Source organism: Aquibium carbonis (assembly GCF_003970795.1).
In the GTDB taxonomy this organism is placed as follows: Bacteria; Pseudomonadota; Alphaproteobacteria; order Rhizobiales; family Rhizobiaceae; genus Aquibium; species Aquibium carbonis.
This window is the reverse complement of record NZ_RWKW01000057.1, coordinates 1-54,498: the sequence shown is the minus strand read 5'-3', so window position 1 is coordinate 54,498 and position 54,498 is coordinate 1. Positions and strand designations below refer to the sequence as shown.

Sequence of the window (54,498 nt, the reverse complement as noted above, 5' to 3'; positions counted from 1 at the left end):
TGAGGTCGCGTTGCAAGGCCGAGACCGGGTTCGACGCGCCCCGCGCACCCGTGTTCCGTAACTGCCCCAGCCTGATGGCGGCGGAGTAGGAGAGAAGCGGGCTGGCGCGGGGCTCAGTTCCGCGCCAGCATCTTGCAACGTCTGCCCAGCCGTTACGGCGGGCGCCCGGTTCGGGCCCTTACCCGCGGCGCCCGACCGACGTCCACCTCCGCCATCGCAGACGCTCCCGCCACGCCCGTCGGCGTCGATCCGGCGGCTTCGAAGAGCCATTTCACCAAGGAGCGGACCGCGGGCGTGTCGACGAGCACGCCGCTGCCGACCAGGAAATAGGGCGATGGCGATGGCGTCGACATGCCGGTCGGGTTGACCAGCTTTCCCTCCGCAAGCAGCGACTCCACCAGCCGGCTCCTGCCCAGTGCCACGCCACCCCCGGCGGCGGCAAAGGAGAGGCACAGCGCCGACGAGGCGAAGCTGACGCCGGATTCGGTGGGAAGGTCGAGATAGCCGACTGTCTCGAACCAGCCTTGCCAGCCCGGCATCAGCCCCTGGCTGCCGAACGTATGATCGTGGATCAGCACCACGCGCCGGAACCAATCCGGTCCGTCGAAGGGGCCGATCCGGGCCAGCAGCTCCGGCGAGCAGACCGGCATGATCTGCTCCGTCATCAGTTCGACCACCTTCAGGCCGACATAGCTTCGCCAGCCATAGGCGATCGCGATGTCGCTGAACCGCGTCGCCTCGTTGCGCGGGAGCGGTCTGGCCGCAACGTGCAGGACGATCTGCGGATGGCGCCTGAAGAAATTCGGAAGCCTCGGAATGAGCCAGTTCTGAGCAAGCGAGCTTTCGACGCTGATGGTGATCTCGGAAGGCCCCTCGGCCCGCATGATGCGGCGCGTGGCATCGCCGAGGAGATCGAACGAGCGGCGGACGTCGATGAAGTAGCGCTCACCCTCTGCCGTGAGCTCGACGCCGCGCGCCTTGCGCCGGAACAGCTCGATGCCGAGTTCCTCCTCGAGCGACTTGATCTGCTGGCTGACGGCGCCTGGCGTGATGGCGAGTTCGAGCGCCGCCTTGGCAAAGCTGCGATGGCGACCGCACGCTTCGAACACGTGCAATGGGCGTATGCCGGGTATCCGCGTGGAACTCTCCCAAAGGCTTAGTCCAGCTAAACCGTAGGCTAACTATTTCTGGCTTGCAAGCGATCCGAAGCGCGCGGAAGGTGTGGCTTGAACGCCTATGCAGAGATCGGAACGACCGCAGGGCACCTTTTATCGCATCGAAGGGGAACAGGATGCAGCAGGGAACCACCCTCACCGTACGCAACGGAACTCTCGCCGCGCTGCGAGGATCAATCGCGGCCATGGCGATGGCCGCGACGGTCATTTGCACAGGCACGGCCGCAATGGCTCAAAATCTTGTCATTGCTGGCGTTTCGGCGCCGACGAGCCTCGACCCTGACGTCTGGACGCCGGGGACCATCGAGACGATGGTGAACGTCTACGAAGGCCTCGTCCAGTACGGCTACACCGACGGACCGGATGGCGAGCGGATCATCAATCCCACCGACATCCAGCCTCTGCTGGCGGAGAGCTGGACTTCCAACGAGGACAAAACCGAATACGTATTCAAGTTGCGGCCTGACGTCGCCAGCCCCTATGGCAACACGCTGCGCGCCCAGGACGTCGTCTGGTCGTGGAACCTCGCCGCCGAGCGAAAGCAGACGGGTGGGTTCCTGCGCAGGACGGCTGCGGTCACCAATGTGGAGGCCATCGACGACAGCCACGTCAAGTTCACCCTGTCGGCGCCGCGCCGCATGTTCCTGCAGATCCTGGCGCTCTACACGCCGCACATCATCGACACGACCGAGGCACTGAAGCACGCCACGGCGGAGGATCCCAACGCGCTCGCCTGGCTGAAGCAGAACACGGCGGGCTTCGGCGCCTACCACCTGACGCAGTTGCGCCCCGGCGAGGCGGCGATGTTCGAGGTGAACCCGAACTATCCCTTCGAGAAGCCCTACTACAAGCGCGTCATGTACCGCGAGGTCCCGGCACCGGCGAACCGCGTCGCGCTGCTGCAGGGCGGCGACGTGGCGATCGCCGAGGAAGTGCCACTCGACCAGATCGTCAACCTGATCGACGACAAGCGCACCAAGGTGACCTCGGTGCCCGGAACGGCGTCGGCGTCGCTGCGCATCAACGTCACGAAGCCGCCCTTCGACAACAAGCTGGTGCGCCAGGCCGTCGCCTGGGCGCTCGACTACGACGCGCTCAACCAGAACGTCTTCCGCGGCAAGGGCGTACGCGCCCGGTCGATCCTGGCGCCCGCCAACACAGGCTATGTCGAAGCCTACCAGTATGACCACGATCCGGAGAAGGCCAAGGCCCTGCTCGCCGAAGCCGGCTTCAAGGACGGCGTCGACATCACGCTCGAATATGCCGCCGCCTGGTGGTGGGAAGAGGCGCTGGCGATCCAGATCGCCGACCAGCTGCAGAAGAGCAGCTTCCGCGTCGACCTGAAGAAGCTGCCGAACGCCGAGATGGCCGCCCGGCGCAATGCGACCGAGCGAACCTCGCCCTTCTTCCTCCATTCCGCCAACGCCTTCGCGCTCGATCCGACCTACTCCTTCTCGCTGCAGGTCTACTCCAGCGGTGTCGGCAACAACACCGGCTACGAGAAGCCGGAGTTCGATACGCTGGTGGACGAGGCGCTGGTCGAGAAGGACGACGCCAAGTGGCTCGATCTGGTCGCGCAGGCCCAGCAGATGGTGGCCGACGACGCCCCCGTCATCCCGACCTACTATCCCGGCACTTGGTTCGTCTCGGCGCCCTGCATCAAGGGCAACCTGTGGCAGCCGCACAACCGCGTCATGTGGCGCTATCTGAGCTGCGCCGAATAAGACGGCCGGTTCGACGTGACAGGCAACTCGGTCATCCTCGCAGTCGCGCGAGCCATCCTCACGCGACTGCTGGTCGCCATACCGATGCTGCTGGGGGTGATCCTCGTCACCTTCCTGCTCATCCGGATCGGCACACGTGACGCCTCGCTGATGCTGGCGGGGCCCTTCGCCGACGCAGCGATGCTGGAGCGCATCCGCAGCAACCTCGGGCTGGACCGACCGATCTACGAGCAGTTCTTCATCTATGTCGGCCATCTGGCGCAGGGCGATTTCGGCCTGTCCTGGATCTCGGGCCGGCCGGTGATCGACGAGATCCGGCCGCGGCTGGTGGCGACGATGGAACTCCTCCTGCCGGCCTTCGCCATCGGCGGCTTCGCCGGCGCCTCGCTCGGCATCGCGTCCGCCTTCCGCTACGGCTCGCGGTTCGACCACACCTCGCGCTTTCTCTCGCTCCTCGGCTTCTCGGTGCCGACATACTGGATCGGATTGATGGCGATCTTCCTGTTCTATTCCGTGCTCGGCATCGCCGCCGCCCCGATGGGACGCATCGGCATGGCCTCCTTCCCGCCGCCGCCGGTGACCGGCAGCGTCCTGATCGACGGGGCGCTGGCGGGCGACTGGGAGGCGGTGGTCGACGCGCTGCACCATCTCGCGCTGCCCGTGACCATCCTGGCGATCATCATCGCCGCCCCCATTCTCAAGCATTCGCGCATCATCGCGCTGGACGTCATCAACAGCGACTACGTGTCCTACGCCCGATCCTGCGGACTGCCGCCGCGCATCATCCGCCAGATCGTCGTGCGCAATAGCCTGGCGCCGATCCTGACACTCGCCGGCTCGGAGCTGACGGGCACGCTGGCGGCGGTCTCCCTGCTCGAACTCATCTTCGCCTGGGGCGGCTTCGGACAATGGGGCCTCAACGCGATCCTCTCGGGCGATTTCGCGGCGGTCCAGGGCTATGTCGCGGTCATCGCCCTGTTCTCGATCGCCGTCTTCCTGGTGATCGACCTGCTCGTGCTCTGGCTTGAGCCGCGGACGAGGAGCTGACCGATGGCCATCGCGATCTCTGAGATCAGGGCGGGCGACCGGCTGGCGCGGCTGTGGCGGCGCTCGTCGAGCTTCGTCGTCGGCAGCGCGCTGGTGGCGCTACTCGTCCTCACCGCGCTCCTCTGCGGCTTCGTCAGCCCCTACGGACCGACCCAAGTTCTGCCCAATGCCATCCTCCAGACGCCGTCCGCCGCCCACTGGTTCGGGACCGACGGCAACGGCATGGACGTCTTCACCCGCGTCCTCTACGGCGCGCGATACGCCATCGCCATCGCCCTGCCCTCTGCCTTCGTCATGGTGGCGGTCGGGGTGCCGCTCGGGCTGATCGCCGGTTACTACGGTGGCGTGGTCGACGAGGTGCTGACGCGCATGCTGGACGTGCTGCGCGCTTTCCCCTCGATCATCCTGGCGCTCGCCGTCGTCTCCGCTACCGGGCAGTCGCTGATCAACGTGGTCGTCGTCATCGGGCTGATCGACGCGCCGATCTTCGCGCGGGTGGTCCGCTCAGAGGTCATTTCGATCCGGCGCAGCGATTTTGTCGCCTCGGCGGTCGTCACCGGCAACCCGACCTGGCGTATCCTGTTCGTCCATCTCCTACCCAACACCATCAAGGGCGCGGCCGCACTGCTGCCGCTGCGCATGGCGTGGGCGCTGCGCGTCTCGGCGACGCTCGCCTTCGTCGGCGTCGGAATCCAGGCGCCGGAGCCGGAATGGGGCGCGCTGATCCGCCAGGGCGCGGAATATATCATCAGCGGCCAGCACTGGGTGGCGATGTTCCCGGGCATCGCGCTGGTGATCGCCGTCTTCGGCTTCAACCTGATGGGCGACGGCCTGCAGGAACTCACCGACCCGCGCCTGGACGTCAAGAAATGACCGACATCCTGAAAGTCCGGGGTCTGCGCACCCACTTCGTCTCGCGCAACGCGGTCAATGAGATCCGCACCGCGCGCGCGCTGAACGGCGTCGACCTCACTCTGCCGGCCGGCCGCATTCTGGGTGTGGTAGGCGAGACCGGCGCCGGCAAGTCGCTCACCGTGCAGACGATCCTCGGCACGCTGAAGGCGCCGGCCGAGCGGGTCGCCGGCGAGATCGAACTGATGGGCCAGCGCCTCGACACGATGCCGGAAGCCGAGCTCAACCGTCATCGCGGCGCCACCATCGGCCTCGTCGTGCAGTCGCCGGTGACCAGCCTCGATCCGCGCGTGCGGGTCGGCGACCAGCTCGTCCGGCTGCAGCGGGCGCACCGCGACATCACGCGCGCCGACGCCCGGGCCCGCGCGATCGACATGCTGAAGCGGGTCGGCGTGCCGAGCCCGCAGGAGCGGATGAAGGCCTGGCCGCACGAACTCTCCGGCGGCATGGCGCAGCGCGTGGTCATCGCCATGGCGCTGATCAACGATCCGGTCCTGCTCATCGCCGACGAGCCGACGACCGGGCTCGATGTCACAGTGCAGGCGCAGATCCTCGACCTGATCCGCGACCTCATCGCCGGCACCGACCGCGGCGCCATCATCGTCACGCACGACCTCGGCGTCGTCGCCCAGTATTGCGAGCATGTCGCGGTGATGTATTCGGGCGTCGTCGTCGAGCACGGACCGGTCGACGAGGTCTTCGTCGCCCCGCGCCACCCCTATACCACGGCCCTGCTCGCGGCCGCCGACCTCGCCGCAGCCGCGACCGGGCGGCGCCCGCTGCCGCCGTCGACCCCGCCCAACCTCTACGACCTTCCCGCCGGCTGCCTGTTTGCGCCGCGCTGTCCCAAGGTGCAGGCCGTGTGCGCGACGGAGCCCCCGGCCAAGCCGAGCCCGAGCGGGCAGGCCGAGACACGGTGCCACTTCGCATGAACACGACCGGACCCCTCCTGACCGTCCGCGACGCGGTCAAGCACTTCCGTGGCGGCGGCCGCACGGTCCACGCGCTCAACGGCGTCAGCCTCTCGATCGCGCCGGGCGAATCCGTCGGCCTGGTCGGCGAAAGCGGGTCCGGCAAGACGACGCTCGGCCGGCTGATCCTGCGCCTCGAGCAGGCCACGTCCGGCTCGGTGGAGTTCGACGGCCACGACGTCACCACCTGGCGCGAAAGCCGCATGCGCCGGCTGCGGCCGGCGGTGCAGATGGTGTTCCAGAGCCCTTACGCCTCGCTCAACCCGCGCATGAAGATCGGCGCGCTGATCGAAGAGCCGCTGAAGCTGCACACCACCCTTTCGAAGGACGACAGGAAGAAGGAGGTACGCGCTCTCGCTCGCCGCGTGGCGCTGTCGGAAGTGCTGCTCGAGCGCCACGTGAACCAAGCGTCGGGCGGCCAGCTGCAGCGCGCCTCGATCGCCCGCGCCATCGCGACCAGGCCGAAGCTGCTGGTCCTCGACGAACCGACCAGCTCGCTCGACCTGTCGGTGCGGGCGGAGATCCTCTCGCTGCTCGGGTCGCTGAAGGAGGAGCACGGCATGGCCATGCTGTTCATCAGCCACGACCTCGATACCGTGCATGCGATCTGCGACCGCGTGTGCGTCATGTATCTCGGACGCATCGTCGAGACGGGCAGCCGCGAGGCTATCTTCCGCGCGCCGCTGCATCCCTATACACGCACCCTGCTCTCGGCCCAGCTGTCAGCCGATCCGCGCGTCACGCGCGAAAGGCTGCCGATCCTCGGCGAGCCGCCGAGCCCGCTGAGGCTGCCGCCCGGCTGCGGCTATGCAGAGCGCTGTCCGATTGCCGAAACGGCCTGCACGACAAAGGCCATCGCCCTCACTGCCAAGGCGGATGGCGACCATTCGGTCGCCTGCATCAAGACCTGACCTCCGGCGATCTCCAGAAAGGAATACCCATGACCGGCCATATCGATATCGTCGTGAACGTGCTGACGCCACGCGAGATCGCCGAGAACCGCAACCCGACCGACGACCGGTTCCACGACCAGGTTCGCCACTCGTCCGAACTGCGCCGCGGCGTGGAGATCGAAGACTATCTGCGGAAGATGGACAGCGCCGGCATCGAGCGCTCGCTGCTGGTGGCGGTGCGCTGCGGCGACCTGCGCATCCGCGGCTCGATGGAGATCACCTACGAGCGCGTCCACGAGATCTGCAATGCCCATCCCGACCGCTTCTCGGGGCTCGCCGGCATCGACCCGATGCGCGGAATCTCGGGGCTGCGCGAACTCGACCAGGCCGTCAAGGAGTACGGCTTCGTCGGAGCGCATCTCTATCCGCACTGGTTCGGCCTCGCGCCCGACGCCGCGCAGTATTACCCCTACTACGCGCGCTGCGCCGAACTCGACATTCCGATCATGATGCAGGTCGGCCACAATCTGATCTACCAGAAGGACCGCCGCCTGCCGTCGGTCGGCCGCCCGATCTGCCTCGACCAGGTGGCGATCGATTTCCCCGAACTCGTGCTCATCGGCATCCATCTCGGCGTGCCATGGACGGACGAGATGATCTCGATGGCCTGGAAGCATCCGAACGTCTACATCGGCGGCGACGCCTACGCGCCGCGCTACTGGCCGCCGCAGATGGTTCACTATGCCAACACCTATGGCAGCCACAAATTCCTCTTCGGCACCGACTGGCCGGTGATCGACCCGGAGGAGGCGGTCCGGCAGGTGGCCGATCTCGGCTTCCGTCCCGAATCCCATCGCCGGATCATGCGCGACAACGCGCTGCGGCTGTTCAAGCTGCCGGGCTGGCGCGAAGACGCCGCCATCGCGGCGGAGTAGGCCATGTCGACCAGCACCTACCGCCCGAAGACGATCAGCTCCGGCGTCCGCATCTCGGCGGCCCGGACGCCGCGCAAGGTCGCGCTGCGCGGCGACTTCGACTCGATGACATATGCCACGGTGGTCGACCGCATCAACCGCGTCGCCAACCTCGCCCGCGACGGGCTTGGCCTGCGGCCGGGCGACCATGTCGCGATGATGTGCGGAAACCGGCCGCAGTTCCTCGAGATCACGCTCGGCATCGCCGACGCCGGCTGCGCCACGGCGATGATCAGCCCGTTCTCGACCCGCTTCGAGGCCGCCTACATCGCCAATGACAGCCGGGCGAAAGTGATCTTCGTCGATCCGGACTACGAGGATGTGATCCGCGAGGCGGAACTCGAGCACGAGCCGGTGATCATCGTGCTCGACGCGCGCTACGAGGCGCTGCTGGCGAAGGCGTCGAGTGCGGAGCCAACGGTTCCGGTGGATTCGGGCGACATCTTCTGCATCCCCTACACCTCCGGCACCACCGGCAAGCCGAAGGGCGTGCTCCTCTCGCACCGCTCCCGCGTCGACCACATGACGCTGGTGCTCGGCGCCTTCCAGGGCGGCTACAATACGACCTGCCGGACGCTCGCCTTCACGCCCTTCTTCAACGGCGCCGGCTTCATCGCGGCGCTCGTGCCCATCTGGTTCGGCGGCGACTGCCGCATCATGCGCAAATATGATCCCGAGGAGTTCCTGCACTGGCTGGAGGCCGACCGCATCAACAACATGTTCACGGTGCCGACCCATTTCCACGGCCTGTTCAAGCTCGACGAGAGCGTGCTGCGCCGAGCCGACACCTCTTCGCTGAAGGTGATCAACTCCAACGCCGCCGCCCTGCCGCACGCCACCAAGGAGCGCATCATCGACTATTTCGGCGAGGGCATCCTCTTCGACAGCTACGGCGCGACGGAGACCGGAGGCGCGACGACGATCCGCCCCGAGGAGCACATGCGCAAGATTTCCTCGGTCGGCCAGGCCAATCCCGGCGCCGAGATCCGCATCGTCGATGCCGACTGGCAGCCGGTGGAGCAAGGCAAGCCGGGACGCGTGGCCATCCGCAACAGCTGGCTCTTCTCGGGCTACTGGAACCGGCCGGAGGCGACGGAGGCCGCCGTGCGCGACGGATGGGTCAGCGTCGGCGACCTCGGCTTCCTCGACGAGGACAACTTCCTCTACATCGTCGACCGCGAGACCAACACGATCATCTCCGGCGGGCAGAACATCTTCCCCCGCGAGATCGAGGACGTCCTCTACGGCCATCCCGCCGTGGCCGAGGTGGCCATCGTCGGAAAGCCGGACGACTACTGGGGCGAGGCCGTCATCGGGTTCGTCGTCGCCCGCCCCGGCGTTCCCCAGCCTGGCCTCGAGGAGTTGCGCGCCTTCTGCGATAAGCGGCTCGCCCGCTACAAGCTGCCGAAGGAAATCCGCTACGTCTCCGAACTGCCGAAGAACGGCACCGGCAAGATCATGCACCGCACCCTGCGCGACCAGCTCGTCGCCGAAGCCAAGGGGCGGACGCCGGGATGAGACGCGGCTACCTGCGGATCGGCGACCGCCACGTCCACTACCGCCGGACCGGCCGCGGCTCGGCCGTCATCCTGCTGCACGCCTCGCCGGTTTCCGGCGCTATGTTCCTCGAACAACTCGCGGTGTTCGGGCGGCACTTCGACGCCATCGCCATCGATACGCCGGGATACGGCCTGTCGACGCCGCTGGACCACCAAAAGCCCGAGATCGCAGACTATGCCGACGCGGTGGTCGAGACCTTGGACGCGCTCGGCCTCGACCGGGCGATCCTCCACGGTCGGCACACCGGCGCCTCGATCGCGGTCGAGACCGCGCGGCGGCATCCGAGCCGCGTGGCGCTCGCGCTCTGCGACGGCTATCCCGTGTTCACGTCCGGCGAGAGCGAGCGTTACCTCACCCAGTATCTCGTGCCCGTCGAACCGCAATGGGACGGCAGCCACCTCGCCTTCTGGTGGCTGCGCTATCGCGACCAGCACGTGTTCTGGCCCTGGGACCTCCAGCAGACCGCCTACCGCGCCGACACGGATCTCCCCGACGTCAACTTCCTGCATCGCGGCTTCACCCAGATCATGATGGCGGGCGACGGCTACCGCACCGCCTATGCGGCGGCCTTCCGTCACGATTCGATCCCGGCGCTGAAGGAGACGCGCACGCCGGTGATGCTGACGGCACGGCCGGGCGACAGCCTCTATGCCGTCTTCGCGACGGTTCCGGAATTCCACCCGAAGCGCGAACTGCCGCGTGACACGATCGAGGCCGCCCATGCCGAGGTCGCGATCATGCAGACGGTCCCGGCCTCCACCGGTTCCGAACCCAGCTCCCCTTCATGGCGAGACGCGCAGCCAGACGGCCGCTTCATGCTGCCCTGCGGCGAGGGCACGCTCCATGCCCGCCTCTTCGGCACGCCCGACGGGCGGCCGCCGCTGGTCGTCGTCGCGCCTCTGCCCGGCGGCATAGGCGGCATCGAGGACGACCTCTCCGAAATCGCCCGCTCCTGGCCCGTCCTCGCGGTGGAAGCGCCCGGTCAGGCCGACAGCGAGACCGGCGATCCCGGCTCGATCCAGACGTCCGCCGCCTGGATCCGGCAGGCGCTCGACGCCTTCGGCTGCCCGATCCGCGCGGTGATGGGCTGGGAAGGCTCGGCGGCTCTGGCGCTGGAAATGGCAGCGGCCACCGGCGCCACCGCCTTCCTCGTCGATCCGCCGGCGGTGCCGCCTGCCCTCCGAAGCGAGTTCCTCGACCGCTACACCGCCGACCTGACGCCGCATGTCGACGGACGCCACGTCCCCGTCGCCTGGAGCCTCGTCCGCGACGAACGGCTCTGGGCGCCCTTCTACGAGCGGGTTCGCTCCGCCGCGCTGCCGTCGGTGAGCGGTCTCGACGCTGCCCTGCTGCACAGGAAGGCCGTCGACCTCTTCAAGCAGCCGACCATGCTCGCCCCGGCGCTCGCCCAGCTGTGGCGCTACCCTCTCGCCGAACGGCTGGCGGAGCGGCGGGCCGACACGATCGTCTTTGCCATGCCGCAGGACCGGTTCGCGAGGCTGTGCGTCGACGGCCTTTCGCGGCGCTCGGTCGATGGTTTCACCAGCCTCGGTGCCGTCGTGGCCGATGCGCTGTCGCGCAGGTCTGCATGAGGCTCGCGGAGGCCGACGTCGCGGCGATCGCCGGCAGGATCGCGCCGGGCACCGTCAGCACCGATCCCGGTGAGCGTGCGGCCCTGTCGATGGACGTCTTCGAATGGCCGGACGAACGGCTGGCCGACATCGTGCTCTCGCCCGTCGACGTCGACGGCGTGCGCGCGGCGGTTGCCTGGGCGGCGGGCCGGGGCATGGTGATCGCCCCGCGCGGTGGCGGCATGTCCTATACGCGCGGTTTCCAGCCGCAGGCCGGAAGCGTCGCGCTTCTCGATCTGCGGGCCTTGAACGGAATTCGCCACCTGTCGCCGGAAGACCGGTTCGTCGTCGTGGAAGCCGGCGCCACCTGGCTCGATCTCGACGGCGCCCTGCAGCCTTACGGGCTGACGCCGGCGCTCGCCGGGCCGATCTCGGGTGCGGTCTCCACGATCGGCGGCGCGGTCTCGCAGAACATGCCGGCCGGCATGCACCACGTGCTCGGCCTCGAACTCGTCCTCGCCGAAGGGAGCCTCGTCACGACCGGCGCGCTGGCGCGTCCTGGCTCTCCCGGCGCGCTGCGCGCCAGCGGCCCCGATATCACCGGCCTCTTCATCGGCGATTGCGGCGCCCTCGCCATCAAGACGGCCGTCGCCCTGCGCCTCGTGCCACGCGCCGCGGCGTCCGAATGCGCCTCCTTCGGCTTCGAAGACCCGGCCTCGCTCGCCGAAGCCATGGCCGCCGTCCAGGCGCGCGACACCGGCGTGGCCCTGATGGGGCTCGCGAACCGCAGCGTGCGCGACCAGGCCGCCGCAGCCAGTTTCGGCGAAGCGATCTCGATGCTGCGCGGCACGGTGACAGGCGCTTCGTCCTTGCTGCAGGGCATCGGCCGAGCCGCACGCCTGGCGCTGCGCGGCGTCGGCCGCAGCGACCTGCCCTGGGGGCTCCACCTCACCGCGGAAGCGGGCAGTCCGGCCACTGCCCGCGCGCTCCTCGCCGAGGCGGTGGCGGCGGTACCGTCGCATGCCGTCCCGATGCCGCCCACCATCCCGCTAGCGATGCTGTCGCGCCCCTATTCCGTGCGCGGCATGCTCGGCCCGAAGGGCGAGCGATGGGCGCCCGTCCACGGAATCATGCCGCTCGGCCGCATAGGGCACGCGACACGGGCGCTTGAGCGATTTCTCGCCGATGCGCAGCCGCGCATGGAGGCGGAAGGCTTGTCCCATTCGATGATGTTCTCGGCGCAGGACACGAGCGTCCTGGTCGAGCCGATGATCTACTGGCAGGACAGCCTGAGACAGGTCCACACGAGCGCGCTGAAGCCTGAAGTCGCCCGGCGCTTCGCCGGCCATCCGCAGAACCCGCGGGCCCGGGCCCTCGCCCGCGAGATCCGCCGCGGCCTGCTCGAAATCCTCCTGCAGGAAGGCGCGATGATGGCGCAGCTCGGCCGCTACTATCCCTACGAAGCGCTGGCCGAAGAGCCGGCGCGAACACTCGCCCGCGCGATCAAGGACGTTGTGGATCCGAACTGCGTCCTCAACCCCGGTGTGCTCGGCTGGGAGCGTCGGTGATGGAATTCGCGACGGTCGGCGACGTGCTGCGGCGCAACGCCGCCGCTCATCCGGACAAGACGGCCTTCGTCTTCGGCGAGACCCGCGTCAGCTTCGCCGGGCATCTCGACCGCGCCGAACAGGTCGCCCGCGCCATCGCCGCGGCCGGCGTCGCGCTGCAGGACCGCGTGGCGGTGATGTCGCGCAACACCCGAGCCTTCATGGAGGTTTACGCCGGGGCGGAACTGTCCGGCTACATCGTCGCCACGGTGAACTTTCGGCTTGCAGCACCGGAGGTGCAGCGCATCGTCTCGATCGCCCGGCCGCGCATCCTGTTCTACGAGGCCGCCTTTGAGCCGGTGGTCGAGACGCTGGTCGGCAGCGGCGTGCAGCTGTTCGTCGCCATCGGCGGCGAGCCGGCGGCCTGGGCCGTGTCCTACGAGGATTTCGTCGCGACCGCCGATCCGGCGCAGCCGCTCGCCTCTCCCGACATCGACGACATCCTGCACCTGATCTTCACCAGCGGCAGCACGGGCACGCCGAAGGGCGTGATGCGATCGCATCGCACCGAACTCGCCGTCTGCAACTACTTCGCCACCGAGATCGAGATGCAGCCGGAAGATCGCCTGCTCCTGATGATGCCGGTCTTCCACGTCGGCCACCGTTTCATGCAGCTCGGCGGGCATTTCCGCGCGGCGGAGATCCACGTCCAGGCGGACTTCAATCCGCGCGCCATCCTCGACACCATCGAACGCGAGCGGATCACCATCACCCATCTCGCCCCGACCATGGTCAAGGCGCTGCTCGACGTGCCGGGCGTCGACGCGCGGGACTTCGGTTCGCTGAAGAGCATCGTCTACTCCGGCGCCCCGATGCCGGTGCCGCATCTGGAACATGGAATGCGGGTGTTCGGCGACGTCTTCCTGCAGCTCTACGGAATGTCGGAAGGCAGCGCCACGACGCTGCACCGCCACGAGCATCGCATCAGGACGGCGCAGGACCGCCAACGCCTCGCCTCCGTCGGCCGGGCCTCCCGCGGCGTCGCGCTCAGGATCGCCGACAGGGCCGACCGGGCCGTCCCGATCGGGGCGGTCGGGGAGGTGCAGCTGAGGGCGCCGACCATCATGAAGGGCTACTGGAACGACAGCGAGGCGACGGTGGCGGCGCTTCACGGCGGCTGGTACCACACCGGCGACATGGGCCGGCTGGACGAGGACGGCTATCTTTACCTCGTCGACCGGGCCAAGGACATGATCATCTCCGGCGGCGAGAACATCTATTCGCGCGAGGTGGAGACCGCCATCGCGTCCCATCCCATGGTCGAGGACGTGGCGGTGATCGGCTTTCCGGACGCCTATTGGGGGGAGATCGTGCTGGCCATCGTCGTCGCCCGCGATCCGGCTCCGTCGGCCGAGACCGTCATCGCGCACTGCCGCAGCCAGATCGCCAGCTACAAGAAGCCACGATCCGTCGTCTTCGCGACCGACCTGCCGCGCCTGGCATCGGGAAAGGTCGACAAGGTCGCGCTGCGCCGGGCGTTCGGCCGCACCGCCGACGCGGCGGCCTCGTCCGGCGGATCGCCGGCACCGGCTTGATGCCACTCGTCGATAGGCGCGGGCAACGCGCCGTCCAGCCCGCACCCGTCTTTGCGGCCCGGACGCGGATGTGACCGGCGGGCATCGCGACGCCGGACCTGCCGCCGTCAGTCCGATCCGGCTGCGCTGGATACGTTCTAAAGGCCACCATCTCCCGAAAGGGCTTAGAAAGCGGCGCCGGTCGCGGTAAAGATGTGCTCCTGACGCCACTAGGCTGTTGATTTCCACCCAGAAGTGAGCCGGGCTGGCGTGTAATTTTCATTGAGAACTGAGCCATGTGACCCCTTCCCCTGCGCTGAGAGCGACAGGCGGCAACGGAGTGATCCACATTGTACTTTTGTACATCATCCGACGCATGGCGTTGCGCGAGAATCTGTCGATCCGCGAGGAGGCCACGATGCCAGGACGCAAGAGACAGAGCCGCGAGGAACGGCTGCGCAGGCAGCGGGAGTACCAGCGCGCCTATAACAGGCGCATCGCTGAAGCGCGCGCGCCGGACCGCGACGCGATCGCGCGCGAGCTGCTGCACTACGCCATCACGGAGAACCTCCGGCTGGGACGCGAAGAAGAGATGTGGACGCTGGCGGCGTCGGTCATCGAGCGGCTGGTCGCGCGCGACTATGATCGTGCGGCCACCGAGCAGACCTTCTCGGCCATCGTGGACCGCTACGAGGCGGGCTGGACTTTCCAGCGCAGGCTTCATCCCGGCGGCAACGGGGACGAGGCGGCCGAGTGCGACGGCGATCGCACGGGCTGAGGCTGCGAGTGGTTCGGCTGGACGCGCTGCTGGTGGCAACCCAGAAGATTTGCCCACCGGATGTAGGCCTGCCCTCCGGCAGCATACGCATAGGTCTCGTGGCCGGACCTGCCCGGCGTCCTCCCTTGGCGAGGGCTGCCACTCCATCAGGGCGCGGTGCCATGGTCCCCGGGACGGGTATCCTGCACCCATGGGAAAGGCCTCGTGCAAACCCCGTTATCACCAACCTGTTCGTATTCTCCCCATAACTCCACCAAACGCCGTTTGCCGGGCAGGCGATTCAAAGCTCTGGAACCGCGATTCATGGTTCCAGCGTTGGACGAAAGCGCCGTCCCGTGGAACATGATGTCCCCGCACCAATTGCTGCCGACCATGCCCGACGACGACACGATGCTGATCACCGGCCCAGATGACGCCTTCGCCACGATCCTGCTTGCCCATGGCGCAGTTGCGCCGATGGACTCTGCCGGGATTGTTTGAGCCGAACGGGGTAGTGTTGGATGAGGCTGCGGGCTCGAACACCCGCAGCCTCGGCGGCAGGCGACCGTTTCCGGGATCGGGCCGACACCCGACGTCATCAAGGCTCCCTGCCGCCTTTGCACCACCGCTTGGAGAGTTGATCGGGCCCCTGACGCGCCGTCACGCCCGCAAACAATCCGAAGCCCGCAAAGGATAGCACCCTCATGGCCTTTCTGCACCACCCGCCCGCCTGCTGCCTCGGCATCGACGTCGCCAAGGACAGTCTCACCGCCAGCAACGGCCGCCAGGCCGCCGCGACCATCGACAACAGCCGATCCGCCATTCGCGCCATGCTCAAGAAAGCCCGGCCCGACCTCGTCGTCTGCGAGCCGACCGGCGGCTACGAACTGCTGCTTCTGGAGGAATGCCTCAAGGCCGGCATCGCCTGCCACCGTGCCGACACCCTGAAGCTCAAGAGCTTCATCCGCTCCTTTGGCACGCTCGGCAAGAGCGACGCCATCGACGCCGCCCAAATGGCCGCCTATGCGCGCGAGCGCTGGGCCAAGCTGTCCTTGTGGCAGGCGCAAGACGCCGACGAGAGGCAGTTGCAAGTCCTGGTGCGGCGCAGGGCCGACCTCGTCGCCTTCAGGGTCGCCGAGCGCAACCGCTCCAGGGCGCCCGGCGCAAAGGCACTCGCAGCCTCCTTCAAGGCCATCCTGGCCGCCATCGAGCAACAGATCGACAAGCTCGAGGCGGCGATCGCCGCCCTCGTCGCACGCAGCCAGAGCCTGCGCCAACGCATCGCCGTGTGCACCGCCATGAACGGCATCGGCCTCACATGCGCCGCAACCCTCATCGCCCAGATGCCCGAACTCGGCTCCCTCCAGCGCAGGCAGGCCGCCGCCCTGGCCGGGACAGCTCCCCACCCCAACGAGAGCGGAACCGCAACCGGCCGGCGGCGGCAACGCGGCGGCAGGCCGCAGATCAGAACAGCCCTGTTCATGCCGGCATTGCGCGCAGCCGCCGGCAGAGGCGAGTTCGCATCCTTCTACAAACGCCTCGTCGACAACGGAAAACGCCCCATCGTCGCAATCGCCGCCGTCATGCGAAAGATAATCGTCACCCTCAATGCAAGGCTCAGAGACGCCCAATCGGCTCAGAGTTGATGACCGGCATCTCGGAGGCGCTGGTCCGGACCGGCTTCCGGGTTGTCCGCTTCGAGTTCGGCTACATGGCCGCGCGCCGCTCCGGCCAGCGCAAGCCGCCACCAAGGGCCGAACTGCTGCGGGACGAGTATCGCAAGGCTATTGATGTGCTCGGCACGTCCGGCCCGCTCATCATCGGCGGCAAGTCCATGGGCGGACGGGTGGCGTCCATGGTGGCGGACGAACTCCACGCCGACAGCCGCATCGCCGGCCTGTTTTGCCTCGGTTATCCCTTCCATCCGCCCGCCAAGCCGCAACAGCTTCGGACCGCCCATCTGGAGGCCCTGCGGACGCCGACGCTGATCTGCCAAGGCACCCGCGATCCCTTTGGCACGCGCGACGAGGTGGCCAGCTACAGTCTCTCGCCATCGATCGATATCCTCTGGCTCGAGGATGGCGATCATGACCTGAAGCCCCGCAAGACGATCTCCGGCTTCACGGCAGCCGATCATCTGGCCACTGTCGCTGATGCAACCCGGGACTGGGTCGCGCGCGTTCTGGCGCGCTGAAGATCGCCACCTTCAACATCAACGGCATCAACAGGCGGCTCGCCAACCTGCTCGACTGGCTCGCTGAAGCCCGACCCGATATCGTCTGCCTGCAGGAACTGAAGGCGGTGCAGGACGCCTTCCCGGAAGAGGCGATTAATGCAGCCGGCTATGACGCAGCATGGGTCGGGCAGAAGAGCTGGAACGGCGTCGCCATCCTGTCGCGCGTCGGCGAGCCGGTTATCACCCGCCGCAGCCTTCCCGGCGATCCCGCCGATGAACAGGCCCGCTATATCGAAGCGGCTGTTGCAGGCATCCTTGTCGCTTCGATCTATGCGCCGAACGGCAATCCGCAGCCGGGGGCAAAGTTTGCCTACAAGCTCGCCTGGCTGGAACGACTGAGGAAGCACGCCACTGCGTTGCGCAAGTCCGGGGCGCCGATCGTGCTCGCCGGGGACTACAATGTCGCGCCGACCGATCTCGACATCTACCCGACCACTTCATGGGATGACGACGCACTCATCCACCCGGAAAGCCGCGCCGCCTACCGCAGGCTCGTCGGCCGTAGTTGGATTGACGCGCTGCGTCACCTCCATCCCAAGGAGCGCGCCTACACCTTCTGGCACGACAAGCGCATGCGCTGGCAGCGCGATGCAGGCCTCAGGCTCGATCATCTGCTCCTGAGCAGCAACCTCAAGGAAAGGCTCGTTGAAGCCGGCGTCGACCGTGAGGTGCGCGGTCGAGAAGGTGCCAGCGATCACGCTCCGGTGTGGATGAGGTTGAGGGACGCCTGAGCAAACGGGTTGGACGTCCCTTCTGAGTCGGGGTGTCGCAACGCCGTGAGCGAGCCCAATGCATGCTCAGGAAACCGTGCCTGGTATAAATCCGGTATAAAACTGCTATGCGGCGCAAGACTTACCCGAAAACCGGGATGGCTTGAAGGGAAATTCATACAGGAAAATCAAGAGCTTGAAGGGTGGCTGGGGAACCTGGATTCGAACCAGGACTAACGGAGTCAGAGTCCGTGGGTCTACCGTTAACCTATTCCCCAGCAGGCATGGCGGCATCTCGGGGACGGCGTCGCGATGTCGCGACGGGATCCGTGCGCTGCGCCAGCGCTGATGGGGCGCTACTTAACACATTGACCGACACGATCAAGACCCGCCGGGCGGGAAAATCGAATGACGCCCACCGGCTCCGGCCAGATGGCGGCGTCGCGGCCTCGATCGTCGGGCACGCGCCCTGCCCCCGCTCGCGCACGGCCAGTCCGAGGAGCCCCGGTCCGCCACGCCCGCTCCCGGGGTCGAGCCGAGCGGTCGTGTCGTTGGGCTCCAACCAAGCCCCGCAGCAGCCGAGGGAGACGCGGCCGGCCGCAGCAACCGGTCGGCCGACCGGCCGCCGCGCCCGCCCTGGAACCAAAGCACGACCTCGCCCACTGCGGTCTTCCGGCCCTCACGGCCGCCCCTATAACCAGAGCACGGCGCCGCGCCAACGGCAGCGATCCGGCCGCCACGCCCGATCCCGCGGTCGGGCGGAGCGGTGCTGCGCGGGCGAGACCCGCTGCGGCGTTGCGTTGCGCGGCCTTCTTGCTTAAAGCCCCGTCGACAACACAAAGGGGGAAACATGCCCGAACCAGTCGTCCTGATCGCCGGCGGCGGCATCGGAGGCCTTTCCGTGGCGCTGACGCTGCACCAGATCGGCGTGCGCTGCATCGTCTTCGAAAGCGTCCGGTCGCTGAAGCCGCTCGGCGTCGGCATCAACATCCAGCCGAACGCGGTGCGCGAGCTCGACGATCTAGGCATCGGCGCGGCCGAACTGGACCGGGTCGGCCTGCCGGCCCGCGAATGGGCGCTGGTGGGCCTGAACGGCAACGACGTCTATTCCGAGCCGCGCGGCCTGGAGGCCGGCTATGCCTGGCCGCAATATGCGGTGCATCGAGGCCGGCTGCAAATGCTGCTCCACGACAAGGTGGTCGAGCGCCTGGGGGCCGAGGCGGTCCGGCTCGACAGCCGCGTCACCGGCTACCGCAACGAGGCGGACGGCACGGTGAGCGTCTTCGTCCAGCATGCCGACGGCACGACGAGCGAGGTATCGGGCGCGCTGCTGATCGGCGCCGACGGCATCCACTCGGCGGTTCGCGCCCAGATGCATCCCGACCAGCCGCCGATCCACTGGGGCGGCGCGGTGATGTGGCGCGGCACCAGCCTCGGCAAGCCGATCCGCTCGGGGGCCTCCTTCGTCGGCCTCGGCACTCACCGCCACCGCGTCGTCTTCTACCCGATCTCGCACCCGGATCCGCAGAGCGGCCTGTCCGTGATCAACTGGATCGCCGAAGTGACCTGGGACGCGTCGAAGGGCTGGCAGGGCGGCGACTGGAACAAGCGCGTGGCGATCGACGACTTCATCCACCATTTCGACGGCTGGACCTTCGACTGGCTCGACGTGCCGGCGATGCTGGCGGGCGCAACGGACGTCTTCGAATACCCCATGATCGACCGCGACCCGGTGCCGACCTGGCGGGACGGCGCGGTGGCCCTGCTGGGCGATGCCGCCCATGCGATGTACCCGACCGGATCGAACGGCGCGAGCCAGGCGATCGTCGACGCCCGCGTGCTCGGCGCCTGCATGGTCGAGCATGGCGTGACGCCGGAGGCGCTCGCCGCCTATGACGAGAGGCTCTGCGGCCCGATCTCCGCCGTCATCCTGCGCAATCGCGGCGCCGGCCCCTTCGGCCTGCTGAACCTCGTCGACGAGCGCTGCGGCGGCGCGTTCGACGACATCGACGACGTCATCCCCGCGGAAGAACGGGCGGCATTCATGGCCGGCTACAAGGCCGCCGCCGGCTTCGCCATCGAAAAGCTCAACGCCGCCCCCCCGACGATCGCACCGGGGGCAAGGGTCAGGCCGTGATCCGTCGCGGCCGGGCGAGAGCGTAGCGACGGCCGCTCCACCTCGCCACGCTCGGGCGCCGTTCACCGGTCAGATGGCGCCTTTGCGGTTTCCCGCGGTCGCCCGATCGGACAGAACCGGTCCCGCCGGCTGGCTGACCGGCTTCCAGCCGTCAGCGCCCGACGTTGCCCTGCCTCTCGAAGATCGCCACGGCACAGCTCAGGCGAGAAGCCTCGACAGGCCCTGCGCCATCACCCCGTTCGCCCCTATTCCCACTCGATCGTCCCGGGCGGCTTGGACGTCACGTCGTAGACGACGCGGTTGACGCCCTTGACCTCGTTGATGATGCGGGTGGCGGCGCGGCCGAGGAAGGTCATGTCGAAGGGAAAGAAGTCGGCGGTCATGCCGTCGACCGACGTCACAGCACGCAAAGCCAGCACCCGGTCGTAGGTGCGGCCATCGCCCATGACGCCCACGGTCTGCACCGGAAGGAGCACGGAGAAGGCCTGCCAGATCTGGTCGTAGAGGCCGGCCTTGCGGATCTCCTCGATGTAGATCGCGTCGGCCTTGCGCAGGATGTCGAGCTTCTCGCGCGTGACGCCGCCCGGCAGGCGGATGGCGAGGCCCGGCCCCGGGAACGGGTGCCGGCCGATGAAGCTCTCCGGGATGCCGAGCTCGCGGCCGAGCGCCCGCACCTCGTCCTTGAACAGCTCGCGCAGCGGCTCCACCAGCTTCATGTTCATGCGCTCGGGCAGGCCGCCGACATTGTGGTGGCTCTTGATGGTCACGGAAGGGCCGCCCGAGAAGGAGACGCTCTCGATCACGTCGGGATAGAGCGTCCCCTGGGCCAGGAAGCTCGGCGCGCCCTTGCCGTCCTCGGCGATCTTCCGCGCCTGCGCCTCGAACACCTCGATGAACAGCCGGCCGATGGTCTTGCGCTTGGTTTCGGGATCCGCCTCGCCTTCCAGCTGGCCGATGAACAGATCCGACGCGTCGACATGGACGAGCGGGATGTTGAAATGGTCGCGGAACATGCCGACCACCTGCTCGGTCTCGCCAAGCCGCATCAGGCCATGGTCGACGTAGACGCAAGTGAGCTGGTCGCCGATCGCCTCGTGGATCAGAACCGCCGCCACCGAGGAATCGACACCGCCGGACAACGCGCAGAGCACCCGCTCCGTGCCCACCTGGGCGCGGATCTTTTCCACCATCTCCGCGCGATAGGCCGACATGGTCCAGTCGGATGTCAGCCCCACGATCCGGTGCACGAAATTGGCGAGAAGCCGGCCGCCGTCGGGCGTGTGAACCACTTCGGGATGGAACATGGTGGTGTAGTAGCGCCTCGCCTCGTCGACGCAGATCGCGAAGGGCGCGTTCTCCGAGGTGCCGATGATCTCGAAGCCGTCGGGCGCCCGGGTGACGCGGTCGCCATGGCTCATCCAGACGGGATAGCGCTTGCCGACCTCCCAGATGCCTTCGAACAGCGGCGAGGCCTTCAGGATCTCCACGTCGGCGCGGCCGAACTCCGCCGCGTGCCCGCCTTCGACCGAACCGCCGAGCTGCACGGCCATGGTCTGCTGGCCATAGCAGATGGCCAGGATCGGCACCCCGGACGCAAACACAGCCTCGGGCGCGCGGGGCGATCCCTCGCGCGTCACCGAGTCCGGGCCGCCGGAAAAGATCACGCCCTTCGGACGCAGCTTTTCAAAACCGTCATCGGCCTTCTGATAGGGCCATATCTCGCAGTAGACGCCGGTTTCGCGCACGCGCCGCGCGATCAGCTGCGTCACCTGGCTGCCGAAATCGATGATGAGGATGCTGTCGGGATGGGGGGTCGTGTTCATGGCGAGCCAGTAGACGAGTCGAGCCGTTCCAGCAATCCCGCATGTTGCGTCGCGGCGAAATTCGGCTGCGGGTCGAGGAAAAGGCCGCCGTCCCCGATCGCCAGTTCGAGGCGGTCGACCACCGAAGCCAGCTTCTCGTCGATGACGTGGAGATATTCGGTCCAGTCGCCGACATGGCGAAGGTCGGCCTTCCCGTCCGAGATCCCGCGAAGCGCGATCAGCGGCACGCCGTAGCGGTGGCAGGCGCGCAGCACGGCGAAGGTTTCCATGTCGACCATGTCCTCGGCGATCTGGTCGTAGGCGGCGCCCGACACGATGTTTGCGCCGGTCGACAGCGTCGCCTCCCTGACGCCGGGGATCCGCAAGGGAAGCGGCACAACGGCGGGCAGGTCGAGGAAGGGCGTCGCGCCCTTCGCGAAGCCGAGCGGAGAGGCGTCCATGTCGCGGTAGGCGACGGACACGGCCTGGTGGACCTCGGTCTGTTCGAGCACGCGGCTGCCGGCCGAGCCGAGCGACACGACGAGATCGGGCCCGCGGCCGCCGTGGGCGAGCAGGGCGAGCGCATGGGTGAGTTCGACCGCCGCCTCGACGGGGCCGACCCCGGTCAGTAAGGGTTCGAACCGCGCCTCGAGATGCGGGCCGTATTCCGCGGCTGCAGCCATCACGTACAGGATGCGACGACCGGCGACGTCCTTGACCGGCGGGGGAACGGCCGTCGCCGTCATCCGGCAATGCCCTCCCGCCCCTGGACCACCATCATGGTGCCCGTCATGGTCGCGATCAGCTTCGCCTCGCCGCTGGCGCTGAAGGCATAGGCCTGGCCGTCCGCGACGATGATGGTGCGGCCGGGCTTGGTCACCGAGCCGCGAAACAGGAACCGATCGCCCTTGCCCGGGGCAAGCAGGTTGACCTTGAATTCGATGGTGAGCACGGCCGCGTCGGCCGGCATCAGCGAGAAGGCGGCGTAGCCGCAGGCCGAATCCAGCGCCGCGGAGATGATGCCGGCATGCAGGAAACCGTGCTGCTGGGTCAGCGGCTCGGAAAACGGCATTTCGATTTCGACCATGCCGGGCGTCACCTGCGTCAGCTCGGCGCCGATCGTCTTCATGGCCGCCTGCCGATCGAAGCTCGACCTGACCCGCACCTCGTAGTCGGTGGATTCGTCGTGGAGCTCGGACATGCGGCGATCCTTTCGTGGGAACGGTTTATCGCAAAGCGCCCCGGCGCTGGCAATCCGCGCCGGGCACCGTGCCGAAAGGATCAGTTGAGCCAGAAGATGGAAGCGTTGAGGAGCGCCGCGAAGGACACCCAGGCCAGGTAGGGGATGAACAGCAGCGCCGACAAGCGGTCCGACCGCCATGAAAAAACGATGAAGGCGGCGACGGTCGCCGCCATGGCGAGCACGATGACCAGCGCACCGCCGATCGAATGGAGGGCGAAGAACACGGGCGACCACAGGAAGTTGAACACCAGCTGCGCCCACCACGCCGTCATCGCGCGGCTGCCCCGCGCATGCAGCCACGTGCGCGCGCCGGCCACGGCGATCGCGACGTAAAGGACCGTCCAGACCGGGCCGAAGAGCCAGTTCGGCGGGTTGAAGGGCGGCTTGGCGAGAGACGCGTACCATGCGTCGGGGGCCGTCGTGCTGCCGATCAGGAGACCGCCTCCGACGACGAGAACGAGGAAAAGCAGATAGGTGGGGAGATCGCGGCGGCGCATGCGGTGTTCCTTCCGGTCGTCGGTCCCGCCCCGCCAAGGCCGGCGCGCCGCACCGGCGCTCAGACGGTGGCGTGCCTGGTTTCGTTCATGCGGTCGAGCTTGCCGACGAGATTGCGGTTGAAGCTCAGCTCCAACGCCTGACGGATCGGCGGGTTGCGTTGCAGCAACGCGCGCAGTTCGCCGGGATCGTAGACGCAGCAGCGGATCTCGTTCGAGACGCGCACGGTGGCCGAGGCGGGGTTGCCGGAAAGAAAGCTCATCTCGCCCAGGAAATCGCCCGGCCCGCAGACGCCGATCAGTTTCTCGCCCTTTTCCACGCTCGCCGCGCCGCGGGCGATGAACACGAGTTGCGGCGCCGCCTGCCCTTCCTCGATCAGGATCTCGCCCGGCTCCCGGGTCTCCCACCGGGCGATCTTCAGCATGCGCGCACGCAGGTTTCCCTCGAGTGTGGGCATCACCGCGTCGATGAAGAGCTTTTCGTCGTCGTTCAGGCGGCGCACCCGGCTGGCCAGCAGGATCAGCGTCAGCTGGATGGCGTTCACCGCGGTGAAGATGAGTTCCCAGGTGGCGCTGATCAGGTCGGAAATCATGAAGCCGTAGTAGACGACCCCGGTGATGCCCGACGCGATGGCGAAAATGCGCAGCCAGCGCATGCTGCTCATCGACACCGAAAGAATGACGAGGATGTAGTTTACGTGGCCTAGAAACTTGCTCGGATCGGAGAATTGCTCGAGGAACTCGTCCATTGGGGCGCCCTGGGAGGAAGCATCATTCTTGGCGCTGGGTCACGCCGACGTAGAACCCATCTGTACCGCTGCGAGCCGGGGTCAGCGAAATGCCGTTTTCGCGATCGATGCGCGCCAGACCCGTCCGTCCGGGGAAGCTGGCTTCGAACAGCGCCGCATGGTCGACGGCGGCGAAGTCGGCGCGTCCGGCGAGGAAGGAGCGCAGACGCTCGGCATTTTCCTGTTCGAAGAGCGAGCATGTGACGTAGACGAGACGGCCGCCCGGACGGACATAGCGGGCGGCGGCCGAAAGGATCGCTTCCTGCTCGGCCATCCGCACCTCGAGCTGGCGCTCCGTCAACCGCCACTTGGCGTCGGGACGCCGGCGCCAGGTGCCGGAGCCGGTGCAGGGGGCATCGACGAGAACGAGGTCCATGCGCCCTTCCAGCGGCGCCAGTTCGTCGGGCCGCGCGACGACCTGAACGTTGCGGGTCTCGGAACGGCGCAGCCGGTCGAAGATCGGCGCCAGCCGCTGCTTTTCGGCGTCATGGGCAAACAGTTGGCCGCGATTGTCCATGTCGGCCGACAGCGCCAGCGTCTTGCCACCGGCCCCGGCGCAGTAGTCGAGGACCTGCATGCCCGGCTCCGCGCCAGCAAGACGCGCGGCAATCTGCGATCCCTCGTCCTGGACCTCCATCCATCCCTTGGCGAAGGCCGGCTCCGCCTGGACGTTGGGATGGCGTCCGCTTCCCTCGATCGGGGGGATGCGAATGCCATGCGGTGCCAATGCCGTCGGTGCGGCTTTCGTCCCGGAGAGTTCCCGCAGCACCCGTTCGCGATCGGCCCTCAGCGTGTTGACCCGCAGGTCGAGCGGCGGACGGGCCGAAAGCGCCCTGCCCTCTTCCACCCATCCTTCGCCGAAGGCGCGTTCCAGCATCGGGGCGCACCAGTCGGGCACGTCGGCCCGAACCGCATCGGGCGCCGTCTCGAGCGGATGGGCGGCAATGGCGGCGATCTCGGTCTCGTCGAGACCCGGGGGCGCGAAACGGTCCCCCTCCAGCGCGGCGTTCAGGCTGGCCGCCGTCTCGCCCCACTCCAGGAGAAGCGCACCGAAGGCGAGCGCCCGCGGGGTGTCCGAACCGAACAGGTGGGCCGCCGAACGGCGGCGCCGAAGCGCGTCATAGACGATGTTTCCGATCGCGCCGCGGTCGCCCGCGCCGGCAAAACGATGCGACAGACCCCAGTCCTTGAGCGCGTCGGCCGCAGGCCTGTGTCGTGTCTGGATGTCGGTAAGCACTTCGATGGCCGCAGCCAGTCGTCCGCCTGTTCGCATGTCCGGTCTTCCCCGTTGTCGGCTACCCGATCGGCCGACTGGTAGACCGTCGCGCCATCGTCGGCAAGACGGTTCCGAAGCGTCTTAAACGCGATCGAAAGCCACAGAACGGCGCGCCCATCCGCCGGGCATCCGGCGCCGCGTCGCACGGACAGGTGCGGCGTCCGTTTCGGGGCGCCCATCCATAAGCCCCGTTTAACTCGCCTGCGTTCCATGATAACCGTCTCTTATGATCCGCCTCTCCGTTCGACAGATGGAATATTTCAACGCACTCGCCGAAACCCTGCATTTCGGCCGCGCCGCCGAGCTCGTGGGCGTGTCGCAGCCGGCGCTGTCCTCGCAGATCGCCGAGATGGAGGAGAAGCTTGACTGCCGGTTGTTCGAACGCAGCCGCAGCGGAATCCGGATCACCGAGGAAGCCCGTCAGCTCCGCCCGCGCATCGAGCGTATCCTCGCCGACATTCGCGACGTCGAGGCGATCGCCCGCCGCGGCCGGCGGCCGATGGAGGGGCGGTTCCGTCTCGGCATGATCCCGACCGTCGCACCCTACCTCCTGCCGACGCTGCTGCCGGTCGCCAGGCGCAGTTTTCCCGACCTCCAGCTCGAACTGCGCGAGGCCGTGACGGGCACGCTGGTGGAGGAAACCCTGTCCGGGCGGCTCGACGCCTTCGTCGCCGCGCTGCCGATCGACGAGCCGGGTCTCGTCGCCGAGGCCTTGTTCGAGGATCGCTTCTACCTCGCGGTCCCGCGCGACGATCCGGAGTTCCTGTCGCCGCCGGTCCCACCCGAGAGTCCCTCGCTCGAAAGGCTGATGCTCCTGGAGGAAGGCCACTGCCTGCGCGACCAGGCGCTGGCGGTCTGTCGCTCCGTCAAGCCCGCAGCGTTGTCGAGCTACGGTGCGACGAGCCTGACGACCCTGCTGCAGATGGTGTCGCACGGTCTCGGGCTGACACTGATCCCCGCGATGGCGCTGGAAACGGTGCGTGCGATGCCGGACATGAAGATCGTGCCGTTCGCCGATCCGCAACCCTCGCGCCGCATCTGTCTGGCCTGGCGCCGCAACGGTCCGCGACCCGAAGAGTATCGCACGATCGGCCGCCTGATCGCGGACGCACGCGCTCCCTTTCCGTCCGACCTGAGCAGGGAGGCCGCCGTTCTCACGCAGGCGTGAGGGAACTCTGCCGTATCGACGCTATTTGCCAGACACCACGTTCGATACAGGAGAACCCAATGCGCATACCTCTCGCACTCACCGCCCTGCTCGTCCCGGGATCGGCGCTCGCCCAGAGCTTCGAAGTCACGTCGAGCGACGGTGTGGCCGTCGAGGCGACGCCGGTCGCCGAGTTCAACGAGCCATGGGCGATGACGTTCCTGCCCGACGGCGATCTGCTCGTCACCGAAAAACCCGGCACCCTTCTGCTGGTGACGCAGGAAGGCACGAAAACCGAAATTTCCGGCGTTCCAGACGTCGCCTATGCCGGCCAGGGCGGACTTGGTGACGTCATCGCGGCGCCGGACTTCGCCGATACCGGTCACGTCTACATCTCCTATGCCGAACGCGGCGACGACGGGTTGCAAGGCGCCGCGGTGGCCCGTGCAACGCTTTCGCTGGGAGAGGGCGAACCCGCGCTCGAGAACCTGGAGGTGATCTGGCGCCAGGAGCCGAAGGTCAGCGGCAACGGACACTACTCGCACCGCTTGGTGTTTTCGCCCGACGGCGCGCACCTCTTCGTTACCTCCGGCGACCGACAGAAGCTCGACCCGGCGCAGGACATGGACAGCGCGCTCGGCAAGATCATTCGCCTCAATCCGGATGGCTCCGTGCCGGACGACAATCCCTTCCAGGATCAGGGCGAACTGGCCAGGAGCTTCTGGAGCGTCGGCCACCGCAACATGCTGGGCATCGCCTTCGACGGCGACGGTCGCCTGTGGGCGCATGAGATGGGTCCGCGTGGCGGCGACGAGATCAACCTGATCGAACCGGGCAAGAACTACGGTTGGCCGGTCGTCTCCTACGGCGTCCACTATTCGGGCGACGAGATCCCCGATCATCCCACCCGCGACGAGTTCCAGGGGCCCGAAGCGCACTGGACCCCGGTCATCTCCCCGGCCGGCATGATCGTCTATTCAGGCGACCTGTTTCCAGACTGGCAGGGCACTGCCTTCATCGGCGGCCTGTCAGGACAGGCTCTGGTTCATGTGAGCCTTGGCGAACAGTCGGACGGCACCATGGCCGAAGAGGTGCGCCGCTTCGAAATGGGCGCCCGCATCCGGGAGGTCGAGCAGGGTCCCGACGGGGGCATCTGGGTTCTCGAAGACCGCGCCGGCGGGCGGCTGCTGCGGATCGTTCCGGCCGGGGAAGGCTGAGACCTCGACCCGATCGAGCCCCGTCAGGCGATGTGGACTGCAAGCGCGGCCCACATCGCCGCGAGCGCCAGGAAGCCGGCGATGAAGGTTGGCTGCCGATGACGGATGCGGTTCGTCGTGACGTGGATCGCGGCGTGGACGTAGCGCGACACGACGAAGAACCACGCCAGCACGAGGACGATCGCTCCCACGCCGCCGCTCGCCTGAAGCGCCAGGCAGCAGACATGGAACAGGACCGGCAGTTCGAACTGGTTGGCGAGATTGTTGCGCACGAACAGGCTCTCGACCGGTTCGTCGCGGTTCTCGCGGAATTGCGAGAGTCGCGCGTTGCCGGCGTCGACCGCCTGCTTGCGCCTGACCGCCATCAGCCCATAGACCCCGAAGACCAGCGCGACATGCGCGATCATCGGCCAGAAGATCGCCGCTCCGGACATCCCTACACCCCGTTCTGAAAGATCCAGCCTTCGATTAGCATGCTCCAGCCATCGCCCCAAGCGGCACCGGCACGGGTGCACCTTGACATCGAGCCAATCATGTAACATATAAAGTTACATGAAACACGACACGCGCTTCTCCGCCATGCTGCATCTGCTGCTCCACATGGCGGATCGAAACCAGCCGATCACCTCGGACGAACTGGCGCGCTACATGGCCGGCAACGCCGCGGCCGTACGGCGCACCATGGCCGGACTGCGCGCGGCAGGCATCGTCCGATCCGGCAAGGGCCATGGCGGCGGCTGGACCCTGGGCCGGCCGCTCCAGGCCATCAGCCTCGCCGATGTCTATGCCGCGTTGGGGACGCCGGATCTCTTCGCCATCGGCATCCGCAATCCGGCGCCCTCATGTCTGGTCGAGCGGGCGGTGAACGCCTCCATGCAGGAAACGCTGGGCGAGGCCGAACGGCTCGTCCAGGCGCGGCTCCAGTCCATCACCCTCGCCTCGATCGCGGCCGAACTCCGCGCCCGCATGGCGAAACTACCGTTGAACCCGAAGGAACCCCATGATGCATGACGTGATCATTGTCGGCGGCAGCTATGCCGGCCTCTCCGCCGCGATGCAGGTCGCCCGGGCGCGCCGCAAGGTGCTGGTCATCGACGCCGGCCAACGCCGCAACCGGTTCTCCGAAACGTCACACGGCTTTCTGGGACGGGACGGGCATGCCCCCGGCGCTATTGCTTCCGAGGCGCAAGGCCAGCTTCTCGCCTACCCGACCGTCGAGTTCATTTCTGGCGCAGCCATTGCGGCATCCGGCGAGATCGACGCCTTCCGGGTCGATCTCGCGGACGGCTCGACGGTCGAAGGACGGCGGATCGTGCTGGCCACCGGGGTGGAAGACGTGCTTCCAGACGTGCCCGGTCTGGCGGCGCAATGGGGCATCGGCGCCATGACCTGCCCCTACTGCCATGGCTATGAACTCAACCGCGGTCGCATCGGCGTGCTGGCCAGCGGCCCGATGTCGCTGCACCAGGCCGCGATGCTGCCCGAATGGGGCCAGACGACGCTGCTCGCCAACGGCGTCTTCGACCCCGCGGATCCCCAACTCGCCGATCTCGCGGAACGGGGCGTGGCGATGGAGTTCGCCACCGTGGCCGCCGTGGAAGGCGAGCCGGGCTCCCCGGTCGTGGTCCTGTCGGATGGACGGCGCCTGCCCATGGACGGCCTCTTCGTCGCCACCCGGACCCGGATCGTCACGCCGCTGCCCCAGATGCTCGGCTGCGCCATCGCGGAAGGGCCGCAGGGTCCGTACGTGGCGACGGACGCGATGAAGGCCACGACCGTGCCCGGCGTCTTCGCCTGCGGCGACGTCGCGAGCCCGATGGCCTCGGTGGCGATATCGGTCGGACACGGCGCGCTGGCCGGCGCGGCGGTCCACCGTTCGATCATCTTCCCGCAAACCGTCGCGAAAGCGGCCTGAGCCCGGGCTGGCGCGCAGGCCAAAGGCCGCCTTCGGCCATCCGCCGAAGGCGTTGCCTCAGCTCATGCCGGGATAGTTCGGGCTCTCGCGCGTAATCGTCACGTCATGCGCGTGGCTCTCCCGCAGACCGGCGCCCGAGATGCGGACGAAGGTGGCCTTGGTGCGGAACGCCTCCAGATCATGCGCACCGACATAGCCCATCGAGGCGCGCAGGCCGCCGGCGAGCTGGTGCAGCACCCCGCTGACCGGGCCCTTGTAGGGGACCTGCCCCTCGATCCCCTCGGGAACCAGCTTCAGCGTATCGCGCACCTCCGCCTGGAAGTAGCGATCCGCCGAGCCGCGCGCCATGGCGCCGACCGAGCCCATGCCGCGATAGGCCTTGAAGGAACGACCCTGGTGCAGATAGACCTCGCCGGGGCTTTCCTCGGTGCCGGCCAGCAGGGAGCCGATCATCGCCGCGCCCGCACCGGCGGCCAGCGCCTTGGCGAGGTCGCCCGAGTATTTGATGCCGCCGTCGGCGATGATGCTGATGCCCTGCCGCTCGGCCACTTCGACCGCCGACATGATGGCGGTGAGCTGCGGCACGCCGACGCCGGCCACGATGCGGGTGGTGCAGATCGAGCCCGGCCCGATGCCGACCTTCACCGCGTCGGCGCCCGCGTCGATCAGCGCCTGCGTGCCGTCGGCGGTGGCCACGTTGCCGGCCAGGATGCGCACGGAGTTGGAGAGTTTCTTGACGCGCGTCACCGCGTCGAGCACCCGCTGCGAATGGCCGTGGGCGGTGTCTATGACAAGCAGGTCCACCCCTGCCGCGATCAGCCGCTCGGCCCGCTCGAAACCGTCGTCGCCGACGCTGGTGGCAGCCGCCACGCGCAGCCGCCCCTGGGCGTCCTTGGCGGCATTCGGGTTGAGCTGCGTCTTCTCGATATCCTTGACCGTGATCAGCCCGACGCAATGGCCGCGATGGTCGACGACCAAAAGCTTCTCGATGCGCCGCTGATGCAGGAGCCGCTTGGCCTCGTCCTGATCGACGCTCTCGCTCACCGTGACGAGATTTTCCTTCGTCATCAGCTCCGAGACCTTCTGCGACGGGTCGGAGGCGAAGCGAACGTCGCGATTGGTGAGGATGCCGACGAGCTTGCCGTTTCTCTGGCCGCCCGTGCCGCCGTCGTGGACGACGGGAATGCCGGAAATGCCATGCGCCCGCATCAGCGCCTGCGCATCGCCGAGCGTGGCATCCGGGCCGATCGTGACCGGATTGACCACCATGCCCGACTCGAACTTCTTGACCTGCCGCACCTCCTCGGCCTGCTGCTCGGGAGTGAGGTTGCGGTGGATGACGCCGATGCCGCCGGCCTGCGCCATGGCGATGGCGAGCCGCGATTCCGTCACCGTGTCCATCGCCGCCGACAGGATCGGCACGTTCAGGTCGATATCGCGGGCAATCCGCGTGCTGACGTCGGTCTGCCCCGGCATGACGTCGGAATGGGCGGGCTGGAGGAGAACGTCGTCGAAGGTGAGCGCCTCGGCTCCCGTCGCGGATACGATGATTTTCGCCATGGCCATTCCTTCGATGTTCCAATAGCGGCGTCGGTCCCGGGGACCGCGCCGACTCGATATTTCCCTTTGGGAATGGCGCTGGCTGGTACCATGCGTCCATGACAATGAAAAGGCGGTTCGGCCCATCGGTGATGTTTTGCGCCATTCGCCGCGATAACGACTTGGACGCGCGGCCGGCAAGCGGTCCACTGCGGCCTTCGTGATGGGACAGACCGGAAAGGGCGGGGACATTGCGGGGCCGCACATGCTAACGGCCCCGGGGACAAGCTGAACTGGAACGAGACTTGAACAGGACCATCCCGCTCGTGCTCGCGGTCGCGCTCTTCATGGAGCAGATGGACTCGACCGTCATCGCGACGTCGCTGCCCGCGATCGCCACGGACATCGGCACGAACCCGATCGCCCTGAAGCTGGCGCTGACGGCCTATCTGGTCTCGCTGGCGATCTTCATCCCGATCAGCGCCTGGATGGCGGACCGCTTCGGCGCCAAGCGCGTCTTCTGCGCCGCCATCGGCGTGTTCGTGGTCGGCTCGATCGCCTGCGCAACGGCCGGCTCGCTGGAGGCCTTCGTGCTCGCGCGTTTCCTGCAAGGCATGGGCGGCTCGATGATGACGCCGGTCGCGCGGCTTCTTCTGGTGCGCGCCACGCCGCGCCAGAACCTCGTCTCGGCCATGGCCTGGCTCACCATCCCCGGCCTTCTGGGACCGCTGGTCGGCCCGCCGGTCGGCGGCTTCCTGACGACGTTCCTGAGCTGGCACTGGATCTTCATCATCAACGTGCCGATCGGCATCATGGGCATCGCGGCGGCATGGTTCCTGCTGCCCAATCTGGAGCGCGGCCGGCCGGGGCCGATCGACGTCCGCGGATTTGCCCTGTCGGCGATTGCGGCTGCCGGCATCGTCTTCGGCCTGTCGGTCGTCAGTCTACCGGCCCTGCCGCCGGTCGTCGGCATCGCCACGCTTTTGGCCGGAACCCTCGCCGGCTTCGCCTACGTCCGGCACGCCCGCCGCGCAACGCGACCCCTGCTCGACCTCAGCCTGTTCTCGAACCGCGTCTTCTCGGCGGCCATCGTCGGTGGAACGCTGTTTCGAATCGGCGCGGGGGCGACGCCATTCCTGCTGCCGCTGATGTTCCAGCTGGGATTCGGCATGACGCCGTTCGAGTCCGGGATGCTGACTTTCTCGGCCGCCTTAGGCGCGATCGGCATGAAGTTCCTCGCCTCCACGGCGCTGCGCCACGGCGGTTTTCGCCGCATTCTGGCTGGCTCGGCGGTCGGTGGCGGTTTCTTCATCGGCCTTGCCGCCATTTTCACGCCCGAGACGCCCGTCTGGGCGATCATCGCCACCCTGATCGCGGGCGGCTTCCTGCGGTCGCTGTTCTTCACCTCCGCCAACGCCCTGATTTTCGCCGACATCGGCGACGAGCGCGCCGGCCAGGCCACAGCCATCGCTTCGGTGTTCCAGCAGATCTCCATCGCGCTCGGTGTGGCGCTGGCGGGCGGCATCCTGGAGGGCGTGACGGTGGCGAGCGGCACCGGCCTGGGCTTGGATGCCTTCGCCATTGCCTTCGTGGCGGTCGCCATCGTCACGGCGATGGCGGCGCTGCCCTTCCTGCGCCTGCCGCCCGATGCCGGCGCCTCCGTCTCGGGGCACCGCATCGGCGGCGACAACGCCCGCAGCCAGGTCCTGCCGCCCAAGAAGCCCTATTCGTCGGATGGCTGAGCCGGCGCTTCGGCCCTGCCTTTGAAGCTCTTCGCGAACAAATAGAGCTCGACGGATTCGGTGCGCGAGGCCGGCGGCTTGACGTGATGGACGGACGCAAAGTTCTTCTTGAGCATGTCCAGCACCGTGTTCTCCGCCCCGCCCTGGAAGGTCTTGGCGAGAAAGTGCCCGCCGGGCTTGAGGACGTTGATGGCGAAGTCGGCCGCGACCTCGCACAGGTGCATGGTGCGGATGTGGTCGGTGCGGCGATGGCCGGTGGTCGGCGCCGCCATGTCCGAGATGACGACGTCCGGCGCCGCGCCGAGCATGGCGATCAGCCGGTCGGGCGCATCGGGTTCCAGAAAGTCCATCTTGAGGAAGGCCACGCCGGGGATCGCATCCATGTCGAGATAGTCGATCGCCACGACCGTCGGTGCCTCGTTGTTGGAGCCGACGCGCTTGGCCGCCACCTGGCTCCAGCCGCCGGGTGCGGCGCCCAGGTCGATCACCTTGGTGCCGGGCTTCAGGAGCTTGTAGCGGTCGTCGATCTCGATCAGCTTGAAGGCCGCGCGCGAGCGGAAGCCTTCCGCCTTCGAGCGGTGCACGTAAGGGTCGTTGAGATGCCGCTCGAGCCAGCGGCGCGACGAGTTCTTCAACCCGCGCTTCTTCTTGATGCGGGTCTTGAGCGCACGCGGCCCGGCGCCGGTGGTGGGTTTCTTCATGATCGTCCCCGCTCGCGGCTGCGCCGCCATGCTCCGTCTCCGGCCATGAGTTCGGCCAGGATGCCTTCGCGCAGGCCCCGGTCGGCGACGCGCAGGCGCTGCGCCGGCCAGACACGGCGGATTGCCTCGAGGATCGCGCAGCCGGCGAGCACGAGGTCGGCGCGGTCCGGCCCGATGCAGGGGTTGGCCACGCGTTCGTGGAACTCCCAGCCCACCAGCCTTTCGATCATGCGGTCGATGTCGTCCGATTGCATCCACAGCCCGTCGACGCGGCGCCGGTCGTAGCGCGGCAGGTCGAGGTGAATGCCGGCGAGCGTGGTCACCGTGCCCGACGTGCCGAGCAGGTGGAACCGGTCGCCATGCGCGATCAGCCCAAGCTTGTCTCGGCCCTCGAAGGCGTCGAGCATGCGCGCGACGTCCTCCACCATGGCGGCATAGATCTCCGGCGTCACGTGGCGGCCGCCGAAGCGCTCCGACAGGGAAACGACGCCGACCGGCAGCGAGGTCCAGGAGACGATGTGGTCGGCAAGCCGCCCACCCCGGCGTGCCGAGATGTCGATCAGCGCGATTTCCGAGGAGCCGCCGCCGATGTCGAACAGCACCACGCCGTCGGTGTCGCGCTCGACCAGCGATCCGCAGCCCGACACGGCCAGCCGCGCCTCGGTCTCGCGGTCTATGATTTCCAGCACCAGGCCGGTCTCCTCCGTCACGCGGGTGAGGAATTCGACCCCGTTCTCGGCCGAACGGCAGGCCTCCGTCGCGATCAGCCGCGCCTTGCGGATATCGCGTCCCGCGAGCTTTTCGGCGCAATGCTTCAAGGCCTCGACCGCGCGGCTCATCGCCTGGTCGCCGAGTCGGCCGGTGCCGGACAGCCCCTCCCCCAGCCGCACGATGCGCGAAAAGGCGTCGATGACACGGAACTGGCCAGGCCGCGTCGGGATGGCGACGAGCAGCCGACAATTGTTGGTTCCGAGATCGAGCGCGGCATAGGCATGCGGCCGCTCGTCCGCGACGGGCGTCTCGCGGCGCGGCGCCGCCGCGCCGTTGCCGGCCACGGGCGGCATGGCGACGGTATTCGCAGGCGGCCGAACGGCGGCCGTGGCCACCGCTTCGGCGCCATCGCGCGCAAACACCTTGCGGCCGCGGCGCCGCTTGCGCTTCTTCTTCTGCTGGAGACCGTTGTCCTGGGTCTCAGGCTTTCCCGGACGGGGAACAAGTGCGCCCTGAACCGGCGCCGCCTGCTTCTGTCCCGACTTGCGGCGACCGCGCCTCTTCCTGGCCCGTCCGCCGCGGGAAGCCTCGTCGCCCGACGGTTTCCCGTCGAATTCGAGGTCCGTCACGCTTTCATCCTTCCGGTGCCGCGCTTCCATCCCGGATGCAGCAGGCACGATCATCTTGAGTTGAAGGCAATGTATCAGCACGGCGGCGTTTCGCCAAATGCTTTGGCGGCGAAGCGACGGCGCGGGGCGGTGCGTCGGCGAAGCGCAGCGGTTGGCAGCGCGGGACGGCAACGCCCGGCGATTTCGCTCAGCCGTCGTCGATGCGTTCCGGATCCTCCCCCGTTCAGGAGAAAGGATTCAAGCTCACCCCGCCGTCCGGCCCCAGCCGCCGCCATTGGCGGTTTCGATCAGCAGTTCGTCGCCGGGTTCGAGCTTCACGCCGCTGGCGAAGGTGAGGCGGTCGCGGCGGCCATCCGGATGGATGACCGACAGGCCGTTGACGCCGCCGGACGCGCCGCCTTCGAGCCCCCAGACGGGCTCCCGGGCTCGGCTGTAGCCGGCCGAGAGCACGGCCGGCGCGCGCAGGCGGTAGCTGGTCTGCAAGCCCTTGCCGCCCGAATGCAGGCCAGCGCCCGCGTCGCCGTCGTTGAGCCGCTTGAAGGCGACGTCGAGGCCATAGCGCGCCTCGCAGATCTCGACCGGGCAGTTGAAGGTCTCGCCGTGATTGGCGGAATACATGGCATCGAGCCCGTCGCGCTCCGACGTCGCGCCCCAGCCACCCATCTGCGGCTCGACCATGGTGAATCGCCGCGCCGTGTCGGGGTGATTGCCGGCGATGACCGTGCCGCAGATCGAGGCGAAGGATCCGGCCGGCAGCCGCTCGGGCAAGGCGCGGGCCATGCACTGCCACAGCATGTCGGCCAGCCGGATCCGGGTTTCGAAGTAATAGCCGTGCGGGGCGGTGCCGGTGGCATGGAAGATCGTGCCGGGCTCGGTGATGACCTCCAGCGCCCGGAACGAGCCGGAATTGGCAAACAGCGTCGGATCGGTGAGCGCCTTGAAGATCATCTGCGCGGAGATGACGGCGCCGTCGCGGCTGGTGTTGTAGGGCGCAGTGCGCTGCCTGGGATTGCCGGAGAGATCGACGGTGAAACGGTCGGCCGAGATGGTAATGGAGGCCTGCCAGACCGCGCCGTCGTCCTGACGCTCCTCGATCCGGAACGTGCCTTGCGGCAGGGTGGCGAGGCCGGCCCGGCCGCGCCGCTCGCCTTCCTCGAAGAGGGCCGCCAGCGCCGCGCGCCAGGCTTCGAGCCCGTAGGTCTCGACGAGCTGGCGGATGCGGGACTCGGCCTTGCGGCTGGCCGCGACCTGCGCCCAGAGATCGCCCTGGACGAAATCCGGCAGGCGCGAGTTGGCGGCGATGATGTCGAAGACCGACGAGATCGGCGCGCCGTCCTCGAAGAGCTTGACGGCCGGCAGGCGCAGCCCCTCCTGGAAGATTTCCGCCACGTCGACCGCCATCGAGCCCGGCGTCTTGCCGCCGACGTCGTTCCAGTGCGCGATGGAGGCGGCCCATGCGACGAGGTCGCCGCCGGAAAAGACCGGCAGGGCGATGACGACGTCGTTGAGATGGGTGACGCCGCCATAATAGGGATCGTTGGTGACGAAGCAGTCGCCGGGGCGGATGGCGTCGCGACCGTGGATCTCGACGATGCGGCGCACGGCCTTGTCGAGCACGCCGACGAAGGTGGGGATGCCGGCGCCCGACGAGACGAGCTCGCCCGCCGGATCGGTGATGCCGGTGCCGACGTCGAGCACCTCGTAGATGATCGGGCTCATCGCCGTCTTGCGCAGCACGGCGAACATCTCGTCGGCAGCGGCGATCAGCGAGGCCTGGATGACGGAGGCGGTGATCGGGTCGGGAGTGGTCATGTGGGCCTCGTCGTGGTGTGAGACGCGATGATCGCGGGACTGATATGCCGGCGTTCACGCCGCGAGAGACGGAGCGACCGCCCCCTCCACCACCTTCGGTGGTCCCCCTCCCCCGCTTCGCAGGGGAGGATCAAGGCGTCGCGGCCGGCCGCAACCTCAAATCCTCCCCCGTTTACGGGGGAGGGGGACCACCGTAGGTGGTGGAGGGGGCGCGTCGATTAACGCGCCACGAACAGATCCCGCGGCAGCGTGGACAAAATCTCCGGGCCGTCGGCGCGCAGGATGACGATTTCCTCCAGCCGGATGCCGAAGCGGCCGGGGATGTAGATGCCGGGCTCGATGGAGAAAACCATGCCCTCCTCCAGCACCGTCTCGCCGGTGGCGGTGATGTAGGGCGGCTCGTGGCCGTCGATGCCCAGCCCATGGCCGGTGCGGTGGACGAAATACTCGCCATAGCCGGCGTCGGCGATGACGCGCCGCGCGGCGGCGTCGACCTCCTTGGCGAGCACGCCGGGACGCGAGGCCTTCAGCGCCGCCTGGACGGCCTTCTCGACGATCGAGTGGATCTGGCCGTAGCCTTCCGGCGGTTCGCCGACGACGGCCATGCGGGTGATGTCGGAAGGGAAACCCTCCTTGCGGCCGCCGATGTCGATGACGATGGCGTCGCCCTCGGCAAGCTTGCGCTCGCCGGTCTGGTGATGCGGGAAGGCCCCGTTGGAACCTGCGCCGACGATCCAGAAGGCGGGCGTGGCGCCCTCGGACGCGAAGTGGTCGCGCACGATCTGGGCGACCTGCTTTTCGGTCATGCCCGGCCTGATGGCGGCAAACGCAGTCTGCATCGCCCGGTCGGCGATGGCGGCGTTCATCCTGAGCTTGGCGAACTCGCGCTCATCCTTGACCATCCTGAGTCGACCCAGCGTGCGCTCGGTGAAGGCGTGTTTCGCGTCGGGCAGCGCCCCGAGCACGAGCAGCGCGAAATCGGCGCGCATGGTCTCGTCCAGCACGATGCTCTTCGCCTGCGTCGCGCCGACGTCGTCGAGAGCGGCGGCAAGCGCTTCATTCGGCCCGACGTCGTCGCTCCAGCTGTGGAAGGCGATATCGGTCGATTCGCGCGTGCCCTCGGCGTTGAGGACGGGCATCAGGAAGGCCTCGCGCGCGGGTCCGACGATCAGCAGGCAGGGCCGCTCGTCCGGGTGCGGATGGAAGCCGATCAGCCAGTCCATGTGCGAGCCGGGCGCCACGGCGACGAGATCGACACCCTCGGCGGCCATGGATGTGCGCAGGCGCGCGAGGCGGTCGGCGGTGGGATGGGTCATGGTTCTCTCGTGCTCTTCATTTCGGTCGATGTCTGGAGCGATGCGCCGTCAGCCGGAGTAGCCGTAGACCTCGCGGGCGAGTTCGGGCGTGATCAGTCCGTTGCGGATGTCGTCGGCGACGGCTGACCGGTCGCGCTCCTTCGGGTCGCCGATGCCGCCGCCGTTGCCGGTTACGACGCGGATGACGTCGTCGGTGTGGGTGACGAGACCGGACACGAAGGAGAAGGTCTCGCGTCCGCCGTCCTTGCGGATCACCTCGACATAGTTGGGCGAGCCCTCGTTGCCGCCGTCGAGCGCCCAGGGCGGGAATTTCGAGCGGGTGTAGCCGGCGGTGAGGAAGCCGTTGTCGGCCCGCACCCGGTAGTCCATGACGATGCCGCGGCCGCCGCGATACTTGCCTTCGCCGCCCGGCGCGACGTTGAGCTCCATGCGGTCGACATAGAGCCCGTTGCGCGCTTCGTTGATCTCGGCCGGGCAGTTGTAGGTCTCGCCGTGGAAGCCGCAGAAGATTGCCGAGTTGCCGTCGCCGCCGCGGCTCGCGCCCCAGCCGCCGAGCTGCGGCTCGATGATGGTGTACTGCCGGCCCGTGTCGGGATGGATGCCGCCGATGAAGGTGCCGCAGACAGAGGCGAAATGGCCCGACGCCAGCCGCTCGGGCATGTGCGGGGCAAGGCAGCGCCACATGATGTCGTACACGCGCAGCTCGATCTCGTAGTAGAAGCCGATCGGCGCCGGCTCCTTGGCATGGAACACCGAGCCCTCGCGGGTGAGCAGCCGGATCGGCCGGAACGAGCCCTCGTTGGCGGGCGAATAGGGATCGGTCAGCGACTTGAAGATCATCTGCGCGGCGACCATCACGCCGTCGCGCGAGGTGTTGACCGGGTTCTTCGACTGGTCGGGATTGTCGAGCAGGTCGACCAGGAACTCCGTGTCGGAGATGGTGATCTTGACGTTGAAGGTACGGCCGTCGTCCTGCTCTTCAGACAGTTCGAAGGTGCCTTTCGGCAGGCCCTTCAGCTCCTTCAGCGACACCTGCTCGCCGAAGTCGAGGAAGGAGGTCATCGCGTTCTGGAAGGTGGCCGTGCCGTATTTCTCGGCGATCTCGACGAGGCGCTTGGCCCCGATGCGAACCGAGGCGATGGCGGCCCACACGTCGCCCTCCAGCACGTCGGGCATGCGCGAATTGACCTTGATGATCTCCATGACCGAGCGGATCGGCTCGCCTTTCGAGATGATCTTGATGGCGGGCAGCCGCAGGCCCTCCTGGAAGATTTCCGTCGCCTCGCCGGTGAGCGAGCCGGGCGCCATGCCGCCAACGTCGGAATTGTGGGCGATGTTGGCCGTCCAGGCAATCAGCGTGTCGCCGGCGAAGACCGGCATGGCGACGACGATGTCGTTCAGATGCGTCACGCCGCCATAATAGGGGTCGTTGGTGGCGAAGACGTCGCCAGGCTGGATGTCGCCGGGCTTGTCGTACTTGGCCACGATCACCTTCACCGCCTTGTCGAGCACGCCGATGAAGGCCGGAATGCCGGCGCCCGACGAGGCCAGCGCGCCCGTGGCGTCGGTGATGCCGGTGCCCATGTCGAGCACCTCGTAGATGATCGAGCTCATCGCCGTTTTCTTCATGACGGCGAACATCTCGTCGGCCGCGGCCTGCAGCGAGTTCTGGATGATTTCGAGCGTGATGGGGTCGTTGGCGAGCTTAGTCATGGCGCGCTCCCTTTGCGTTGCCTGGCGTCCCTTCGCGCCCCCCTCTGGCCTGCCGGCCATCTGCCCCACGAGTGGGGAGATTGGCTGTCATCGCCGCCGCCGCCAATCGCCGACCTCGCAAGAAGCGCGGAACGAAAGCGGCAGGACGATCTCCCCACTCGTGGGGGAGATGGCCGGCAGGCCAGAGGGGGGCAACGTAGGGCATCGCCGTCTCCGGTTCAGAGATGAATGTGGATGTTGCCGTAGCCGTCGATCTCGACCTGGTTGCCGGGATGGATGACGACCGTGGTGCCGGGATCCTCGACGATGGCGGGGCCGGAAAACGTCATGCCCGGCTCGAGCTTCGTGCCGTCGTAGATCGCCGCGCGCGCCACGCCTTCGAGCGCGTAGTCGACGTCGCGATGGCCCTTGAGCGCGGCCTCGGAAGGCGTGCCGGTCGCTTCGCGCTTCGCCATGGTCAGCTTGCCGACTTCGGCGGAGGCGACGAGGTGGATGCCCACCATCTCCACCGGCGCGGAGAGCCGGTAGGTGTATTCGCGCTCGTAGGTCTCGTGGAAGGCGGCCTGGATCTCGGCCAGACGCTCGTCGGTGATCGCACCCTCGGCGATCAGCACCTCGGTCGTATGCTCCTGGTTCTGGTAGCGGAACTTGCCGTAGCGCAGCATGCGAACCTTGTCGGCCGCGACGCCCTCGGCGGCAAACTGCGCCCGCGCGCGGTCCTCGGTCTCCGCAAAGATCGCCTCGATGCCGGCGGCGGAACCAGGCGTGAGTTCGGCGAGCCGGGTGACGAAGTAGTCGCGCCTGAGGTCCGACATCATCATGCCCCAGGCCGAGAAGACCGAGGCGCCGGCCGGCACGACGACCTTCTTCACGCCAAGCTCCTGGCCGAGCGCGACGCCGTGCATGGCGCCGCCGCCGCCGAAGGCGACCAGCGTGAAGTCGCGCGGGTCATGGCCGCGGTTGAGCGAGACGAGCTTCAGCGCGTTGACCATGTTGTTGTTGGCGATGCGGATGATGCCGCGCGCCGCCTCGGTCGCGTCGACGCCGAGCTTCCCGGCGACGCCCGACAGCGCGGTCTCCGCCGACGCCATGTCGGCCACCACCTCGCCGCCGCAGAAATAGTCGCGATTGATGCGGCCGAGCCAGAGATTGGCGTCTGTGGTGGTGGCGTTGGTGCCGCCGCGCCCGTAGGCAGCCGGGCCGGGCATCGCGCCGGCCGATTGCGGACCGACATGCAGCTTTCCGAAATCGTCGACCCAGGCGATCGAGCCGCCGCCATTGCCGATCTCGACGAGATCGACGACGGGCACCATGATCGGGTAGCCGGCCGAGGTGCGGTCGCGCTCGATCCAGTAATCGGTCTTGATCTTGACCTCGCCGTCCTCGATCAGCGAACACTTCGCCGTGGTGCCGCCGATGTCGAGCGCCAGCACGTTGGGCTCGCCGATCAGCTTGCCGAGTTCGGCCGCGCCCCAGAAGCCCGATGCCGGGCCGGATTCGACCATGGTGATGGGGATCTTCGACACGGATTCGAGCGAGTCGACGCCGCAGTTCGACTGCATGATGTAGGGGCTGCCCTTCAGCCCCTTCTCCTTCAGGCCGCCGGCCAGCCGCGACAAATAGCGCTCGGCGATCGGCTGGACATAGGCCGAGAGCACGGCGGTGTTGGTGCGCTCGTATTCGCGCCATTCGCGGGTGATCTGGTGCTAGGCGACCGCCGAGACGTCGGGCCAGAGCCGGCGGAGTTCCGCCATCGCCGCCTCCTCATGCGCGGGATCGGCATAGGAGTGCAGGAAGGAGATGGCGACCGCCTGGACGCCGTCGGCCTGGAAGTCGGCGACGATGGCCGGCAGGCCCGACAGGTCGAGCGGCTTCAGCTGCTCGCCCTTGTAGGAGATGCGGCCGGGCAGTTCGCGGCGCAGGTAGCGCGGCACGAAGGGCTTCGGCTTCTGGTAGTGCAGATTGAAGAAGTCCGGCCGGTTGCCGCGCGCGATCTCCAGCGTATCGCGAAAACCTTCCGTGGTGATGAGCCCGACCTTGACGCCCTTGCGCTCGGTCAGCGCGTTGATGACGACGGTGGTGCCATGGGCGAGGAAATCGACCGTGGCGGGATCGACGCCCGCCTTGGCGAGCACGTTCAGTACGCCCTGCTCGAAGTTCGGCGGCGTCGTATCGGACTTGGCGGTGAGGATGCGCGCCGCGCCGGTGGCCACGTCCGTCTCGAAGCAGACGAGGTCGGTGAAGGTCCCGCCGACGTCGGTTGCGACGCGGATGATGGTCTCGCCCATGGTCAGGCTCCCTTGTTCATGCGCTGGTTGAGGAGAAGGCAGACGAGGCCGGGCAGCTTCAGCGCCTCGGCGGCGGCCACCCGGTCGGCCGTGTAGTGGCCGGCGACGTCGAGGCAGTTGATGGTGCCCGCGACTTCGCCGTCGATCAGGATCGGCACGTTCATGACGCTCTCGCAGCCGAGCGACTGGATCAGTTCCCAGTCACCGAACACGTCGGCAATGCCCTCGATGTCGTTGGCCACGAATGTCTTCTTCTCCTCGATGACCTGGCGCGACCAGTCGGTCTCGTTGGCGGGCTTGGTGCCGGAGACGGGATAGGCGTCGGGCATGTTGGAGTAGACCCGCGCATTGACGCGCTGCACCCGGTCGCTGGTCATGACGGTGAAGAGCTTGGCGCCGACGACCTCCTGCGCCAGCGCGCAGAGCGCATCAAAGGCGGCCTGCGGCTGGCCCGCGCGTCCGGCGGCAACGAGGAAGGGCGTGTAGTCAGGCACGTTCATTGTCGTTCTCCATGAGACGGTCGCGCAGCCGCACCTCGTCGGCGGTGACGACCGGGACGGCGCCGATCAGGCGGCGCGTATAGGGGTGGTGGGGGTCGGAGAAGATCGTCTCCGTCGGGTTCAGCTCGACCAGCCGGCCGCGCTCGAAGACGGCGACACGATCGGCGATGTTGCGCACGACCGAAAGGTCGTGGGTGATGAAGACATAGGTGAGCCCGCGGCCTTTCCGCAAGTCGTTTAACAGCTTGAGCACGCGAGCCTGGACCAGGACGTCGAGCGCGGAGGTCGGCTCGTCGAGAACCACGAGGTCGGACTGGCAGGCGAGCGCGCGGGCGATGGCGACCCGCTGGCGCTGGCCGCCCGACAGCGATTCCGGCGTGCGCCTGGCATAGTCCGCTGGCAGGCCCACCTCTTCCAGAAGCACTCCGACGCGGGCGGCGCGGGCGGCGCGCGGGCCGAGATCGTGCACGTCGAGCGGCAGCCGCAGCGACGCGCCGATGCTGCGTTTCGGGTTGAGCGAAGACAGCGGGTTCTGCTGCACCAGCTGGATGGCGCGGCGGTGGGCGAGCGTCCGCGCGGCCGGCAGGGCCTCGCCGCGGAAGGCGATCGTGCCGGCGGTCGGCGGGTAGATGCCGAGGATCATGTTGGCGACGGTGGACTTCCCCGAGCCGCTCTCGCCGACGATCGCCAGGCACTCGCCCTGGATGACGTCGAGCGACACGTCGTCGACGGCGCGCACTTCGTGGCGGCCTTGCGTGAAGGTCTTGGAGACGCGGTCGAGGGAAAGCAGCGCGGTCATGCGGGGTGGTCCGGCGATCCGCCGCGGTGCGGATGTTCCAGGATGGTTTGGAAACTACGTGCAGGTGAACCCCCACCCCTCACCCCTCCCCACAAGGGGGAGGGGGATGGCGAAGGCGCAGCTCGACGAGAGAGCCGGCGAAGATCGAGCGAATGCGAGGGAAGCCCCCCTCCCCCTTGTGGGGAGGGGTAAGGGGTGGGGGTACGACCGAGCGGGACGGTAGACCACGATGGAAACGTCATCACCCCACCTCCCCCGGCTCGCCACACCCCTCGTGCACTACCATCGGCGCGAAGTAGCTTTCCGACACGTCGTCGATCTCGGGAATGCCGCCGCCGGTGATGCGGGGCACCGCGGACAGCAGGGCACGGGTGTAGGGGTGGCGCGGATCGGCGAAGAGATCGGCCGAGCGGCCGTGCTCGACGATGCGGCCCTTGTAGATGACATAGACGCGGTCGGCGAATTCGCGCACCACGCCGAGATTGTGCGAGATGAACAGCACCGAAGTGTGGTGCTTCTCGACCAGGGCGCGCATCAGAGACAAGGTTTGTGCCTGCACGGTGACGTCGAGCGCGGTGCCCGGTTCGTCGGCGATGAGCAGCGACGGTTCGTTGGCGAGCGCCATGGCGATCATGACGCGCTGGTTCATGCCGCCGGAGAGCTGGAAGGAATAGGAATCGAGCGCGCGCGCCGGATCGGGGATCGCCACGTCGGCGAGCGCGGCCTGCGCCTTCCTGCGCGCGTCCGCCGCCGAGATGCCCGGCTCGGCGCGCTTCAGCACCTCGTGGAACTGCGAACCGATGCGGTAGACCGGGTTGAGCGAGGAGGTCGGATCCTGGAAGATCATCGACATGCGGGTGCCGCGCAGCGCATGGCGCTGGCGCGCCGAGAGCGTCGACAGATCCTGGCCTTCGAAGGCGACGAGGCCGCCGATGCGCGCGGTCTTCAACTGCTGGAGCAGGCCGAGCACGATGCGCGCGGTGACGGACTTGCCCGAACCGCTTTCGCCGACCAGCGCCACGCGCTCGCCCTTCATGATGTGCAGCGAGATGCCGTGCAGCACGTCGACCTGCCCCGCCCAGCCGCGGAAGCCGAGCGTCAGGTCGCGGATGGCGAGCGTCGGCGCCGTCATTGGCCGGTCCCCAACACGTCGCGCAGCGCGTCGCCGACGAGGTTGAAGCCGAAGACGGCAACGAGGATGGCAAGGCCCGGGAAGACGGTGAGCCACCAGGAGTCCGGCAGGTACTTGGCGCCGTCGGCGACCATGGAACCGAGGTCAGGCGTCGGCGGCTGCACGCCGAGCCCGAGGAAGGAGAGCGACGAGGCGATGAGGATGACGAAGCCGAGGTCGAGCGTCATCTTGGTGACGATCGAGGGCACGCAGTTGGGCAGGATCTCGCGGAAGATGACATGCGCCTTCGACGCGCCGATGACCTCGGCGGCAAGCACGTAGCCTTCTTCCTTCTCGGAACGAGCGAGGTTGTAGACGAGCCGCGTGTACCAGGGCCACCACATGGCGGTGACGGCCAGCATGCCGTTGGTGAGCGTGGGCTGGAGCAGGCCCATCATCGACATGGCGAGCACCAGCGGCGGGATCGACAGGAACACGTCGGTGATGCGCATCAGGACATATTCGGTCCAGCCGCCGAGATACCCCGCGACGAGGCCGATGGTGACGCCGATCGGCACGGCCACGACCAGCACCACGACGCCGAGCAGGAGCGAGATGCGGTAGGCATAGAGGATGCGCGAGAACAGGTCGCGGCCGACGAGATCGGTGCCGAAGACGTAGGGCCATTCCGGCGGCTTGTTGAAATTGGCGAAGTCGACCACCGCGCCCGCATGGGTGGGGAACGGCGCGATGAAATCGGCGAAGACGGCCGACAGCACCACCAGCGCCACCAGGAACAGGCCGAGCGCCGAGAGCGGGTTGCGCAACAGGATGAAGAGCGTGCGCTTCATGGGCGGCCACCGGATACGCGGAGACGAGCGGCCTCAGCCCTCACCAATGTGTTGCCTGCACGCGCGGAGCGCAACGTCCGCCGGACTGTGTGCACAGTACCCCCACCCCTCACCCCTCCCCACAAGGGGGAGGGGGACACCGGCGACGTGCGTCGCCACGTCCGGCAGAACCTGGCGCGACGCGGATCGCCCCCCTCCCCCTTGTGGGGAGGGGTGAGGGGTGGGGGTACTGTGCACACGGTTTTCGGGCTTTCGCGCAGAGTGGTGCAACGCGGACTTTCCGCAGTAAACTCGAAGGTCGAGCCTGCAGCACGGCGCAAGGTGCGGGAGGAGCGAACACCAGCCATCACCCTGCCCTCTGCGAATGCCGGATGCGCGGATTGATCAGCGCGATCAGCAGGTCGACGACGATGTTGACGATGAGGAACATGGCCGAGATGATCAGCACCGTGCCGACGATGGCGTTGAGATCCTTGCGCAGGATGACGGCGACGCCGTAGCGCGACAGGCCGGGCCAGGCGAAGACGGCCTCCACCAGGAAGGCGTTGCCGAGCATGGCCGCGAAGTCGAGGCCGATGATGGTGAGCGAGGGAATGAGCGAGGGCCGGAACGCCCAGCGCCGCGCGATGCGGCCTTCCGCGAAGCCGTAGGACTGCGCCATCTCGATGTAGGGCTTGTCGTAGGTCTCGACCATGTTGGAGCGGGTGAGCCGCGCCGCCTGGCCGATGCCCGAAAGCGCCAGCGCGAAGGCCGGCAGCACGATGTGCCAGGCGGCGTTGGCGAAGGCGGAGAGATTGCCGGCGAGAAGCGTGTCGATGGTGAGGAAGCCGGTCACCGGCGCGATCGCATAGCTGTCGGCGATGCGCCCGGCGATCGGAAACAGCGGCAGGAAATAGGCAAAGCACAGCATCAGGATGACGGCCCAGACGAAACTCGGCGCCGAGACACCGAGCAGCGTGATCAGCCGGATCGCATGGTCGGCCCACCGGCCGCGATAGCGTGCGGCGATGACGCCGAGCGGCAGGCCGATCAGCACCATCATCAAGCCCGCCACGAGGATGAGTTCCAGCGTGGCGGGCAGGAACTGCGCAATGTCGGTGGTCACGGGACGGTTGGTGTAGAGCGAAATGCCGAGATCGCCGCGAAAGACGTCGCGGACGAAATAGGCGTACTGCACCGGCAACGCGTCATCCAGATGCAGCCGCTCGCGCATCTGCGCCACCTGCTCCACGCTGGCGTTCGGCCCGAGCGCGATGCGCGCGGGATCGCCGGGGATGATCCGGGCGATGGCGAAGATCAGCATCGAGACCCCCACCAGGACGAGCAGGGACGTTCCGAGCCGCTTCGCGAGGAGGCGAACGACAGGCGGCATGTCTTTGACTTTTTCGTTTGCGGGGGACCGGCGGTTGCCCGCCGGTCCGGTGTACGGCGCCGGTTACTGGCCGGTCATTTCCATCAGGCGGAAGGAGAAGCCCATGCCGTCGAGGCCGAAGGCCTTGTCCGGATCGGTCAGCGCCGGCACCTTGACCCGGTTCGACGCGGCGAAGAGCGACTGCCGGTCATAGCCGTAGATGGTCGGCGCGATCTCCATCAGCCGCTCGTTGAGCGCGGCATAGGTGGCCTGGCGCTCCTCGGGATCGGTGACGGTGCGGCCCTTCACCAGCAACTCGTCGACGGTGGCGTCTTCGAGGTTTTCCGGCGACTGCCAGGTGCCCTTGAGCGTCGAATGATACATCGGGAACAAGAGCGTGTCGGGATCGCCGGTCACCGCATTGGCGAAGATCTGGGAGATGTGCGGCGTGTTCTCGGGCTTCGACACGAGTTCGGTGAACAGCGCCCAAGGCACCTTGCGGATTTCCGACTTGATGCCGATCTCGGCGAAGTTCGCCTGCATCAAAAGCGCGAAGCGTTCCTCGATCGGCACTTCGCCGATCCAGGACAGCTCGAGCGTGAAGTCCTCGGGCTTGTACTGGCAGGCGGCGAGATGGGCCTTGGCCGCCTCGAGGTCGCGCACCAGCGGGGTCTCCCCGGCGCCGAACATGCCGACCGGGATTGCGCCCGTGGACGGGCTGCCCTGCGCGACGCCGTCGGCGACCGCCACCATCTGGATGCCGGCGGAATAGTCAAAGGCAGAGGCCAGCGCCAGGCGGCAGTTGACGTCGTCGAGCGGCGCCTTGGCGGTGTTCATCTTGACGTAGAAGGCGCCGCCGCCGGTCTCCTTCAGCATCTGCGCGCCGCTGCCGGCAAGCGCCTTCAGCACCTCCGGCGGCAACCACTGCGAGGAGATGTCATGTTCGCCCTGCGCGATCAGGGTACGCACCGTAGCGGCCTCGAGGCTGTAGCGCAGGCGCACCTGGTCGGGCGCGCTGTCGGCCACGTCGAGGAAATAGTCAGGGTTCTTCTCCATGACCGTTTCCTGCTGCGGATTGTGCGCAACGACCTTGTAGGCGCCCGTGCCGGCGCCGTTGGCCGACAGGAAGGCCTGGCCCCAGTCCTTCATCTCGCCGTCGCCCTCGCCGAGGTTTTCCATGACGAGCGCCTTGTCGAGGATGGGCAGGCGCACCAGCGAGGCCACGAAGGGCGAGTAGGCCTCCGACAGCTTGAAGCGGACGGTGCCGGCGTCGACGGCTTCGGCGGACTCCACCTTGGCGAAGACGAAGGACAGGCCCTGCCCCAGCGCCTTCATGCGATCGAAGGAGAACACCACGTCCTCGGCCGTGAGCGGGTTGCCGCTCTGGAACTTGACGTCCTGGCGCAGCTTGAAGACGAAGTCGTTGCCGTCGGCTTCCCAGCTTTCGGCCAGGTGCGGCGCATAGCCCGGGCCGCCCTGCACCGGCAGGACCAGCGTGTCGTAGACGTTGAACATCAGAATGGAGTCGGCATAGTCCGACGCCTTGCCCGGATCGAGTTCGCCGACGGCGACCTCGTCGAGGCGCAGCACGGTCTGCGCGGACGCAGCCGAAACGGCGAGCGGCGTAAGCACGGTCGCGGCGAGCAGTGCGGCCGCGAACGGCCTTGCGATCGGTGTCATCATTTTTCCCCTTCGTTGATCTTGGATCTGGTTGCTTTCTTGCCGCGCGCGGTCGCCTTCTGGACGACCGGATGCGGCTCCTCCGCGGCCGGGTTGTCGCCGAACACGTCCATGGTGCAGGTGTGCAGGATGGTGGCCGGCGAGCCGGTGTGGTTCCAGGACGAGTGCACCCGGTTGGACTGGAAGTGCAGCGAGTCGCCGGCCTCGAGGATGTTGACCTCGCCTTCGAGTTCCACGGTGATCGCGCCCTGCAGCACGTAGAAGATTTCCTCGCCCTCGTGGGCGATCGGCTCCGAGCGATAGCCGGGTGGCTCGTGAATGATGAGGCTGCGCAGCACGTTGCCGGGAAACGAGGTCGACAGACGCTCGTAGACCAGCGAATTGCCGCCGACGGCATAGTGCTGGCGCTGGTTCTGCCGGGTCATCGACGCGGTGACCTTGGGCTGCGACAGGAACTCGGAGACATGCAGGCCGAGAACCCGCGACACCGAAACCAGCGACGACAGCGACGGCGTGGTGATGCCGCGCTCGATCTGGGAGATGAAGCCGACGGACAGGCCCGCGCCGTCCGCGACCTCCTTCAGGGTCAGGCCGAGCGCCTGCCGCCGCGTGCGCAGGCGATCGCCCAGCGGCGCCGCTTCGACGCCCGCAAAGTCTTCGTGATCCACCCGGTCGGCCACGCCTCACCTCGTTTTAGTATTTGTAAAACGTGACGTCATGCGCGGAACGAGTCAAGCACAATTTTAGTCTGGCTAAACATCGTGCAAACGCCGCGAGCACGTGCGGTGCAGCGTGTGCAGACAGGTCGGAAACGGGCCGGCGATCCCGTTGACCGCGCCCTTTACGGACTGTTAATGTGACACCGTTCGAGGTTCCCGCGCCACTGCAGGCCGGGAGGAAATAGGGAATACGGGACGGTGCCGCCGGCATCGCAACCGTAGCTGCCCCCGCAACTGTAAGCGGCGAGGCTTGTCCGCTGATGCCACTGAGACGCGTTCGCCGTCTCGGGAAGGCAGGGCAAGCCGCTGAACCGCAAGCCAGGAGACCTGCCTCGAGCCGTCACGTTTCCGGATGCGGGGAGCTTCCGGCGCTGTCTCGCACAGTGGTGGCTTTCGTCATCGCTGGGGGACTCCGATCCGATCCCACCGGCATCATTGCAACCATGACCGCGTCCGAGGGGCCGCGGGGCTGGGGGACCGTCATGAACACCAAGAAAGCGCTGTCGCTTTCCGCTGCCGTATCCGTTTTCGCACTCGTGGTCGCCGCGCCCGCCTTCGCGCAGGAGCTCGACATCGGCGAGATCGTCGTCACGCCGAACCGCACGCCGACCGACAAGGCCAAGACCGGCTCGACGGTGGAGACCGTCAGCAGGGAGGAGATCGAAGAGCAGGCCCGGCCGCTGATCGTCGACTATCTGAACCAGTTGCCCGGCATCCACGTCACCTCGCCCGGCGGGCCGGGCACGGAAGCGAGCCTCTCGGTGCGCGGCCTGCCGCGCCGCTACGTGAAGACGCTCTACAACGGCATCGACATTTCCGACCCGACGAGCACGCAGGCCCAGACTTCCTACCAGTACCTGCTCGCCGACGGCGTCAACAGCATCGAGGTGCTGAAGGGATCGCAAAGCACGCTCTACGGCTCGGATGCGATCGCCGGCGTCATTTCCATTTCGACGCTCGGCGGCATCGAGCCCGGCGTCAGGCACCTCGTCGGCGTCGAGGCCGGATCGAACGGCACCGTGCGCGGCGCCTACGGCTTGCGCGCCGCCAACGACAAGGCGAGCCTGTCGTTCAACGTCGCCGGCTTCCACACCGACGGCATCTCCTCGGCCGCGCTCGGGACCGAGGGCGACGCCTTCGACCTGGGCAACATCGACGTCAACGGCGAGTACCGCTTCAGCGAGAATTTCTCCGTCTTCGGCAGCGCCCTCTACATCAAGGGCGAGGCCGACTACGACAATGACCGCTACGTGATCCCCGATACGGGCGAGATCGTCGAACCGTCCGACAACCTCGCGAACAGGAATGCGACCCAGCAGGCTGCCGCCCGCTTCGGTTTCAACCTCGACCTGCTGGACGGCCGGATGAAGAACACCGCCTCGGTCCAGGTGTTCCAGCTCGATCGGGCCATCCGCTCCGTCGATCCGCTCTACGGCGCCTTCGACGCGGATTACACCGGCACCCGCACCAAGCTCGACTATCAGGGTTCGTTCGAGGCTTCGACCTGGCTGACACTGCAGTACGGCGCGGACCATGAGTGGCAGAACGCGGCCGCCACCGACAATTACGGCACCGACACCGATGATGGTTTCGAACTGACCGGCCTGTGGACACAGGCGATCGTCCAACCAGTCGAGAATCTCGTTCTGACCGCAGGCCTGCGCCACGACAGCCACTCGGAATTCGGCGAGCACCTCACCTATCGCGGCACCGCGTCCTACCTGTTCGACCAGACCGGAACGCGGCTGCACAGCTCGGTGGGCACCGGCTTCCGGGCACCGAGCCTCTATGAACTGTTCGGACCTTATGTCGGCAACACTGACCTGCAGCCCGAGACGAGCTTCAGCTTCGACGCGGGCGTGGAGCAGACCTTCCTCGGCGGGGCGTTGGTGGCCGACGTGACCTTCTTCATGCTCGATGTCGACGACCTGATCATCTACGACAACGTGACCTACACGTACCAGCAGTCGGACGGGACGACGAAGTCGCGCGGTGTGGAGACCTCCTTCACCTGGAAGGCATCGAGCTGGCTCGATATCGGCGCCAACTATACCTACACCCGCGCCACGGACGCCGACGGCGATCACGCCATCCGCATTCCCGAGCACGCGATCGGGCTTCAGGCCACGGTTCGCCCGGCGGAGAAGTGGACGATCTCGGCGACCGCCAAGATCCCCCTCGACGCGATCGACACGGTCATCGTCGGCAGCCAGGCCTATCTGGGAACATGCTTCCCGCCGCCCACCTTCGATCCGGTGGACTGCACGCAGTACAGTGCCGTGCGCGGCGACGTGAAGCTCGACGACTACGTGCTGATCAATGCCAAGGTGGCCTACAAGCCAACCGACAACACCGAGGCCTATCTGCGCGTCGAGAACCTGCTCGACCAGAAATACCAGGTGTCGCCGGGCTTCGGCACCGCAGGCATCTCCGCCTTCGCGGGCTTCAAGGCGCAGTTCTGATGCGCCGCCGCCCGGCTGTTTCCTGCGCGCGCGGCCTGTCGGCCGTCGGCGCGCGGCTGCCGGGCGGGCTTTCGACGTCGATGACCGCCGCTCTGCTTGGCCTGGCGGTGGTCGTCGGCCTTGCCGCTCAGGCGCCGGCGCAGGAAGCGCCGCGCGTGATGTCGCTCAACGTCTGCACCGACCAGCTTGTGCTGGCGCTGGCCGATCCCGGTCGCATCGTCTCCCTGTCGGTGCTGTCCGACGAACCGGACTATTCCTACTTGCATGGAGACGCCCGGGTCTATCCGAAGAATGCCGGCGTAGCCGAGGAGGTGTTCGTCGCCCGCCCGGACGTGGTGGTGACCGGCACCTATTCGCTGCACAACACGACCCAGCTGCTGCGCCATCTGGGCATGCGGGTGGAGGAATTCGGCTATACCCAGACGCTCGACACCATCGCCGCCGACATCCGCCGGATGGGAGCGATTCTGGGCGAACAGGCCGGCGCCGAGGCGATGGCGTCCGCCTTCGAGCGCGACCTCGCGGATCTGACGGTCGCTGCCGGTGCGCCGCGCCCGACAGCCGTCATCTTCGGCCAGAACGGGGTTGCCACCGGGGCCGGCACGCTGGCCGACAGCGTGCTTGCGGCAGCCGGATTCCGCAACCTGGCGGCCGAGCGCGGCTTTTCCGGCATGACGCCCTACCCGCTCGAACTCCTGATCACCGACCGGCCCGACGTCGTCCTGCTTTCCGCCCGGATCGACGAGGCCCCGGCGCTCGCCGACCAGGTGACGCGCCACCCGGCCATCGCCGCCAGCGGCGCAGTGGCTGCAACCGGCGTCGTGCCGCGCGGATCGTGGAGTTGCGGCGGGCCGTTCACGCTGGAGGCCGTGCGGGCGTTGCGCGCCCTTCGCGACGAAATCCTCTCGCGAACAGGCGCATCGGGATGAGCCCAGCCCGCCTGACCCTCGTGCTGGCGCTTTTGGTCGCAGCGCTCTTTGCGGCCTCGCTGATGATCGGCCCGGCCGCGCTGGGCGTCACCGCGAGCCTTGAGGGGCTGTTGTCGGGCGGCGGCGAGGCGGCAAAAATCATCATGCGCGAGGTGCGCCTGCCGCGCGCGCTGCTGGCGGCCCTCGTCGGCTTCGGGCTCGGGCTTTCCGGCGCGGCGCTGCAGGGCTTCCTGCGCAACCCGCTGGCCGAGCCCGGCATCATCGGTGTCTCGGCCACGGCCTCGCTCGGCGCCGTCGCAGTGTTCTATTCGGGGTTCGCGGGCGCCTCGATGCTGGCGCTGCCGGCCGGCGCGATGATCGGCGCGCTGGTGGCCGTCATCGTGCTTCTGGCGATCGCCGCAGGCAACACCACGACGCTGACACTGATCCTCGCCGGCATCGCGCTGTCCAGCCTGGCCGGCGCGTTCACCTCGCTGGCGCTCAACCTGTCACCGAACCCCTTCGCCAGCTACGAAATCATCTTCTGGCTGCTCGGCTCGATCAAGGACCGGTCGATGCTGCACGTCTGGATCTCGCTGCCGCCAATGCTTCTCGGCTGGGCGCTGATCCTCGTCTCGGCGCGCGCGCTCGACGCGCTGTCCTTCGGCGAGGAAGCCGCGCGGAGCCTCGGCATCGACCTGCCGCGCGCGCGCATCATGCTGGTGGCGGGCGTGGCGCTGGCGGTGGGCGCGGGCGTGGCCGTTACCGGCGCGATCGGCTTCGTCGGGCTCGTGGTGCCGCACCTTTTACGCCCGCTGACCGACCGCATGCCGAGCCGGCTTCTCTTGCCCTCCGGCCTTGGCGGAGCGGCGCTGCTGCTCGCCGCCGACATCGCCGCCCGCACCATCGTGCCGGCCAAGGAACTGAATGTCGGCGTGCTGACCGCGCTGATCGGCGCGCCGTTCTTCCTGTGGCTGGTCACCCGCGCGCGCCGGGGGCTCGCCTGATGGAGCTCTCCGCCCTCGCCCTGCATGTCGACCTCGCCGGACGGACGGTGCTGCGCGGCGTCGACCTTTCGGTGCGGCCGGGCGAGGTGGTCGGTTTGCTGGGCCCCAACGGCGCTGGCAAGTCGACGCTGATGCGAGCGCTGGCCGGACAGACCGCCCACACCGGCACGGTGCGGATCGGCGAGCGCGACGGCGCGGCCCTGTTGCCCGCAGAACGCGCCCGGCTGATGGCCTACCTGCCGCAGACGCGGGTGATCGGCTGGCCGGTGAGCGTGGAAAAGGCGGTGGCGCTCGGCCGCCTGCCCTGGCTCGGTTTCGGCGCGAAGCCCGGCCCCCGCGACCTGGACATCTGCCGCGAGGCGATGGCGGTGATGGACGTCGAAGGCCTCGCCGCGCGCCCCGCGACCGAACTCTCCGGAGGCGAGCAGGCCCGCGTGCTGGCCGCGCGCGCCATCGCCCAGGACACGCCGGTGCTGATCGCCGACGAGCCGGCGTCGGGCCTCGATCCGGCGCACCAGATTTCGATGATGGCCGCGCTCGGCACCATCGCCAGGCGCGGCCGCGCCATCCTCGTCTCGCTGCACGACCTGACGCTGGCAGCGCGCTGGTGCGACCGCGTGGTGCTGCTGCGCGACGGTGTGGTGGCAGCCGACGGCGACCCGGCCGACGTCCTCGACGCGCCCATGCTGGCGAGCGTCTTCGGCATCCGCGCCCACATCGCGCAACTAGACGGGCGACCGGTGCTGGCGCCTGTCGGGCTGGCAGACGCATCGCGGCTCGTCGACGCCGGAGGCGCGCGATGACCCGCCACCCGACGCCCGGATGGATCGACCTCGCGCGCGTTGCCGCCATGTCGGCCGGCGAAGCGGCACGCGAGGAAAGTGATGCACCTGCGGTCGAGACGCCCCGGCGCGGCGAAAACGACAATGCCGGCGGCTTGCCGCCGTCGGGCCTGCCGTCCGTCGGAGCCAACGCGGCGCTGCTGCCCG

47 protein-coding genes, 1 tRNA gene, 2 pseudogenes and 1 riboswitch are annotated in these 54,498 nt (G+C 67.8%); of the genes and pseudogenes, 26 read left to right on the top strand and 24 right to left on the bottom strand.

Annotated elements, in window-relative coordinates; translation table 11 throughout:
• Positions 1-152: 152 nt before the first annotated feature.
• On the bottom strand, positions 153-1,109 hold the full coding sequence (locus EJC49_RS16490; RefSeq protein ID WP_245453434.1) for a LysR substrate-binding domain-containing protein: 957 nt from the start codon (positions 1,107-1,109) through the stop codon (positions 153-155).
• Between the two features lie 293 nt (positions 1,110-1,402).
• Between EJC49_RS16490 and EJC49_RS16485 the strand changes: the two genes are divergently transcribed.
• The 15 genes and pseudogenes from EJC49_RS16485 to xth all read left to right on the top strand — a co-directional run bounded on the left by EJC49_RS16485 (position 1,403) and on the right by xth (position 17,672).
• Positions 1,403-2,899 carry an ABC transporter substrate-binding protein gene (locus tag EJC49_RS16485; RefSeq protein ID WP_170314751.1) on the top strand — a complete coding sequence of 499 codons (1,497 nt, stop codon included), beginning with the start codon at positions 1,403-1,405 and terminating at the stop codon, positions 2,897-2,899.
• A 15-nt stretch (positions 2,900-2,914) separates the two neighbouring features.
• A complete protein-coding gene (locus EJC49_RS16480; protein WP_126701032.1) occupies positions 2,915-3,946 on the top strand; it encodes an ABC transporter permease in 1,032 nt (343 codons plus the stop codon).
• Positions 3,947-3,949: 3 nt separating this feature from the next.
• Positions 3,950-4,819, top strand: coding sequence for an ABC transporter permease (locus EJC49_RS16475; RefSeq protein ID WP_126701031.1), 870 nt, complete (start codon positions 3,950-3,952; stop codon positions 4,817-4,819).
• The gene (locus EJC49_RS16470; protein WP_126701030.1) at positions 4,816-5,790 is read left to right on the top strand and encodes an ABC transporter ATP-binding protein; all 975 of its coding nucleotides are present in this window, start codon (positions 4,816-4,818) and stop codon (positions 5,788-5,790) included. Before EJC49_RS16475 ends, EJC49_RS16470 begins: the two co-directional genes overlap by 4 nt.
• Complete coding sequence (locus EJC49_RS16465; RefSeq protein ID WP_126701029.1) at positions 5,787-6,740, top strand: ABC transporter ATP-binding protein; 954 nt, start codon at positions 5,787-5,789, stop codon at positions 6,738-6,740. Before EJC49_RS16470 ends, EJC49_RS16465 begins: the two co-directional genes overlap by 4 nt.
• Positions 6,741-6,769: 29 nt before the next feature.
• Complete coding sequence (locus EJC49_RS16460) at positions 6,770-7,657, top strand: amidohydrolase family protein (RefSeq protein ID WP_126701028.1); 888 nt, start codon at positions 6,770-6,772, stop codon at positions 7,655-7,657.
• 3 nt (positions 7,658-7,660) lie between these two features.
• Positions 7,661-9,214 (top strand): class I adenylate-forming enzyme family protein, encoded by a 1,554-nt coding sequence (locus tag EJC49_RS16455; protein WP_126701027.1) that lies wholly within the window; start codon positions 7,661-7,663, stop codon positions 9,212-9,214.
• The gene (locus EJC49_RS16450) at positions 9,211-10,848 is read left to right on the top strand and encodes an alpha/beta fold hydrolase (protein ID WP_126701026.1); all 1,638 of its coding nucleotides are present in this window, start codon (positions 9,211-9,213) and stop codon (positions 10,846-10,848) included. Before EJC49_RS16455 ends, EJC49_RS16450 begins: the two co-directional genes overlap by 4 nt.
• Positions 10,845-12,395, top strand: a complete 1,551-nt coding sequence (locus tag EJC49_RS16445; RefSeq protein ID WP_170314750.1) for an FAD-binding oxidoreductase — start codon at positions 10,845-10,847, stop codon at positions 12,393-12,395. Before EJC49_RS16450 ends, EJC49_RS16445 begins: the two co-directional genes overlap by 4 nt.
• Positions 12,395-13,969, top strand: coding sequence for a class I adenylate-forming enzyme family protein (locus tag EJC49_RS16440; protein ID WP_126701025.1), 1,575 nt, complete (start codon positions 12,395-12,397; stop codon positions 13,967-13,969). The genes EJC49_RS16445 and EJC49_RS16440 overlap by 1 nt, the downstream gene beginning before the upstream one ends.
• 319 nt (positions 13,970-14,288) lie before the next feature.
• Complete coding sequence (locus tag EJC49_RS16435; protein WP_126701024.1) at positions 14,289-14,726, top strand: hypothetical protein; 438 nt, start codon at positions 14,289-14,291, stop codon at positions 14,724-14,726.
• Between the two features lie 372 nt (positions 14,727-15,098).
• Positions 15,099-15,200, top strand: a pseudogene (locus EJC49_RS26300) (alpha/beta hydrolase); the annotation flags it as partial.
• 209 nt (positions 15,201-15,409) lie between these two features.
• Positions 15,410-16,351, top strand: a complete 942-nt coding sequence (locus EJC49_RS16425) for an IS110 family RNA-guided transposase (RefSeq protein WP_126701023.1) — start codon at positions 15,410-15,412, stop codon at positions 16,349-16,351.
• Positions 16,333-16,899, top strand: a pseudogene (locus EJC49_RS16420) (alpha/beta family hydrolase); the annotation flags it as partial. The gene EJC49_RS16425 and the pseudogene EJC49_RS16420, both read left to right, overlap by 19 nt.
• Positions 16,896-17,672: an exodeoxyribonuclease III gene (gene xth / locus EJC49_RS16415; RefSeq protein ID WP_126701022.1), complete on the top strand. Its 777-nt coding sequence runs from the start codon at positions 16,896-16,898 to the stop codon at positions 17,670-17,672. The pseudogene EJC49_RS16420 and the gene xth, both read left to right, overlap by 4 nt.
• Positions 17,673-17,855: 183 nt before the next feature.
• On the opposite strand, the gene EJC49_RS16410 is transcribed toward xth, so the two are convergent.
• Positions 17,856-17,929: transfer RNA gene (locus EJC49_RS16410), tRNA-Gln, on the bottom strand.
• Positions 17,930-18,501: 572 nt separating this feature from the next.
• On the opposite strand from EJC49_RS16410, the gene EJC49_RS16405 reads away from it, so the two are divergent.
• Positions 18,502-19,788 carry a flavin-dependent oxidoreductase gene (locus EJC49_RS16405; protein ID WP_126701021.1) on the top strand — a complete coding sequence of 429 codons (1,287 nt, stop codon included), beginning with the start codon at positions 18,502-18,504 and terminating at the stop codon, positions 19,786-19,788.
• Positions 19,789-20,033: 245 nt separating this feature from the next.
• On the opposite strand, the gene guaA is transcribed toward EJC49_RS16405, so the two are convergent.
• From guaA to EJC49_RS16375, 6 genes are all read right to left on the bottom strand, one after another.
• Positions 20,034-21,611 carry a glutamine-hydrolyzing GMP synthase gene (guaA, locus tag EJC49_RS16400; protein WP_126701020.1) on the bottom strand — a complete coding sequence of 526 codons (1,578 nt, stop codon included), beginning with the start codon at positions 21,609-21,611 and terminating at the stop codon, positions 20,034-20,036.
• Entirely contained in the window at positions 21,608-22,336 is a 729-nt protein-coding gene (locus EJC49_RS16395) for a 5'-methylthioadenosine/S-adenosylhomocysteine nucleosidase (protein WP_126701019.1), read from the bottom strand. The genes guaA and EJC49_RS16395 overlap by 4 nt, the downstream gene beginning before the upstream one ends.
• Positions 22,333-22,791: a PaaI family thioesterase gene (locus tag EJC49_RS16390; protein ID WP_126701018.1), complete on the bottom strand. Its 459-nt coding sequence runs from the start codon at positions 22,789-22,791 to the stop codon at positions 22,333-22,335. Before EJC49_RS16390 ends, EJC49_RS16395 begins: the two co-directional genes overlap by 4 nt.
• A gap of 80 nt (positions 22,792-22,871) precedes the next feature.
• Positions 22,872-23,330 (bottom strand): TspO/MBR family protein, encoded by a 459-nt coding sequence (locus EJC49_RS16385; RefSeq protein ID WP_126701017.1) that lies wholly within the window; start codon positions 23,328-23,330, stop codon positions 22,872-22,874.
• Positions 23,331-23,389: 59 nt separating this feature from the next.
• Positions 23,390-24,076 carry a cyclic nucleotide-binding domain-containing protein gene (locus EJC49_RS16380; protein ID WP_126701016.1) on the bottom strand — a complete coding sequence of 229 codons (687 nt, stop codon included), beginning with the start codon at positions 24,074-24,076 and terminating at the stop codon, positions 23,390-23,392.
• Between the two features lie 22 nt (positions 24,077-24,098).
• Complete coding sequence (locus EJC49_RS16375) at positions 24,099-25,388, bottom strand: RsmB/NOP family class I SAM-dependent RNA methyltransferase (RefSeq protein ID WP_126701015.1); 1,290 nt, start codon at positions 25,386-25,388, stop codon at positions 24,099-24,101.
• Positions 25,389-25,617: 229 nt separating this feature from the next.
• On the opposite strand from EJC49_RS16375, the gene EJC49_RS16370 reads away from it, so the two are divergent.
• Together EJC49_RS16370 and EJC49_RS16365 are read left to right on the top strand one after the other, a co-directional pair.
• A complete protein-coding gene (locus EJC49_RS16370; protein ID WP_126701014.1) occupies positions 25,618-26,559 on the top strand; it encodes a hydrogen peroxide-inducible genes activator in 942 nt (313 codons plus the stop codon).
• Between the two features lie 59 nt (positions 26,560-26,618).
• Positions 26,619-27,755 (top strand): PQQ-dependent sugar dehydrogenase, encoded by a 1,137-nt coding sequence (locus EJC49_RS16365; protein ID WP_126701013.1) that lies wholly within the window; start codon positions 26,619-26,621, stop codon positions 27,753-27,755.
• A 23-nt stretch (positions 27,756-27,778) separates the two neighbouring features.
• Here EJC49_RS16365 and EJC49_RS16360 read toward each other — a convergent pair whose 3' ends face one another.
• Positions 27,779-28,189, bottom strand: coding sequence for an MAPEG family protein (locus EJC49_RS16360; RefSeq protein WP_126701012.1), 411 nt, complete (start codon positions 28,187-28,189; stop codon positions 27,779-27,781).
• A gap of 118 nt (positions 28,190-28,307) precedes the next feature.
• On the opposite strand from EJC49_RS16360, the gene EJC49_RS16355 reads away from it, so the two are divergent.
• Together EJC49_RS16355 and EJC49_RS16350 are read left to right on the top strand one after the other, a co-directional pair.
• Positions 28,308-28,766, top strand: coding sequence for an RrF2 family transcriptional regulator (locus EJC49_RS16355; RefSeq protein ID WP_126701011.1), 459 nt, complete (start codon positions 28,308-28,310; stop codon positions 28,764-28,766).
• Positions 28,756-29,670, top strand: a complete 915-nt coding sequence (locus EJC49_RS16350; protein ID WP_126701010.1) for an NAD(P)/FAD-dependent oxidoreductase — start codon at positions 28,756-28,758, stop codon at positions 29,668-29,670. Before EJC49_RS16355 ends, EJC49_RS16350 begins: the two co-directional genes overlap by 11 nt.
• A gap of 57 nt (positions 29,671-29,727) precedes the next feature.
• On the opposite strand, the gene guaB is transcribed toward EJC49_RS16350, so the two are convergent.
• Positions 29,728-31,230: an IMP dehydrogenase gene (guaB, locus tag EJC49_RS16345; protein ID WP_126701009.1), complete on the bottom strand. Its 1,503-nt coding sequence runs from the start codon at positions 31,228-31,230 to the stop codon at positions 29,728-29,730.
• A 284-nt stretch (positions 31,231-31,514) separates the two neighbouring features.
• On the opposite strand from guaB, the gene EJC49_RS16340 reads away from it, so the two are divergent.
• The gene (locus tag EJC49_RS16340) at positions 31,515-32,951 is read left to right on the top strand and encodes an MFS transporter (RefSeq protein ID WP_126701008.1); all 1,437 of its coding nucleotides are present in this window, start codon (positions 31,515-31,517) and stop codon (positions 32,949-32,951) included.
• Here EJC49_RS16340 and EJC49_RS16335 read toward each other — a convergent pair.
• The 14 genes from EJC49_RS16335 to EJC49_RS16270 form a co-directional block, all read right to left on the bottom strand.
• Positions 32,933-33,655 carry an RlmE family RNA methyltransferase gene (locus EJC49_RS16335; protein WP_425358826.1) on the bottom strand — a complete coding sequence of 241 codons (723 nt, stop codon included), beginning with the start codon at positions 33,653-33,655 and terminating at the stop codon, positions 32,933-32,935. The two genes, EJC49_RS16340 and EJC49_RS16335, sit on opposite strands and share 19 nt — an antisense overlap.
• Complete coding sequence (locus tag EJC49_RS16330) at positions 33,649-35,046, bottom strand: Ppx/GppA phosphatase family protein (RefSeq protein ID WP_126701037.1); 1,398 nt, start codon at positions 35,044-35,046, stop codon at positions 33,649-33,651. The genes EJC49_RS16335 and EJC49_RS16330 overlap by 7 nt, the downstream gene beginning before the upstream one ends.
• Before the next feature lie 189 nt (positions 35,047-35,235).
• A complete protein-coding gene (locus EJC49_RS16325; RefSeq protein ID WP_126701006.1) occupies positions 35,236-36,804 on the bottom strand; it encodes a hydantoinase B/oxoprolinase family protein in 1,569 nt (522 codons plus the stop codon).
• A gap of 218 nt (positions 36,805-37,022) precedes the next feature.
• Complete coding sequence (locus EJC49_RS16320; protein WP_126701005.1) at positions 37,023-38,120, bottom strand: M24 family metallopeptidase; 1,098 nt, start codon at positions 38,118-38,120, stop codon at positions 37,023-37,025.
• A 48-nt stretch (positions 38,121-38,168) separates the two neighbouring features.
• Positions 38,169-39,833 carry a hydantoinase B/oxoprolinase family protein gene (locus tag EJC49_RS16315; protein WP_126701004.1) on the bottom strand — a complete coding sequence of 555 codons (1,665 nt, stop codon included), beginning with the start codon at positions 39,831-39,833 and terminating at the stop codon, positions 38,169-38,171.
• A 218-nt stretch (positions 39,834-40,051) separates the two neighbouring features.
• On the bottom strand, positions 40,052-41,533 hold the full coding sequence (locus EJC49_RS16305; protein WP_280960047.1) for a hydantoinase/oxoprolinase family protein: 1,482 nt from the start codon (positions 41,531-41,533) through the stop codon (positions 40,052-40,054).
• A gap of 6 nt (positions 41,534-41,539) precedes the next feature.
• Positions 41,540-42,121 (bottom strand): hydantoinase/oxoprolinase N-terminal domain-containing protein, encoded by a 582-nt coding sequence (locus EJC49_RS26115; RefSeq protein ID WP_245453430.1) that lies wholly within the window; start codon positions 42,119-42,121, stop codon positions 41,540-41,542.
• A 2-nt stretch (positions 42,122-42,123) separates the two neighbouring features.
• Positions 42,124-42,621, bottom strand: a complete 498-nt coding sequence (locus EJC49_RS16300) for a GAF domain-containing protein (protein WP_126701003.1) — start codon at positions 42,619-42,621, stop codon at positions 42,124-42,126.
• On the bottom strand, positions 42,608-43,420 hold the full coding sequence (locus EJC49_RS16295; RefSeq protein ID WP_126701002.1) for an ABC transporter ATP-binding protein: 813 nt from the start codon (positions 43,418-43,420) through the stop codon (positions 42,608-42,610). Before EJC49_RS16295 ends, EJC49_RS16300 begins: the two co-directional genes overlap by 14 nt.
• A 241-nt stretch (positions 43,421-43,661) precedes the next feature.
• Complete coding sequence (locus tag EJC49_RS16290) at positions 43,662-44,552, bottom strand: ABC transporter ATP-binding protein (protein WP_126701001.1); 891 nt, start codon at positions 44,550-44,552, stop codon at positions 43,662-43,664.
• Positions 44,549-45,382 carry an ABC transporter permease gene (locus tag EJC49_RS16285; protein WP_126701000.1) on the bottom strand — a complete coding sequence of 278 codons (834 nt, stop codon included), beginning with the start codon at positions 45,380-45,382 and terminating at the stop codon, positions 44,549-44,551. Before EJC49_RS16285 ends, EJC49_RS16290 begins: the two co-directional genes overlap by 4 nt.
• Positions 45,383-45,728: 346 nt before the next feature.
• Positions 45,729-46,754, bottom strand: coding sequence for an ABC transporter permease (locus EJC49_RS16280; RefSeq protein ID WP_126700999.1), 1,026 nt, complete (start codon positions 46,752-46,754; stop codon positions 45,729-45,731).
• A gap of 63 nt (positions 46,755-46,817) precedes the next feature.
• Positions 46,818-48,416 (bottom strand): ABC transporter substrate-binding protein, encoded by a 1,599-nt coding sequence (locus EJC49_RS16275; protein ID WP_245453429.1) that lies wholly within the window; start codon positions 48,414-48,416, stop codon positions 46,818-46,820.
• Entirely contained in the window at positions 48,413-49,093 is a 681-nt protein-coding gene (locus EJC49_RS16270) for a cupin domain-containing protein (RefSeq protein WP_126700998.1), read from the bottom strand. Before EJC49_RS16270 ends, EJC49_RS16275 begins: the two co-directional genes overlap by 4 nt.
• A gap of 172 nt (positions 49,094-49,265) precedes the next feature.
• Positions 49,266-49,481, top strand: a riboswitch (cobalamin riboswitch).
• Between the two features lie 133 nt (positions 49,482-49,614).
• Here EJC49_RS16270 and EJC49_RS16265 point away from each other — a divergent pair.
• The 5 genes from EJC49_RS16265 to EJC49_RS16245 all read left to right on the top strand — a co-directional run.
• Positions 49,615-51,594: a TonB-dependent receptor plug domain-containing protein gene (locus EJC49_RS16265; RefSeq protein WP_126700997.1), complete on the top strand. Its 1,980-nt coding sequence runs from the start codon at positions 49,615-49,617 to the stop codon at positions 51,592-51,594.
• On the top strand, positions 51,594-52,523 hold the full coding sequence (locus tag EJC49_RS16260; RefSeq protein ID WP_245453428.1) for an ABC transporter substrate-binding protein: 930 nt from the start codon (positions 51,594-51,596) through the stop codon (positions 52,521-52,523). Before EJC49_RS16265 ends, EJC49_RS16260 begins: the two co-directional genes overlap by 1 nt.
• Positions 52,520-53,509 (top strand): FecCD family ABC transporter permease, encoded by a 990-nt coding sequence (locus tag EJC49_RS16255; RefSeq protein WP_126700996.1) that lies wholly within the window; start codon positions 52,520-52,522, stop codon positions 53,507-53,509. Before EJC49_RS16260 ends, EJC49_RS16255 begins: the two co-directional genes overlap by 4 nt.
• A complete protein-coding gene (locus EJC49_RS16250) occupies positions 53,509-54,312 on the top strand; it encodes an ABC transporter ATP-binding protein (RefSeq protein ID WP_126700995.1) in 804 nt (267 codons plus the stop codon). The genes EJC49_RS16255 and EJC49_RS16250 overlap by 1 nt, the downstream gene beginning before the upstream one ends.
• The coding region (locus EJC49_RS16245) for a hypothetical protein (protein ID WP_148106306.1) at positions 54,309-54,498 on the top strand (190 nt) is incomplete at its 3' end. The genes EJC49_RS16250 and EJC49_RS16245, both read left to right, overlap by 4 nt.

Bases quoted from the DNA above. Each gene is read 5' to 3' on its own strand.
- EJC49_RS16470 (WP_126701030.1), top strand. From the start codon at position 4,816: ATGACCGACATCCTGAAAGTCCGGGGTCTGCGCACCCACTTCGTCTCG.
- EJC49_RS16475 (WP_126701031.1), top strand. From the start codon at position 3,950: ATGGCCATCGCGATCTCTGAGATCAGGGCGGGCGACCGGCTGGCGCGG.
- EJC49_RS16265 (WP_126700997.1), top strand. From the start codon at position 49,615: ATGAACACCAAGAAAGCGCTGTCGCTTTCCGCTGCCGTATCCGTTTTC.
- EJC49_RS16425 (WP_126701023.1), top strand. From the start codon at position 15,410: ATGGCCTTTCTGCACCACCCGCCCGCCTGCTGCCTCGGCATCGACGTC.
- EJC49_RS16440 (WP_126701025.1), top strand. From the start codon at position 12,395: ATGGAATTCGCGACGGTCGGCGACGTGCTGCGGCGCAACGCCGCCGCT.
- EJC49_RS16285 (WP_126701000.1), bottom strand. From the start codon at position 45,382: ATGAAGCGCACGCTCTTCATCCTGTTGCGCAACCCGCTCTCGGCGCTC.
- EJC49_RS16395 (WP_126701019.1), bottom strand. From the start codon at position 22,336: ATGACGGCGACGGCCGTTCCCCCGCCGGTCAAGGACGTCGCCGGTCGT.
- EJC49_RS16300 (WP_126701003.1), bottom strand. From the start codon at position 42,621: ATGAACGTGCCTGACTACACGCCCTTCCTCGTTGCCGCCGGACGCGCG.
- EJC49_RS16260 (WP_245453428.1), top strand. From the start codon at position 51,594: ATGCGCCGCCGCCCGGCTGTTTCCTGCGCGCGCGGCCTGTCGGCCGTC.
- EJC49_RS16255 (WP_126700996.1), top strand. From the start codon at position 52,520: ATGAGCCCAGCCCGCCTGACCCTCGTGCTGGCGCTTTTGGTCGCAGCG.
- guaB (WP_126701009.1), bottom strand. From the start codon at position 31,230: ATGGCGAAAATCATCGTATCCGCGACGGGAGCCGAGGCGCTCACCTTC.
- EJC49_RS16355 (WP_126701011.1), top strand. From the start codon at position 28,308: ATGAAACACGACACGCGCTTCTCCGCCATGCTGCATCTGCTGCTCCAC.
- EJC49_RS16460 (WP_126701028.1), top strand. From the start codon at position 6,770: ATGACCGGCCATATCGATATCGTCGTGAACGTGCTGACGCCACGCGAG.
- EJC49_RS16330 (WP_126701037.1), bottom strand. From the start codon at position 35,046: ATGATCGTGCCTGCTGCATCCGGGATGGAAGCGCGGCACCGGAAGGAT.
- EJC49_RS16275 (WP_245453429.1), bottom strand. From the start codon at position 48,416: ATGATGACACCGATCGCAAGGCCGTTCGCGGCCGCACTGCTCGCCGCG.
- EJC49_RS16445 (WP_170314750.1), top strand. From the start codon at position 10,845: ATGAGGCTCGCGGAGGCCGACGTCGCGGCGATCGCCGGCAGGATCGCG.
- EJC49_RS16295 (WP_126701002.1), bottom strand. From the start codon at position 43,420: ATGACCGCGCTGCTTTCCCTCGACCGCGTCTCCAAGACCTTCACGCAA.
- EJC49_RS16365 (WP_126701013.1), top strand. From the start codon at position 26,619: ATGCGCATACCTCTCGCACTCACCGCCCTGCTCGTCCCGGGATCGGCG.
- EJC49_RS16360 (WP_126701012.1), bottom strand. From the start codon at position 28,189: ATGTCCGGAGCGGCGATCTTCTGGCCGATGATCGCGCATGTCGCGCTG.
- guaA (WP_126701020.1), bottom strand. From the start codon at position 21,611: ATGAACACGACCCCCCATCCCGACAGCATCCTCATCATCGATTTCGGC.
- EJC49_RS16350 (WP_126701010.1), top strand. From the start codon at position 28,756: ATGATGCATGACGTGATCATTGTCGGCGGCAGCTATGCCGGCCTCTCC.
- EJC49_RS16390 (WP_126701018.1), bottom strand. From the start codon at position 22,791: ATGTCCGAGCTCCACGACGAATCCACCGACTACGAGGTGCGGGTCAGG.
- EJC49_RS16280 (WP_126700999.1), bottom strand. From the start codon at position 46,754: ATGCCGCCTGTCGTTCGCCTCCTCGCGAAGCGGCTCGGAACGTCCCTG.
- EJC49_RS16465 (WP_126701029.1), top strand. From the start codon at position 5,787: ATGAACACGACCGGACCCCTCCTGACCGTCCGCGACGCGGTCAAGCAC.
- EJC49_RS16250 (WP_126700995.1), top strand. From the start codon at position 53,509: ATGGAGCTCTCCGCCCTCGCCCTGCATGTCGACCTCGCCGGACGGACG.
- EJC49_RS16455 (WP_126701027.1), top strand. From the start codon at position 7,661: ATGTCGACCAGCACCTACCGCCCGAAGACGATCAGCTCCGGCGTCCGC.
- EJC49_RS16370 (WP_126701014.1), top strand. From the start codon at position 25,618: ATGATCCGCCTCTCCGTTCGACAGATGGAATATTTCAACGCACTCGCC.
- EJC49_RS16325 (WP_126701006.1), bottom strand. From the start codon at position 36,804: ATGACCACTCCCGACCCGATCACCGCCTCCGTCATCCAGGCCTCGCTG.
- EJC49_RS16450 (WP_126701026.1), top strand. From the start codon at position 9,211: ATGAGACGCGGCTACCTGCGGATCGGCGACCGCCACGTCCACTACCGC.
- EJC49_RS16315 (WP_126701004.1), bottom strand. From the start codon at position 39,833: ATGACTAAGCTCGCCAACGACCCCATCACGCTCGAAATCATCCAGAAC.
- EJC49_RS16385 (WP_126701017.1), bottom strand. From the start codon at position 23,330: ATGCGCCGCCGCGATCTCCCCACCTATCTGCTTTTCCTCGTTCTCGTC.
- EJC49_RS16405 (WP_126701021.1), top strand. From the start codon at position 18,502: ATGCCCGAACCAGTCGTCCTGATCGCCGGCGGCGGCATCGGAGGCCTT.
- EJC49_RS16320 (WP_126701005.1), bottom strand. From the start codon at position 38,120: ATGACCCATCCCACCGCCGACCGCCTCGCGCGCCTGCGCACATCCATG.
- EJC49_RS16375 (WP_126701015.1), bottom strand. From the start codon at position 25,388: ATGCGAACAGGCGGACGACTGGCTGCGGCCATCGAAGTGCTTACCGAC.
- EJC49_RS16380 (WP_126701016.1), bottom strand. From the start codon at position 24,076: ATGGACGAGTTCCTCGAGCAATTCTCCGATCCGAGCAAGTTTCTAGGC.
- EJC49_RS16290 (WP_126701001.1), bottom strand. From the start codon at position 44,552: ATGACGGCGCCGACGCTCGCCATCCGCGACCTGACGCTCGGCTTCCGC.
- EJC49_RS16485 (WP_170314751.1), top strand. From the start codon at position 1,403: ATGGCTCAAAATCTTGTCATTGCTGGCGTTTCGGCGCCGACGAGCCTC.
- EJC49_RS26115 (WP_245453430.1), bottom strand. From the start codon at position 42,121: ATGGGCGAGACCATCATCCGCGTCGCAACCGACGTCGGCGGGACCTTC.